Source organism: Cetobacterium sp. ZOR0034 (assembly GCF_000799075.1).
Lineage (GTDB): Bacteria > Fusobacteriota > Fusobacteriia > Fusobacteriales > Fusobacteriaceae > Cetobacterium_A.
On record NZ_JTLI01000051.1, the window covers coordinates 1 to 49,411 of the forward strand.

Below are 49,411 nucleotides of genomic sequence, written 5' to 3' on the forward strand. Positions count from 1 at the left end.
AATATTGGTTGGTCGAATAACTATTATACCTCAAAGGATTGGAGTAGTTTCAATAAATTTTAAGTTAACAGAAACTTAATTTTAATAGGGGGGCCTTATGTTTTTAAATTTTATCAACTATTTTAGAGGATTTGCAATTTTACTTATCGTCATCGGACATCTCTTTGGAACTGTCAAAGTATTTAATTATGATGATCCATATTTAAATAGTATTTTTACAAAATCTTTTTTTTCACTTGTAAGTGGTGGAACATCTCTTTTTGTTTTTATTTCTGGATTTTTATTTCATCATGTTTTTTATTCAAGAGGTTTTAATTTTAAAAAGTTCTTGATTAATAAATTGAAAAATGTTCTTTGCCCATATTTAGTTCTTATGACACCTGTTGTGATTTTTCAACTCTTAAATGTTCCTAGATATCAAAAGTTATACTCTTCTACAGGCGAGTTTTTAAAATATCTATTTTTGAGTCTTTATTCTGGAACTATGCTCTTATCAACGTGGTATATTCCGTTTGCATTTTTATTATTTTTATCATCACCTATTTTCATAAAATTTATAGAGATGAAAAAATTTCATAAAACAATTATGTTCGTTTTACTTATTGCAGGAAGTATTGTACATAGACCTGCTCATGATTTCACAGTTAACGTTTTTCAAGCTCTAATATATTTTAGTCCTGTTTACTGTCTAGGTATATACATCTCTATGAAAAAAGATGATTTCTTCGAGAAATTTGGAGATAAAAGTTATGTTTTTGGCTTAATTACCCTTGGTATTTTAGCTTTTCAAATATATACAGGAAAATTTATTAACTCACATAAAAGTATTTTAATATATAAAGGATTAGATATTGTTATTTATCAAAAATTCTTTATGTGCTTATTTTTAGTATTATTTTTTAATAAGTTTGAGAAACATTTTAATAAAATATTTAAAAGTATCTTCGATATTCTTGCAGAATATAGTTTTCCTATTTTCTTTTTGCACAACTACATCATTCAATTTATTTATCCAGCCATTGGATTTGAAAAAGAATCTGGTTATATAGGATTAATACTTTTAACTATACTTACACTTTTCTTGTCTATTGCATTTGCATATATCATAAAGAAAACATTCAAGAAAAATAGCAGATATCTTATTGGAGGATAATATAATCACCTAATCATTAAAAAAGCTGCGTATCCATTTTAAAAGATACACAGCTTTTTTTATTTTTTATCCTCTTTTGGAAATGGTATATAATCTACTAAAATATCTACAAACGATTGAATATTTCTTGTCTGTATAATTACTTTACCCTTACCTTTAAATGTGTTTACCAATCCTTCTCCGGTTCTAAACCCAAGAAGTCCGCTTGCAATTTCAACTTTATAATCTAATGATTCTTGCCAACACACAACATGTCCATTATCTATTTGAAATGCTTGTGATCCATCTAACTCTATTTCTACCAAGTCACCAAAACCATTTACCAAAAGTTCTCCCTCTCCTTTAGATTTCAAGATGAAAAATCCACCCGTTCTACCTAAAATAGAGTTTATAAATCTTTTTTGTTTTGTTGAAGTATAATCAACAGAGCTATTACAAGCTAAAAAACTTCCATCATTTAAGTACCAATGATTTCCATTAGAAACATTTAAAACCTTTATATTTCCAAATCCCTTTGGTGCAATTGCAACTCTTCCATTATCTTTAGCTGTTGCTACTGACGTGAAAAAATTCTCCCCTCCTAAAAAGGCTTTTCCTATTGCTGAAAAAAATCCTCCATTTACCTTTCCTTGTAAATTTATTGAAGCATCCTTATAAACCATGCATCCTGGTTCTATTCTTACACTTTCTCCTTTTTCTAATTGAAACTCAACAAGAGCAGCACTTGTTGAAGATGTCTGAACTATTTTCATTTCTCCTCCTTTTAAATTTTAATATATATCTTTTCTATTAGAATATCATTTAATCGCGAAATTCACAATCTAATAGATGGTCATTAATTATCCCTACTGCCTGAAGATAAGAATAAACCGTTGTGCTTCCTAAAAATTTAAATCCTCTTTTTTTCAAATCTTTTGCTATTAAATCTGAAAGTTCACTTTTTGATGGTACTTCCTCTAGAGTTTTCCAACTATTTTTTATAATTTCATTCTCTGTAAAAGACCAAATATATCTATTGAAACTACCAAATTCATTGCTTATTTTTAAAAATTGTTTTGCATTATTTATTGATGCTTCTATTTTTTTTAAATTTCTAACTATTCCCGAATTATTCATCATCTCTTTTATTTTGTCTTCATCATATTTAGATACTTTAGAGGGATCGAACTCACTATACTCCTTTCGATAATTTTCTCTTTTTTTCAATATAGTTATCCAACTCAATCCCGATTGAGCTGACTCCAAAACTAAAAATTCAAAGTGTTTATTATCATCATAAACAGCTTTCCCCCACTCTTTATCATGATATTCTCTATAAAGTTCGCTACTTTCACACCAGGAACATCTCATTTTTGTTCTCCTTTCTCACTACTCTCTTTCATTGACATCTTTTTATCATAAGCTTTTAAAAATGGATAGTATACGATTGCCATCAAAACAATATTAAAAAGACATAACAACACAGCTCTTATATCTCCTCCTGTTGTCAAATATGCCCCAATAGGAGCAGGGAATGTCCACGGTGCTAGAATTGCTGGTCTTGAGATTAAATTCAGCGACATTGCGGTATAAGAAACTATCGTTGCTAGTACAGGCCCTAACATAAATGGTATTGTAAAAAATGGATTCAACATAATCGGTAATCCAAATATAACGGGTTCATTTATATTAAATAACGAAGGAATGATTGTTGCTCTTCCCATATCCTTTAAATATTTCGATTTTGAAAATAACAATAAACAAACTAATGATAATGTCCCCCCTGCTCCTCCAATCCATACAAACCATTGAAAAAATGGTTCAGGAGTTATATACGGTAAAGTATCACTACCGTTTTGCATAGCCTCTGCATTTGATGCTAACATTTCTAACCAAATTGGTCTTGCTATGGCTCCTATTATTGATACACCATGGATTCCTGCTGTCCAAAGCATTGTTATTAATATAACCATAACCACTGCCCCAACTGGTGTATCAACTATCCCTTTTAACGGATTAAATATATTATTAAAAACATTATGAATATCAAATTTAAATATCACAAAAACTATCCATGTTAAAAATACAACTGCTACTGTTGGAAAAAGAGCTTCAAATGATCTAACAACGGATTCAGGAACACCCTCTGGCATTTTTATAATCAAATTTTTTCTTTTAAAAAAATTTAAAGTTTCCACAGCAAATAAAGCCATTACAATTCCTACAAACAACCCTGCTCCACCTAATTTTCCCATAGGTAATACAAACCCTAAACTTTCACCTGTATTAGATACTGCCGTCGATGGTAATATCGTCATAAAATACGCTAAAAGTGACAATGTTCCACCCGAAACTCCATCCAACTTATACCATCTAGATAAGCTATGACCTATATTATATGTCGCATAAATTGCTACTAATCCCATAGTTATTCTAAAAGGAATAAGTATATCTCCTATATTTTTTTGAATCCAAAGAAATATTGACATACTTTCTTTTAAGCTTTGAGGAACCGGTGGAAATGCTATTATCAAAAAGAAGCTTCCTACAATAGTAAGAGGAATTGTGGATACCATTCCATCTCTTATTGCTCTCAAATGTCTTTGCTCAGCCAATTTTATCATAGGTTCCATAAATAAATTTTCAATAAATGAATAAAACTTTTTCATATTTTCCCTCCCAAATTTAAAATTGTAAAAAGCTACCAATATTTTTATCTATGATAAATTGGTAGCTTTTTATAATATTATCCTATATACTTCATTTTTTATTTTTTGTCAAATTATTCTCCAAAATATATTCTTAATAAAAGTTTTATATATTCCTCATCATTTAATTTATTTGAATTATATTCTGTACATATATCCTCTTTTATATCTTCTAATATCTCTGGAATTTTAATTTTGAACTCTTCAAAATTTATACCTAAATCTTTTAAAGATTTTTCTATTCCTAAATTTTCTTTTAGTTTTTTTACAAATTCATTAAATAAATTTTTTCCATTTTCATCATCAATTGGATTAAAATCTAAAAGTTTTGCTAGTTCACTATATCTTTTCCAAGCTTTTGTATTAACTTCAATTATATATGGCATTATTATAGCATTGGCTCTTCCATGAGATATATGAAACTTTGCTCCAATAGAGTGTGCTATACTATGATTAATACCTAAAGATGAGTTATTAAAAGCTATTCCAGCCATACAAGAAGCATACTGTACATTTTCTCTTGGAAGTAGTAGCTGTGGATTATTAAAGTGATTTACTAAATTCTCTTTTATAATTTTTATAGCTTCTTTAGCTGATGAATTTGTAAATGGTGTTGCTATTGTAGAAACATAGGCCTCTAATGCATGGGTTAAAACATCCATACCTGTATCTGCAATTATCTTAGATGGAAGTGTCTTCATAAATTCTGGATTTAATATTGCTAGATCCGGTAACATATCTTCATTAGCTAGTGCAATTTTTTTATCTCCTTTAGATATAACACTGTACGATGTCACTTCTGATCCTGTGCCACTTGTTGTTGGTATTGCTATAAAGTACGGCTTCTCTCTTTTTATTTTTAATTCATTCTCTATTTTCAAATTAAAATACAAAATACCTTTACAAGCATCTATTGGTGAACCACCACCTAAACCAATTACACACTGAGGAGAAAAATAAACAATCTCTTTTAATCCTCTTTCGACTATCTCTACTGTTGGATTGGGAGTTACATCTTTAAATATTTTTACTTTCGAATTTTTAGGTAACTTTTCTAAAATTTTATCCACTATTTTCAAATCTACCATAGCTTTATCTGTCACTATAAGGTAACTTGAATATTTTAACGCCTTCAAATATTCTAAAGAATCTTCACCTGATTTTATTTTTGGTTTTATAAAATATTCTCTCATAACCTCACCTACTTTTGCTCCATCCAGTTAGCTGGATAGACAACATAAATAAACTTAGCATATTCTGTAGCTTTAAATTTTATATTTGATCCCTTTGGAATCAAAAGAACATCTCCTTTTTCACCTACAATTGTTCTTCCATCTATTACAATTTCTAATTTACCCTCTATTACATAATCAATTTCATCATAATTTAATGTCCAATCGAATGTACTTTTTGTCATCTCCATCATACCCGCACCAATTCTAGGACTTTCTTCTAAAGAGAATAAATCTGTTACATAAACTTGATCTTGAGGATTTCCTGTATCAAACCTAACTTTCTCTATCTTTTCAGCTTTTACAACAGCCACACCAGATAGATCTACATGCTTTATACTTTTTTCTCCTCTTAACTCTTTCTCTATAACTTTTCTAATTATTTTTTCTAGTTCTAACTCATCTATATTTATCATTTTGCTTCACCCTCTATATTTCTGAACATAAATTTTGCTAAAATGACTGCTGTTACACCACCAACTAATTTTCCAACAACCATTGGGAATATCATTTGTGAATCCACTCCCGCAGTAAACCCTAAGTGATCTCCAAATACGAAAGCCGCACTTACAGCAAAGGCTACGTTTATTACTTTACCTTTTTTATCCATCTCTTTCATTAGTCCAAACATCGGAATATTATTAGCAAGTGTTGCCACTAATCCTGCCGCTGCTTTTTCATTCATTCCCAATGATTCTCCAAGTTTTGTAAGTGGTTTATTTAAAACTTTAGTTAAGAATAGTACTAATGGAAACGCACCAGCTAGTGTGATTGCAATACTTCCTACAATTTCAATACCGTCTGTTATTGGAGCCATTCCTGGGATAACAACGATTCCTGTTAATGTTTCAATTATTGATGCAGCTAATCCAATTGTTATAACTATAACTACGCCTTTTCCAAAAATCGTGAATCCACTAGTCATTTTTTCAGGTATTTTCCAAAGACCTAAAGAGATTAAAGCTGAAAATATTATTATTGGAAGTAGATTTGAAACTATCAATTCTAATGGGAATCCTGCTGTTAATCCACCTGCTAAACAACCAATTGGTATTGTAATCATACCTGCTAATATACCTTTCGCAAGATACGGTCTATCCTCTTTTTCGATTATTCCAAGTGCTACTGGTATTGTAAAAACAATAGTTGGTCCCATCATTGCACCTAAAATTAATCCTGCAAATTTCCCAGCTTCAGGTGAAAGAGCTAGTTCCATTGCTAGTGGATACCCACCCATATCATTTGCCAATAATGTTGTAGCAAACATTGCTGAATCTGCTCCAAGCATTGTATACGCTGGTGAAATTATTGGTCGAAGTATTTTAGCCAGTACTGGAGCAAGAGAAATCACTCCTATCATTGCTAAAGCTAAAGCTCCCATTGCCATAATTCCCTCTTCAAACTTCTCACCATAACCAAATTTATTCCCTAAACACTTATCAATCGCACCAATTACCATGAATAAAACCATTATATAAATGATAATCTCATTAATACCCATTATTTATACCCCCTTTAACTTTTTTTAGAACTTCACCGATCACTCTTTCGTCTGATACATTAAAATCTTTAGTTAAAATCAATTTGATTCTTTCTTCTAAACTTTTACAACCATCAGATATATATCTAATTTTTATCCCTTTATTTTTTAAATAATCATTCACTTTAGGAAGAAGAATCATATCTTTTGATATATTTAATTCATCTCCTATTATAAGTTCCTCTACATTTTCCAAGGTAATAAGTTTCTTTTTCATCTATTCACCTTCCTCAAATCCATCTATAATACCAATTGTCACAGCATCAATTGGTATACTTTCATTTTCTAAAACTTTTCTCGCTCCACTTCCTTTTGTTATAAGAACCATGTCTCCTGTTCCAGCCCCGATATAATCACATACAACTATTTTTTCTCCATTTTCAAGTTGAGCTATCATAAATTTCAAACCATTTAAAGACTCATCTTTCCTTGTTGCCCAAACATTTCCAATAATTTTTCCTATAACCATAAAATCACCCTTTTTTTATTTCTAAAGCTGAATTTTTTAAATATTCTTTGGCTGAGTCTGTTATAAAAATTTTATCTGAAACAACTATCTCATCTGTTGCTTCTCTTTCTATCTCTTTCACATCTTTTAGAGTCATAACTTTTTTGTCAAAATATTTTTTTCTTTTTGTATTGTCTAAATGATCAAGAACTTCTATTTTTTTTATAATTTTTATTCCCATCTCCTTTAGTTCTTTTTCATAATTTAAATACTTATCAGTTATTTTTTTTATTTCACAGCTATAACTTCGCCAAGATATTCCCTCCTCTATTAAATATATATTTTTATTTTTTAATAGAGATTTTATTATCAACTCTGTTTTTGGATTTATATATGTTGCATTTGAAATGGAAAATAACTCATCAATTTCCAATGAAAAAACTACTATTTTATTGCTTTCATCTGAAATATGAAATCTTTTTTCTAACTCCTCTTTTAGTATTAAATCCTCTCCTAAAAGAGTTATCTTTTCTTTCATGTTTTGTTCTTGTGAACTATTTTTCTCTCTTATGTACTTTTCTATCTCTTTTCTTATAATATCTAATAAATCATTTTCATTCATAAATCTCTCCATAAGAGTCTTTAGTTAGAAAACAAGCATTCGCCTCATCATAATCTATATGCATATTTAGAGAAAATCTATTATTCACTCTCACAACAACATCCTCAAAAATCATTGGCCTTAAACTACCACAAATTTTTACTTTTACTTTATCCTTATCTTTTAAGTTTAATCTTCTTGAATCTTCTTCTGTCATATGAATGTGATTTTTAGCTACTATTACTCCCTCTTTTAATTTTAAGTATCTATCACCATTTGTTATTAAAATTCCCGGAGTATCTTTTGTGCTTCCAGATTCTCTTAAAACAGGAGTTACGCCTAAATTTCTCGCATCTGTTAATGAAAGTTCAACTTGGGTATTTCCTCTAAATGGACCTAAAACTATTACTCCCTCTATTACTCCTTTGGAACCAATTAATCTAACTCTTTCCTTACAAGCATATTGGCCAGGTTGAGATAAATCTTTCATTTTATTAAACTGATATCTCTCTCCAAATAAAATCTCTGCATCCTTTTCTGAAAGGTGAATATGTCTACCTGAAGCTTCTATTGGAATTCTTTTTATATTTTTACACTCTTTTTGATTTAACTCTTTTTCTATAGCATCCTTTACTAATTTTACAATCTCATCGATTTCCATACTCTCCTGTCACCCCTCTTAACATCATTATATAGATAGCACTACTCAATCTATTTAGTGCTAATAGGATGTCTCTTCTTTCAATTGCTCCGTTCTCTTTAACAAAAGCTTCCACACCCTTAATCTCTAACTCTCTAGACAAGGCCCTCATCTCATTTAGTTTTATAACTGAATAACTATCCTTTGAAGATATTCCAAAGAGATGCTCTCTATTAAAATATTTTTTTGGATTATGAGATATATCTCTAATCTCATCTAAACTTTTTTCTAAAACCTTTATATCAACTAGCGCCTCTCCTACAACTTCTGAAACTAAAATATTTTTTATAAATTTCTCGATACTCTCTAAATCCTTTTGAAGTTTAACATTTTTAAACTCTTCTAAATCCTTCATTAAAACTAACCAACGACTTTGAAAAGAATCTATTTCTCCTCTAAAAATTATTCTTTTATCATCTTTTTTTACTAAAATATTTCCATATATTTGAGTCATATACTCTGGTTTTTCGACATAAAGCTCTCCTAATATTCCTTTGTACTTAGGTTTTGATTCTTCACTTCTTATCTCTTTAAACTCTTTAGTCTCTTCCGTTTTTCCAGCTATTTTATCCATTACTTTTATATCTTTATCTATTAAAAATTGTCTTGCTGAAGGAGTTAAAATTGTCCCTTTTTCTAAAGAAATCTCTTTCATATTTTCATCTTTTTTATAAAGAGATCTTAATTTTTCTTCTGTTAGAACCATAATTACCTCTCCTATCTATTTAATATATCTGATACTATTTTCTTTACCATCTCTTCTAATTTATCTTGGGATGTTTCACAAGTTTTCTTTTCACCTTTTATATCTTCTAATTCTCTAACTCCCCAAGCTACTCTTCTTATATTTATAAGGTTTAATGGAGTTATATTATCAGAAGTTGAACTTCCTCCAACTGCACCACACCCTAAAGTTAGTGCTGGAGCTAGATTAGTTGTTCCACCAATTCCACCTAAAGCCCCTGGTGTATTAACTAAAAGTCTCGAAACTGGTTTTTTTAGAGCAAACTCCCTTACAATCATCTCATTCTCAGAATGAATAACCATAGTATGCCCTTTTCCTTCTACATTTAATATCTCAATAGATCTTTCACACGCTTCTTCCCAACTATTTTCAACATAAAACGCTAAGATTGGAGCTAATTTTTCTCTAGAATATGGATTTCTCTTTGAAACTTCACACTCTTCTGAAATTAAAACTTTAGTGTCACATGGAACATTTATTCCTGCCATCTGTGCCAATCTTAAAGCATTTTTACCTACAATTTGTGGATTCATAGTTCCATTACTTCTTAAAATAAAATTAGAAAGTTTTTTAGATTCTTCTGGATTTAAGAAATATCCACCTTGAGCTAACAACTCTTCTTTCACTTGTTCTCTTATCACTTTTTCTACAATTATAGATTGCTCAGAAGCACATATAACACCATTATCAAAAGTTTTACTATCTATAATTCTCTTTACAGCTAATTTTATATTTGCACTTTTCTCTATAAATGCTGGTCCATTTCCTGGACCAACTCCTATTGCCGGATTCCCTGAACTATATGCAGCTTTTACCATAGCTTCTCCACCAGTAGCCAAAATCAATGCTGTGTCCTCATGTTTCATCAACTCCTCTGTCGCATCCATAGTTATTGTTTTTACTACACCTATTAATCCCTCAGGAGCTCCAGCTTTTTCTGCAATCGCTTTTAACAGATTAGCTGTTTCAATTATACAATTTTTAGCATTTGGATGAGGACTCACCACTATTCCATTTCCAGCTTTTAATGATATTAAGGTTTTATAAATTGTTGTAGACGTTGGGTTTGTCGATGGAATTAATCCAGCTATAACACCTAATGGAACACCAATCTCTAAAACTCCGTTTTCATTTTTTAATTCACCAACTGTTTTCATATTTTTTATATACTCATATACATATTCTGAAGCAAACTTATTTTTCAAAATTTTATCTTGCCAATTTCCAAAACCAGTTTCTTCAACAGCCATCTTAGCTAATTTTTCACTGTATTCTTTTATTCCTTCCACCATAGAACATATAATACTATCTATTTTCTCTTGAGAAAATGTAGCATATATTTTCTGTGCTTCCTTTGATTTTCTTATTAAATCTCTTACCTCTTGTCTTGACATTAAATCTCTATCCATTTTGCCTCCCTATTAAAACTTAAATATAATCGAGTATATTTTCAACTGGGTTATTTATTTTACTGATATCCATATATTTATAAGATGATCCTGTAACTAAAACTATTGCCTCATCTATAGAACTCGTTTCTCCTCCTACAACAAAATAACATTTTCCTGCTAGTGTCCATCCTAAAACTAATTTAACTACATCTACATCAACACTTTTAATCACATGATCTAAAACTTTAACACCATCAGCTATATTTAAAAATTCAACTACACCTATTGCTTTAAACTTTTTATCTTCTCTTTTTCTATTTAAAGCTTCTAAAAGCTTTTCACTTACGCCAGAAATAACTTGCTTACAACGTTCTCCTGTCAAATCTTTTAATCCATCTTTAACTGAAGAATTATCTCCGTAAACTATAAAATAATATTTTCCAGGACAAGTTACTCCAGCCTTATAGATTCTTAATTCATTAAATTTTATAATTTTATCTAATTCCTCAATTCCCTTTGGAATACTATTGAATTCAACTATACCTAATGCCTTCATCTCTTCTCCTTTCATTATTTTTAGGGAGTGACTAGTATGTCACTCCCTAAATTTTTTCTACTTTACTTCTTTTGGTAAAATTGCCTCTACATCTGAGTGTGGTCTTGGAATTACGTGAACAGAAATTAATTCTCCAATTCTATCTGCTGCTGCTGCTCCAGCATCTGTCGCCGCTTTTACAGCCCCAACATCTCCTCTAACTAAAACACTCACAAGTCCTCCTCCAACAATCTCTTTTCCTATTAAAGTTACATTTGCTGCTTTTACCATTGCGTCTGCTGCCTCTATCGCTGCTACTAATCCTCTTGTTTCTACCATTCCTAATGCATTTAAAGTTGCCATAATTATCCTCTCCTTCTCTATTTTTTAGTTTTATCTCTTCTATTTACTACTGGTTTTACTTCTTCATCTACCATATCTTCTATTATCACTTCTTCTGCAAGTTCTACTATCATTTCTTTCTCTTCTATAACTTCTGTTGGAACCTCTTTTTTTTCTAATATATTGTACACCTCTTCAGTTGGTCTTGGAATTACATGACTTCCCATATAAACTCCTAATTTTTTTACTGCTTCAGTTGCTGCTTCTACTGCAACCTTCACAGCTCCAACATCACCAACTATTTCAACTGTAACTATTCCACCTTTTATAAGATGTCTATTTAGTACCTCTACATCTGCTGTTTTACACGCCACATCTACAGCTTCTATCGCTCCAACCATTCCTCTTGTTTCAATCATTCCTAATGCTTTCATAATTTAAACAACTCCTTTTAGAACTTTAATGGATTTTGAGCAACGTATTTCACAGCATCAGCAAAAGCATCACATGCTGCTTTACATGCTGATTGACTTCCTGTTAAAAGTCCTCCTCCAAAGTTAGTTTCTGATGGTGGTCCAAAGAAAGCTGCTAATCTTACATCTGCTGCTTTTAATGCCACATCAAGTGCATACATAGCCTCTAAAGGTGGTGCTATTAAATATGCTAAAGCTTCTCCCTCTGGTACTCCTGCAGTTTTTGACAGATAAGTCCCTGTTCTTGAAACACAGTGAGCATAGTATGCAATTGTATCATCATCATTAGCACTATAGAAACATGCTTCATTTTCTATAAAATCTACTATTGCATTTAATCCACTTTTTACTTCAGCAGGTGTAGGTCCAGCTATTATTCCAATAACTTCTCCAGCTAATTTTGTATTTGCATTTGCTGCCCCACCATAAAATGATCTACCATAAACTACTTCAACTTCTGACATTTTTGTTGCATAATCTAATGCTGTATACGTTACATCATCACAATCTGCCGTAACTATTCCAATACTCTTATATCCTTTTGGAAGTTTGAACTCTTCGGCCATTTTATCATCTACATTTGGTATTAGCTTAACTGCTAAAACACTTGGTTTTATAGGATCGTTTATCATTTTTTCCTCCTTATAACTTTAAATCTTGTCCGCTTGCTTTAGCGTCTAATATTTTCTTAATTATATGTGCCACATGTGCCCCCGCTTCTACAGATGGAGTTCCTTTTTCATGTATATTTGATACAACTGTTCTCTTAGCTTCTGGTATTCCCACATAACCTTTATATGTTATGTAGGCACTCATACTTTCTGCAGTTGCTAGTCCTGGTCTCTCTCCAATTAATACACAAGTTACTGTTGTCCCTAGTGTTTCAGCTACGTCATCTGAAGCAGCAACTCTTCCGTATTTCAAGAAAAATGGTGTTCCTGTATCTATTCCATAAGCTTTTAATCCATTTAATAATGCTGGAAGTATATTTTCAACGTTAGCTTCTACTGCTGTTGAACTAAGACCATCTGAAATATAAACTTGAACCGTTGGATTTTGTTTACATCTCTCTTTCAAAACCTTTACAGCATCATCTGATAATCTTCTTCCTAAATCTGGTCTTGTTATATACTCATCTTTAGAATTACATCTTGTTTGAACTGTAAATAGATTATTCTTAGCTAACACTTCATCTGAAACATCAGTAAATACAGCATCTTGAGCTGAAGCATGGTCAGCTCTAAATCTTAACATTGTTGATGTTGTATATCTTGTCCCAGCTCTTCCAATTCCAACTCTTGCCGGAGTTTTCCTTTTATACTTTAATAGCTCCTCTCTATTTTTGGGATTCACTACATCTATAATCTCTCGTAAATCAATTTTAGTTATATCCTCTACCTCTTCCAAATTAGAGAGTGTTTTTTCAACTCTCTCTTTTACTTTTTCTAAAGCCTTTCCCTCTCCATCCATCTCTTTCAAAACTTGTGATATTATATCTTTTAACTCTTTTTCAGAAATCATTATTCTCTCCTCCTATAAAAATAGTGATGCATCTCCTGCAAGATTAGTTAAATTTCCATCCTCATCTCTGATACCTACTTTTTCTAGCCACTCCTCAAACTCTTTTATAGGTTTAACATTCAATGTTTCTCTTAAAGTTTGAATATCATGATATCCTGTAGTTTGGTAGTTCAACATAATATCGTCTCCAGCCGGAACTCCCATAAAATAGTTACATCCAGCTGCTGTTAATAAAACAGCTAAATTTTCAATATCGTTTTGATCTGCCTTCATATGGTTTGTATAACAAACGTCAACTCCCATAGATAATCCATGAAGTTTTCCCATAAAATGATCTTCTAATCCAGCTCTTGTAACTTGCTTACTATCATAAAGATACTCTGGACCTATAAATCCAACTACAGTATTAACTATAAATGGATCGTATTTTTTAGCAAATCCATAACATCTTGCTTCCATTGTTAATTGATCTACACCATTATGTCCATCTGAAGAAAGTTCAGAACCTTGTCCTGTTTCAAAATACATTACATTTGGCCCTGCTGCTGTTCCATGAGTTAAAGCTAGTTGTCTTGCTTCCTCTATCATATCTCCTGTTATTCCAAAAGCTTCATTTGATTTTTGTGATCCAGCTATACTTTGGAATATTAAATCTGTAGGAGCTCCTTTTCTTATAGCTTCCATTTGAGTAGTTACGTGAGCTAGTACACATATTTGTGTTGGTATATGAAATTTTTTCTTTATCTCATCAAATCTTTGTAAAACTCTAACAACACTATCGACAGTATCATCAACTGGGTTTAATCCTATTAAAGCATCTCCAACTCCATAGCTTAATCCTTCTAATAGTGAAATCATTATTCCATCCGGATCATCTGTTGTGTGATTAGGTTGCAGTCTCGCTGCTAAAATTCCTTTTCCTCCAATTGTTGTGTTACAATGTTTTTTTACTTGAATTTTACTCGCCGCTCTAATCAGATCTAAATTTGACATTAATTTTGTAACTGCCGATATCATCTCTGAAGTTAGTCCTCTTCTTATCCACTGAATCTCTCTATCTCCATTTTCAGTAGCCAATAGCCACTCTCTTAACTCACCAACAGTCCATTCCTTTATCTCTTCATATACTTTTAAGTTTAAAGCGTCTATTATAATTCTTGTAACCTCATCTTGGTCATAAGGAACTGCAGGATTCTCTTTAAACTCTTTAAGTTTTATATTAGATAGTACCTCTTTTGCTGCCACTCTTTCCTTTGTACTTCTTGCTGCTATCCCAGCTAGCTCATCACCCGATTTTTCTTCATTTGCTTTAGCCATCACATCATATAAATTCTCAAATACATAGTCTTGGCCAAAAAGTTTTGTGTGTAATCTCATCAAACTCACCCCAATCTATTTTTTTATTTAATAACTTAAAACTAATGTCTTTACAATTACTGGTAACACACTTCCACTTCCAAGAGGAAGTCCAATATCTACAAAGTCACCATCATTAACTTTTATACTGTCTATACAAACTATTGGAATCCTATCTTCAGATTCTAATATTAAGCACTGCCCTAAAACTTTACCTATGTCTTCCTCGACTATAATAACTAGTCTTTTAAATCTTTTCATCACCTCATAAATATTTTTAGACATCTCTTGTATATCTTTATATTTAAGTCCTTTTCTACCACTTAATCCAATAGCTACATCTTGATATCCATCATCTGTTTTAAACCATTCTAATTTTTTTTCTAAAATTTCTACTAGCTCTTTATAATCAAAATTTTTATCTGCGTCATTTATTTTCAATATAGGAAGATTTTTTATTGGAAGAACCTCTTTAGCGTAACTTATTGTACTTCCACTTATTTCAGTTGTGTGAGAACCTGCTCCTACAACTGTCGCCCTTATAGTTTCTCCCAATCTAACCATATTTATTTTTTCTTTTTCGAATTTTCTTTTTATACAAACTCCTAAAAGTGGACCGATATCATCATAGATATAGCAATCTTTTTTTTCAGGTTCAGTGTAGATAAAATCAGCTACACCTCCTGAGAAACTAATAAATTCAGCTTTCAATGAAGTTCTGTAATCTTTATCTGTTATGAGCAATTTATAATCTTCACTTTTAGGTTGAGTATTTTTCACTGCTTCTAAAAGAATTTCAGCTATTTTGTCACATAAAATTTCTAAATCTCTTTCGTTAGCAATCTCTCCAACTTTTAAACTTTTTAAATTAAATTTTTCAATAAGCTTTTCATATTTTTTAAAGATATATGCTATCTTTAAACTATTTTTTTCAAATTTTATTAGTCTACCACCTATATCTAAACAAGTTGTATCTTCAACTTCACCCTTATCAAATAAAGAGATATTTGTTGTACCGCCACCTATATCTAAATTATAGATACTTGTATTCTTCTCTTCTGAAAACTTCATAGCTCCTGAACCTTTTCCAGATATTATACTTTCTAAATCTGGTCCAGCTGTTGCTACAACAAAATCTCCAGCCATTCCGCTTAAAGCTTTTAGTACCTCTCTAGCATTACTTTTTCTAGCTGTTTCTCCTGTTATTATCACCGCCCCAGTACTTATCTTTTCTCTTGGAACTTTAGAGGCTTCATATTCATCTTTTAAGATTTTCTTTAAAGCTTCTATATCAATCTCATAGGAATTTACAAGTGGTGTTGTGTAGATTTTGCTTCTATAAAAAGTCTCTTTCTCCACAATTTTTATTTGAGGAACTCTTGCTCCAGAAGATAGATTTTCTAAAGTTATTTTCGAAAAAACTAACTGAGTTGTAGATGTTCCAATATCAATTCCCACACTTATAATCTCTTCCTTCACTAAATTCACCTCCTAATTAGAACAAAAAAAGCTAAAGAAATATAGTTACCCACTATATTCTTTAGCTTCTTTGCTATTTTAAAATATACAACCTTGTATATTTAATATTCATTTTTTATTTCAAACTTAACTGTTGTACCTTTTCCTACTTCACTTTTTATTTCAAAACTACCTTTTAACTGCTCTTTTATTATTTTTTCAACTATCATTAATCCCAAACCAGAAGATGATATCTTTTCTTGAGGAATTCCGACCCCATTGTCAGAAATTGTAATTCTTGAAAAGAAGTGATCTTTCTGAATAAATATTTTTACCTTTCCGGCTACGTCGTCTGGAAAAGCATAATCTACTATATTTTGGATAATCTCATTTATAACTAAAGCAATAGCTGTAGCTTTCTCAGATGAGATATTAAAGTTATCTCCAATAATAGTAAACTCTATTTTTTCTTTTTTGTCAATAGTTTTTGTCGAATAATTTTTGTATATTAAGTCTACTATTTCTCTGATATTAAGATTATCGAATCCTTTTTCGGACAAAACTTCATGTGTTATAGCTATACTTAAAATCCGACTGATAGTTTCATCTAAGATTTTTTTAACCTCTCTATTTTTAGATCTTCTACTCTGAATCCGTAATAAACTAGCAATTGTTTGCAAATTATTTTTTACTCTATGGTGTATCTCTTTTATCGCCACAGATTTTAAAATTATCTCTTGCTCTTTACTTTTCTCTTGGGTTATATCTCTAACTATCATAATCACATTTTGCCTTTTTTTATTTTCTAGTGTTGCAAAATAACTAACTGATAAAACCATATCTAATATACTTATTTCAACTACATCTATTTTTTTATTTTGTAATATATTATTAAACTCTACACTGTTAATAATTATGTTTTGAAATGTTTCTCCTACAATATTTTTTCCAAATCCCATTTTTTCATAAATAGATTTAGCTACTCCATTGGCATAAGTTACAGTCTCATCGTTATTAAAGATAACTATTCCATCTTTTACAAGCTCTGGTATTGTATATCTAGTTTCTAAAAAATTGCTCATTAACTCTTCAGGAGTTTCCACATCTCCTATTTTTAAAAGAGTTTTCTTTTTGTCAGAATGTTCTAATATTAAAACACCAATTATTTCATTACTTTCATTTTTTATAGCAATTACATTTTGTAAAACGATTTCTCCCTCTTGAGTTATAGCCTTATAATTTTTAGAGGGCATTCCTGTTTGTAAAGTCCTTAAAACAGCTGGTTCATTTTTATAAAGAGCTACTTCTCCAGCTATATTCTTAGAATACATACTACCTGTTTCAGGTTTTGAGTGATGAACAACTAAAGCTTTTTCTCCATCTTTTGTAGGACAATCTATAAATGTATCCACACCTAAGACGTTACTTAAAATTATAGCTGTTTCTTCTAATTTTTGTATTTTCTCTATATCTTGTGTTGTTAGAGTGGCACACATTTTACAATAGGTTTTTATCATATCAACTCTCCAGTTGTATTTATAATTTCAGATAGTTGACAAATCGAGATTCTCTTCTCCATACTTATCTTTCTTATTTTTGTGTATGCTTCATCTTCAGTCAAAGAGTATTTACACATCAAAACACCTTTAGCTTTCTCTAGTATCTTTCTCTCTTTCAATTTTTTTTCACTTAATTCTAATGCGTTTTTCAATTTTATTTTTTCACTATAGTTTTTATACAATAGATCTATCTGTGATAGAAGAATCTTTTCATCTAACGGTTTTATCAAATATCCTGACACATCATACTCTGTAGCTTCTTTTATATAGTTTTCCATACTGTACGCTGTCAGCATAATTATGCAATTTTTGTACTTCTTTTCTTTCAAAATCTTTGCCACATTTGTTCCTAAAAGAAATGGCATCTTTAGATCTAAAAGTAAAATATCTGGTGTATGTCTTAGTGCTAACTCAACAGCTTCTAATCCATCTTTAGCTTCTCCTAAAACATCGTATTCATTTTCTCTTAACATCTCTACAAGATCCATTCTTATTAAAGAATCATCCTCTGCTACAACAACGGTTTTTCTCATTAACTCACCTCAAAAAATTTTTTAAGCAATCCACTCCTTTTAAATTTTTTAAGTCTAAAAGAAAGATCTTTTCAACACCCGCATTTTCTAGTATCTTTTCGGCATCCCTACAATTTTCCTCTAAATCGATTTTAGTTATTGCCCCTATAACTTTTTTTCCTAGAAACATACTTGCAAAATTTGGTGGATACAGACTATCCTCATCTGTTGCTGATTGAATTAGTATTATGATATCCGCATCGATAGAAACAACATTTAAAGCTTTATAGTATACTTTATTTTCTAAGTACTCTCCCGGTGTATCAATTATCTTTCCCATATAATCTACCATCTGTGTTTTTTTATACTCAACTTTTTGATTATTTAAAATCTGAGTCAATGTTGTTTTTCCACTTCCAGTTCTTCCTACTAACATTATTTTCATATCTTAAGACCTCGAAATATTTGTAACTGAAAAATTTAAAGACTCTTTTAAGTATTGCATAATTGCTTCTAAAGAACTTTCTATACTTGAAACATCCCCTGTTATAACTAGAGTTCCACTAAATCTATCTAAAAACCCTATCTCTATTGCGCCTGTTTTAGTTGCTATATCTGCTGCTATTATTGCAGCCTCTCCTGGAGTTATTGTTAATATCCCTATAGCATTTTTATTTTCAACATTTAATCCCATTTTTTTGTAGATATCTAAGCTTGGATGAGCTATTAGATGTGCTAGTGTCACTTGCTTCCCTGGTACATATTCTTGAATTGTTCTAATTTTTTCCATATATCACCTCAATATTTTTTATTGTTTTATTTGCCTAAGATTTAATCATATGTAAACTGTTTTTTCAAGCTTTTTTATCTTTTAATTTTTATATGAAAAATATAAATAAAAAACTATCAACGATTAATATTTTTAATACTAATTTTGATAGCTTCTTCTATTAAAACTCTATTTTTACAGTTTCTTTCCTCAACTATCCTATATACCCTATCTTTTTTATTTTGTCAAATTTTTAACTTTTATTGATTCGCTTGTGAAAAAAATATTGCAATGTTTATGAAGTTATGGTACCATCTTTCTGTAAAAGAATTAACGTACACACAAATTAACTCATATATACTTGGGATTGGCCAAGAGTTTCTACGAGCTGCCGTAAACAGCTCGCTATGAGGGATAATATAATCACTAATAATGAGAGTATATATTCCCATAGGATTTTATATGCTCTTTTTTATTTTCATAAAATTTATTTTAAAGGGAGAACCAAATGAAAAAACTTACATTACTTTTAACACTTCTAACATCAACTCTATCTTTAGCTAACAGAATAGCTATAATCGGAGCCATGGACTCTGAAATAAAAATCTTACTTTCACAAATGAAAGATGTAAAACAAGAAGAAAAAGCTTCTGTTGTATTTTATAAGGGAAAATTAGAAAATAAAGATGTTGTTGTTTTCAAATCTGGAATTGGAAAAGTTAATGCTGCTATGTCTACAACTATAGCTATGGAAGAGTATGATGTAAATAAAATAATCTTCACAGGAGTCGCTGGAGCAATCAATAACAATTTAAATATAACTGATGTCGTTATATCTGATTATTTAGTTCAACACGACTATGATACGACAGTATTCGGTACTAAAAAAGGTGCTGTTCCTGGATCGATTGATGCCAAGTTCTCTGCTGATAAAAATTTAATCAATGTCGCCAAAACTTCTGCAGAAAAAGTTTTAGGAAAAAATAAAGTTTATGTTGGAACAATCGCTACTGGTGATCAATTTATTGCTGACAAACAAACTGTTCAAGCTCTAGAATCTGATTTTGGTGCATGGGCTGTTGAGATGGAAGGTGCTGCTGTTGCTCACGTTGCTAACCTTTATAAAACTCCTGTTGTTGTTATTAGATCTATGTCTGATAAAGCTGATGGAAGTGCACATATGAACTATAATGATTTCGTTAATATTGCTGCTGATAATTCTGCTAAAATCGTTATCAATATGCTATCACAAATGTAACTGATCAATAAAAATTACACACACTAAACTTAGGAGACTTCTAATGAAAAATAAAATTTTGCTTAGCTTCATACTAATTAATCTCACTGCTTTAGCTACTCTTGATCCTAGCACTGCTATTGAAAAACTAAAGTTAAAAGAGTTATCTAAAACTTATTCAAAAGAAAAGATTCAAAATTCTTTAAAAGGTTATAAAAATATGAAGTCAGAATCGTTGGAATCACTTTCAGACAAAGCCGTTTTAGTTGATCTTAACATCACAACTACAGACCTATTAAATAAAAAAGATTATTCAACAATATCCAATTATGTTGATGATTTCTTAGATATAAATGAAAATAGTTTAGGAAACATATCTGATAAAAACATTCTTGAAAGAATATCAAAAAAATGGTCTACAACCGTACCACCGAAAGATGCTGTTCTTTTGGATAGATTGAACATAGCTCTGGCTAATGGATTGATGACTGGGTATAACTTAAAAAATATCAATGAATACGCAAACTTTAAAAAAGAATTAACTGCTAGTTATGGTCATAATGATATAACTCATGCATTACAGCTGATAGCTCTATTAAAAAGTGAAGATTTAGACGCTAAAATACAACTAGAGCCTAAGACTTCTGCTTTCTTACATAATCCAAATTGGGGTTCACCTAATTATGATCATACTGTTTTACAAGATGGAAAAATCGTTCTTACTCCTACTGAGTATGATTTAAAGTTTGAATTCAAAAATTTAAATGATAAAATTAAATTTACTAAAACTATAGACCGTTACGCTAAAAAAGATTCTAAAGATCAAGAAAAGCTAATCTACAAATCTTGGTGGCAACCATTTGTGCAAACCGACAAGATTGATGGATATAAAATGCTCATCTCTCACCTGGTTAAGAATGATTCTTTTGAGGCTAACATTTTAACTTTACCTACAAATTCTGAAGCTTTCATTAAAGCTATGAAAGATGACTCAAATCTTGAAGTTAAAACTCAAGAAATTTGGGTTAATCCTGCTTTCTATAGATTTATGGAAGGAGACTATAAATAAATTAAAAATTAAAAACCAACGACTGAAAAATAGTCGTTGGTTTTTTACTAATAATTTTCATTCAATTTTCTCTATTACCACTTTCAACGCTTTATCTATAGATTCTAAATTTTCAAATCCAGATTCTATTTTTCCCAAAGGTACTAATCCATTAGAAGTTCTAAAGTCTTTTGTAAAAAATGCTAAATTTCCCCAAGGCGAATAATATGTTAGGTCATAAATTTTTGGCGTACAACTTCCCGGTGAGTTATTTATATTCAATCTTTTCGTCAAATAGCTTATTTTTTCAATTCCGCCATAATTTTCAAATTTTAATTCTAGTGGCAATTGATCTAACAAATCATTAGAAGCACCATTGTTATTTAAAACTACAACTGTCTCCTTGTTCTCAAACTTTAATTTAATTTTATTTGTTGATTGCTCCATACCTAATGCAAATATTGTTAAAAATATCATTTTACATATAACTAAATTTTTTCTCACTAGTCACCCCTTTATTGCCTTTTTATTTCTATAATATACATCTTAGAGTTTACTCTATGTCAATATTTTTATTGTTTTAATTCCAGCAATTATAATAAGCTACTTTATATGTCAACTTAGTCTCTTTAAAATTTCTTATCTTCGTAATTTCTATATTTTTTCTAATTCCTGTAACTCCTGTATATTTCAAATGTTTTAAAGCTTCTAAAGGGGTTGTAAATTCTAAAACAATATTTTCTACTTTATATTTAACAAACTTAAAATTTTTCTTTAATTTTTTCAAGATATCTTGATGATTACTGTATTTTAATCCAACTCCAAAAAAATTTTCTATCTCTAATAAATTTCCATCTACATAAATTGAAAATAATAATCTATCTCCTGCTATTGATATTTTATCTAATAACTGATCTAAATTCTTACTCCATTGAAATACTGAACTTGAAGTTATCAAAGAGTATTTTTTATATTCAAAAGTATCCATATCTTCAATTATAAATTTTGATTTTTCAATCTGTGACACATAATTTTTACTATCACATAAGTCATTTAATATAATATTTTGATATTTTATATGAGATACTAATTTTTTAGAATAGATTCCTGTTCCACATCCAATCTCTAAAATTGTTTCAAACTCTTCATCTTTCTCTAAAAAGCCAATCAACTTTTGAGCAACTTCTTTCTGAACAAAAGCATAATTATCATATGTATTTAAAAATTTATTAAATCTCATTTAAAATATCCACCAACCTACTTAAATTTTTTTCCTCAGCAAAAATAAAATGTTCTCCATCTATTTCATAAATTAAACTGCCATTTTCTGTAAAATATTTTTTTTGATTTTTAGACTTTATTATTCGATCATTTTTAGAGATTATAGATTTTTTTATATAATTTTCTCTTTCTATATAATTATTTATAAAATCTGAAAGTTCAACTTTTAATTCCGAAACATCTTTTTTTTCACCAAAAATAGATATATTTTTATTATCTAGAATTCCCATATTCTTATAGAATCTCTCTAAAGATTTTTTTGTCAAATTTTCAAGAGTATATTTCAACATTCTTTTTGAAATTCCTCTCTCTCCCATCATATGTGGAGTTCCATTAACTCCTACTGCTTCATATTTCTGATAAAAAGGATTTTCCTCTAAAAATTTATTTAAATAATAAACTCCAAATGACCAACCAATAAATACAATTTTATCAAATTTCAAAATAGGCTCTTCATATTTATAAGGATAATTTATATATCTAATCTCCCACTCATCTCCTAAAAAAAGATTTAAATCATTCATTCCCCAACCATTAAAAAACATTATCAATTTCATAGTTTAACTCCTTTACAAACTTTTGAATCATCTCCTTCGTATGAAGTGCTGTTAAACTTACTCTCAATCTAGCTGTTCCTTTAGGGACTGTTGGTTCTTTAATTGGGTATATTAAGTATCCTTTCTCCCTGAGATTTTCAGATATTTTATTTACCCTCTGATTCTCACCTATCACTATACTAATTATGTTTGTACTTGAGATTGTCTCTATCTTATATTCATTCAGTAGATTTCTCATATATATTGATAGTTCTATCAATCTCTTTCTTCTAAAATTAAACTTCTCCATCTTCTCAAGAATAAAAAGATTCCAAGCTACATTTATAGGTGGCAATGCTGTCGTATATATAAATTTTCTTCCTTTATTTATAATGTATTCTTTTGATAATTCATCCATTAAAACATAAGCTCCTATTGAAGAGCCTGCCTTTCCGAGAGGAATAACGACATAGTCAATTAAATCCAAGACATCTGCCTCATAACACTCTCCATATCCTAAAACTCCAAAAGAGTGAGCCTCATCTATCAAAAGCTTAAATCCATATTTACTTTTTAATTGAACTAATTTTTTTATATTCGCTCTATCTCCATCCATACTATAAACAGTTTCTGAGACAACTAGTATATCATCATACTCCGAACTATATTTTTTCAAAATTTCTTCCAAATGATTATAATCTAGATGTCTATATCTTAAAAGTTTTGCCTCTGAAGCTTTTATTCCGGAATATATACTCGAATGATTATATCTATCACTTATAATAAGTGATGTTTTAGAAAAAAGAGTTTCTATCAAACAAGTATTAGCATCATATCCACTATTAAACAAAAGAGTTTTTTTATTATAAATCTTTTCCAATTTTTTTTCTAATTTCATGATTATAGGATAACTCCCTGACAACAATCTTGATGATGATGATGAAAATAACAAATCTTCATCTTTAAATTTTTGAAAAAACTCTCCCCTTAACTCTTTGTCTTCATTTAATCCCAAATAATCATTTGATGAAAAATTAATATATTTTTTATCAGTTAATTTCAAACTTCGATAGTTCTCATCTTTTTTTAATTCTGATAACTCTTTTATAATTCTTTCTTTTTTCATTTAAACCTCAAATCCGATAAATTTATTTAAATATTTATTTTTTATCTCAATTTTTTCTTTTTTCATTAAGTATTCATCTATTGCCTCTAAACAATTCTCTAACATAAAGTCTATCTCGTTTAGCTCAATTGTATATGGTGGCATAAAGTATATTACATCACCTAAAGGTCTAATTATAATTCCCTTTTCAAGTCCTATTTTATAAATTTCATATGTTGCTCTCTCATAAGATTTAAATCGTTCTTTCTTCTCTTTATTCTTTACTAATTCAATGGCACCAATAAAACCAATTTGTCTATACTCTCCAAGATTTTTATGATTTCCAAATATTTCTTTAGCTTTTTTTTCTAAATATTGACCCTTTTTTTCAATCTGCTTCAAAATCTCTTCCTCTTTAAAAATTTTTAATGTTTCAACAGCAACTGAACATCCAAGTGGATTACCAGAATAGCTGTGTGAGTGTAAAAATGCTCCACCTTCTAAATAATCTTTATAAAAAGCATTATATATCTCATCAGTAATAAGGGTTAATGCCATTGGAAAATATCCCGCTGTAAGACCTTTTCCAACGCACATAATATCCGGAGAGATATCTGCATGCTCGCAAGCAAACATTTTTCCTGTTCTTCCAAACCCAACTGCAATCTCATCAGCTATTAAATGAACTCCTTTTTCAATTGTTAGAGCTCTTAATTTTTTCAAATATTTTGGAGAATACATATTCATTCCTGCTGCTCCTTGTACCATCGGCTCTATTATTACTCCTGCTATTTCATCACCATTTTCTTCTAATAACTCCTGCATATGAATAAAACATTCAGCATCACAATTTGCCGGTTTTTTATTCCAACTACATCTATAACAATCTGGACCTTCAACTTTCAGGGCTTCTTTTATAAGCGGTTTATATAACTCTGTAAATAAATTTACATCCGTCACTCCCAAAGCTCCTAAAGTTTCTCCATGATAAGCATTTTTTAAAGATACAAACTTTTTTCTTTTTGTATTACCTTTCTCTTGATGATATTGAAACGATATTTTAAGAGCTATCTCCACAGCTGAAGATCCATTTTCAGAAAAAATAAGTTTCTTTAAACCTTCAGGAGCTACTTCAATTAATCTCTCTCCAAGTTCTATGGCTGGTTCATGTGTAAAATTAGCAAAAATTGCATGTTCTAAACTTTCTATCTGTCTATTTAGAGCTCTATTTATTCTTCCATTACAATGTCCAAAAAGATTTACCCACCAACTTGAGACACAATCCATGTATCTTTTCCCATTTTCATCTATCAAATAAACCCCCTCACCTTTTTTTATAACCATCGGTGGAAGTTTTTCATAATCTTTCATTTGTGAGCACGGATGAAAAATATATTGCAAATCTTTTTTTTGGAGCTGACTCAAACTATTATAATTTAAAAAAAATTTTAATTTTTCTAAATCTATATCTGTTTCTTCTTCATTAATAATTAAATAGTTATCAATTTTTGCTAACGAAACAATCATATCTATATTATCTTTTTCAAAATATTCATTTTTAAATCTATTGAAAACAACTCCTAAAACCGGTATTTTTTCAGCTTTAAGATAACTTAATATTGCTAAAGTGTGATTGATTGTTCCAACTTTTGTATCTGCTACTAACACTACTGGTAATTTTGATTTTTTTATTAAATCTGAATACATATACCCATCTCTATTTAATGGTACACAAACTCCTCCTGCTCCTTCTACAATTAGATATTTGTTATCCAAACATTTTTTTCTTATCTCTTCTAAAATCCTTTCAAAGTCTATTTCAACTTTATCTATCTCTGCTGAAAGATGTGGTGATACTGGTTCAACTAAATTGTAGCTACACATCTCCTCACTGTATTCAACTCCTGCAAACGAACAGACACTTAAAACATCTGGAGCTCTTCCATCAATTGAACCACTCTGTATGGGTTTGTAATAAGTCGCTTCACTGTTTTTTAAAGCTTTAAAAAATAACCCCGCTACATATGTTTTTCCTATATCTGTTCCTGTTCCAACTATAAAAAACCTATCTCTTGAATTCAAAGCCAGCCTCCTTAAATATCATTCTATCTCTTTCAATTGTACTTCCTGTCGTTGTTAAATAATTACCCGTAAGGGCTCCATTAACACCTGATTTTACTCCTAAAATTTCATAATCTTCTAAAAGTTGACGACCTCCTGCATATCTTATAGGAATATTTGGTAAAATTAATCTATAAATCGCTATTGTTTTTACAACTTCTAATGGTGTTAACTCTTCTATTATTTCTAAAGCTAAAGGTGTTCCTTCAATAGGAGTCAAAATATTTATTGGAACCGAATCTACCTCTAATTTTTTCAACTCAAATGCCATTTCTACTCTATCTTTTTTAGTTTCTCCTAATCCTAAAATTCCACCCGAGCAAACTTTCAAACCGGCTTTTTTAGCATTTTTACAAGTTTCTATTCTATCTTCATAAGTATGTGTTGTGCAGGTCTTATCATAAAATTTTCTTGAAGTTTCTAAATTATGATGATACATCTGTACTCCTGAACTTTTAAGTTCTTTTGCCACTTCAAAATCTATTATTCCGTGAGAAGCACATAAATGAAGTGACGTTTCATTTTTCAATTCAAAGTAAATCTCTTTTAATTTTTCTAATTCACATCCCTCACTTAATCCTCTTCCACTCGTAACTAGAGAGAATTTATCAACAAACTTTTCCTCTACATCTTTCGCGAGCTCTAAAATTTTCTTCTTATTCATCAAATCATATACATCTGCTGCTGTATTGTAATGTGATGATTGAGCACAATATCTACAATCCTCTGAACAATTTCCTGATTTAGCATTAACTATGGTGCATAGATCAAATATATCTCCATGAAAAATTTCTCTGATTTTATTTGCTCCATTTAAAAGAGATTTTAGACTATCTTTATCTTTTTCAAAGTCATATTCTATAAGATTTATGGCTTCTTCAAAAGTTATTTCATCTTTTTTTTCTAAAATTTTATTTACTATTCTATCTATAGTTTTTTTCATTTTTCACCTCAAATAATTTTATTTCATGTTAATTATTCTATTCTACAAAAATAAAAATGTCAACTTTTTTTGATTTTAAAGTTGACATTTTTATTTTTTATTTAAACATATTTATAGCTGTTATTATTACCGACATTTGAAAAATATCAATTAAAAAGGCTCCTGTTAAAGTTACAATTAAATATGGATTAACTGTATATCCGTGTCTTTCTGAAATTTCTCCCATGTTCAACATGGCATTTGTAGTTGCCCCTAATCCAGAACCGCACATCCCAGAAACCATCACTGCTGCGTCATAATCTTTTCCCATAGCTTTAAATACTATTTGACTTGTGAAAAACGCCATAAAAATTACTTGAGCAAATAAAATCAAAAACATTGGAACTGCTAAAGAAGCTAGTTCCCAAAGTCTTAACGAAATTAAAGCCATCGATAAAAATATATTTAAAGAAGTTATTCCTAATATATCAATTAAATTTCTATTTAGCTTCACATAGTTATATTTTTCATTCAAATTATTAAATATAATTGCTACAAACATAGCTCCAACATAAGATGGTAAAGCTAAATCTAATTTTGATTTTAATATTGCTGAAAACGTTGTTCCAATCATCATTATTATTGAAAGAATAGCTATATGCTTTAATAATTCATCCGCTGTTATATCTTGATATGAATATTTTTCTTCAAAGTTTATATCATCTTTTCCTACTATATTTATTGCCTTCAAATTATTTTTTCTAATTAAATATAATGCCAATGGAGCTCCTAAAAGTCCACCTGCTAATAAACCAAAATACTATTAAAAGTTTTCCACCTTTTTTTAAAGCTGCCACTGAAGAACCAATCCCAATCGTTGTAAAAAATACAACCATAAATGGATCTTGAAGAATCGTATCATACTTTAGTGTTCCTATTCCTAAATTTCTAATACACAAATGAATAATAGCAAAAAGGATTCCTCCAATTACCGGAGCTGGAATTCCGAACTTATTAAAAAATTGAGATTTGTTTTTTATATACAATCCAATATATAAAGATATCAATCCAATTGCTAAGGTCCCAATCATATTAAAGCTAATTAAAAATCCAAAATCATCACTACTGAAATTCATAAAATCCCTCCCATATCTTTTTAATAAAATTTTAGTTATTATTTTATTTACTTCATTTTTTTTAATAAGTCAAAATTATATTTTAAACTCCTCATATAATGGACAATTTCAATTTTATTTGTTAAAATAAACTACAAGAATACTTATCAGGAGAGAACTTATGAAAAAAATACTAGGAATTTTACTTTTACTTTTAACAACGTCACTATTCGGATTTGATAATGATCACGAAGCTATTTTAGCTTTAGTGAATATTGAAAGAGAGAATAGAGGAATTGAACCTTTAAAACTAAATCCAACCTTAAATACTCTTGCAAAAATAAAATCTGATGATATGTATCACAATCAATACTTCAGTCATAACTCACCTATATATGGTTCACCCTTCGATTTGATGAAAAAATATAATGTGAACTATATGACTGCTGGTGAAAATATTGCAAAGGGACAAAATACCCCTGAGTTTGTTATGAAATCATGGATGGAATCAGCTGGTCATAGAAAAAATATACTAAACCCTAAATTTAAAGAGATGGGTGTTTCAAGAGATGAGTTTGGAAATAATATTTGGACACAAATGTTTATTGGAAGTTAATGCAAATATTTTAATTTTATATTAAAATAAAATTAAAAATCTCTAAAAAAATAGGCTAGAATATCTAGCCTATTTTTGTCTATTTATATTATATATTAATTTTATCTAATATTTTTTTTGTAATTGAATTAAAAATATTATTTATCTCCTCTTTATTAGCCTCATATCCATCTACAGAAAGATTACATATACTTGAAATCATGGGAAGTTCCCCTAAGAGTTGTAATTTATTTTCATTTAAGAAATTTGTCGCCTCTCCGTTGAATAGCTTTATTTTAGTTTCGCACCCTGGACATACAACATAACTCATATTCTCAACTACTCCAATCACGTCTACATTCATTTGATTTGCCATTTTAACAGCTTTTGCAACTATCATTGATATCATATCTTGTGGCACTGAAACCATTACAATTCCATTCAATGGAATTGATTGCATAACTGTAAGAGCAACATCTCCTGTTCCTGGAGGCATATCTATAATCAGATAATCTAATTCTCCCCAGATAACATTCTCCCAAAACTGTTTAACAGCTCTTCCTACAATTGGGCCTCTCCACAATACAGGATCATTTTCATTTTCAACTAAAAAATTTAAAGAAATCACTTTTATTCCATCTTTTGTTAATACTGGATAAATATCATCCCCTTTTCCTCCAGCTCTTTCTCCACTCAGTCCCAATAATCTTGGAATACTAGGTCCTGTAATATCGGCATCCATTATTCCTACTTTATATCCTTGATCAGCTAATTGCTTTACTAACAAAGTAGAAACTGTAGATTTACCTACTCCACCCTTTCCACTCATGACACCTATCACTTTTTTTATTTTATTTGCCGGATGATTAACTATCCCGCAACTTGAAGACTCTTTTGAGCATGATCCTTTTGATGGACATGAATTACAATTTGACATTTTATCCTCCTTTTAATGTATCAATAAATAAGTTCACTTTATATAAACACATTTTAGTATAGTTTAATATTTTTGTCAAACTTATTTAACAATATGAGTTTTATTAAATCTAACTTGAAGATATTAAAATTGTGTGTTAGGATAAACATCATTCTATTATAAAGAGAGGTATACATATGACATTAAAAGAAGAATACCAAATTCAACAAAAGTATAGAAAATGGACTAATATTGCAAATAAATTACCACTGAACAATAATCAAACCATTCTCGAATTAGGATGTGGAATCGGTGAATTTTCTGAAATTTTATCCGAAAAAGTACATCAAGTTATCGCCGTTGATATAAATTCTGAATTTCTTGAAATTTTAAAAAATAAAAATATCAATAATATAAATATTATTCAAAATGATATCCATGATTTAGTTTATATTCCAGAGGAGATAGATGGTATATTCTCTAGTTTTGCAATCGCTTATTTTCCAAATAAAATGGAAGTGACTCTTAGTAATTGGGTTAATAAGTTAAAATTTAATGGGTGGATAGCTATTATAGAAATTGACAATCTTTTAAGAGGGCATCAACCATTATCAGAAAAAATAACAAAATATCTAGCAAAATTCGAAAAAGAAATTAAAAACGAAGGTGTTTATGACTTCGAGGCCGGAAGAAATATTGAACCTATTCTAAAAAAATTAGGACTAGAAATTATTCTAAGTGAAAATCTAGATGATTCTGAGCTTACATCTTCTGGAGCTCTCCCTGACAATATTTGTTCTATGTGGGAAAATCGTTTGAACAGATTATCCTTTAATAAATATTTCTCTAAAGAAGAGATTAATTCAATAAAAATTGAATTTCTATCTCTTCTTAAAAATACAAAACATATAAATGAAACTAAGGTTAAATTTATTATTGCTAAAAAAAATCAATCGAACGATTCTGTGAATATAATCAAAAATGCTAAAGAGTATGTTAAAAATAGATTGATTAATGAAAAAACTGGTCATGATTGGCAACACACTCTTCGAGTTCTAGAAAACGCTAAAAAAATTGCTATCAAAGAAAAAGAAAATATCGATTTTACAGTAGTTCAATTAGGTGCTTTATTTCATGATGTTGCAGATCATAAATTCGGTTATTCTAATATCGATCGTAAAAATATTATCGAATCATTTTTACTGAATACATCTCTAACGAAAGAGCAAATTGAGCATGTTGTATATATAGCTAACACAACATCTTTCACTAAAGGAATACCTCTAAAAACTTTAGAAAGTAAAATAGTTCAAGATGCTGATCGTTTAGATGCTTTAGGAGCTATTGGTATCGCTCGAACTTTTACTTTTGGAGGCGCTTTTCAGCGAGAGATTTATAACCCCGAAGAAATGAACGATACTATCTCTCATTTTTATACTAAACTTTTAAAACTAAAAGATTTGATGAATACAGAAGAGGGGCGTATTGAAGCTGAAAAAAGAGACAAATTCATGAGAGATTTCTTAAAACAATTCTATTTAGAAGTTTTGTAAACAGTTGATTTTTAAGGAGATGAATAGATATGAATACTTTACAAACAATTAATTCAAATATTATTTTTGATCTTGTAATAGAAAATGGAACTGTAATTTTTGGTTATGACAAAGCCTCTGAAATTTCAAATATCGGAATAATTAGAGATCGAATCCATACAATTTCTAAAGAAAAGTTAAAAGGAAAAAAAGTTATAAGCGCTGAACATTTATATGTATCACCTGGTTTTATAGATGTTCATAGCCATTCGGATATCTCTAGTTTTAGTAATAAAACTTGCTCAAGTAAACTTTATCAGGGAGTGACAACAGAGATTAATGGAAATTGTGGTATCGGAATTTTTCCAGGAACTTCTGAGAATCAAGATAATCTTGCTAAATATATTCAAACTCATTCAGATATTAACTATCATCCTATTCCACTTAATCGGATTAATAGTTTTTCAAGTTTAAAAAATGAATTAGAAAAATATCAACTAGATACAAACCAAGGATTTCTTGTCGGGTCTGGTTGTATTCGAATTGCTGTTATGGGCTTTAAATCTAATTTTGCATCTTCTAAAGAGATTTATCAAATGAAAAAATTACTTAAAAAACAATTTGATGAGGGTGCTTTAGGAATATCTTTTGGCTTACTTTATCAACCAGGAAATTTTATGAGTAGAGAGGAGATTATTGAACTTTTAAAAGTTGTAAAAGCATATGACAAAATCGCTTCATTTCATATTAGAGATGAGGGAGATAAAATTATTGAATCTATAGAAGAGGTTGTTTTCTATTCAAAAATGAGTGGTGCTAAAGTTCATGTATCTCATCTAAAAATTATGAATAAAAACAACTGGGGAAAAGCCAACCAAGTTTTAAATCTTTTAGAAAAAGCTAAGCAAGATGGAGCAGATATATCTTTTGATCAATATCCATATAATGCTAGTTGCACAAATCTTTTTGTTTTGCTTCCCGAAAATATTTTTACAGGTGATATTTCTCTCTTTATAGATTCTATTCCCAGATTTTCAGAAGATATCTTGGTACAAATAGCTAAAAAAATTGAAAAACGTGGCGGTGGAAAAAATATCATTATCTCAAATAATTTTTATGATAAAATAAACTTTTCTGGTAAATCTCTTTATCAGATATCTATTTTTTTACAATTAAGTGAAGCAGAAAGTGTTCTTTATCTTATCGAAAAATCTTGTGGTGCTGCTCAAGCTATATATTTCTCTTTGAATATGAAAGATGTTGAAATTTTCCTTAAGTCTAATCTTGGAGTTGTTGCAAGTGATGGAAATTCCTTTCCTATGAATGATTGTTTTAATCTTGGAACTCCACATCCTAGAAGCTTCGGAACTTTCCCAAGATATATAAATATTATGAAATATCAACTACCTATCGAAGATATTATAAATCGTATTACTGCTAAACCTGCTAAAATATTTAAAGTTTTAAGCAGAGGAGAGATTCGTCCGACATATTTTGCTGATCTTACAATTTTCAATTTAAATAAGATTAGAGACAATTCAATTTTTGAAAATCCATATTTAAAACCTGATGGTATTGAATATGTTATTATTAATGGTGAAGTTATTATTAATAAGGGACTTGCTTTAAACCTTCGAAATGGTAAAATCATTTAAAATAAAAAGCTTCCTCACTAGTTCTGTAAGGAAGCTTTTTTCTATTTCTCTCTATAAATTGGATAAAAATCATGAAGTGTAACTGGGTGTATATTCAATCCTTTTATATCTTTTTGAGCACCTACAATAATCACACTATTATATAACATTACATGTGGTGTATCTTCGACTATTCTTTGTTGAATCTCCTCATATATTTTTAACCTTTCATTTTGATCAGCTACAGTTTTTCCATCATCTAAAAGTCTATCTACTTCTGGATTTGAATAGAAAGATCTATTTCCAGGACTTCCCATAGAATTAGAGTGGAACATTGGATATAATCCATAATCAGCATCACCGGTTACTGTTCCCCATGAGCCTAAAAACATATCAAAATTGCCTTTTTCAGTCAGATCATAAAATGTTCCGCTTTCAACAATTGTTATTCTCAACTCTATTCCAATCTCTTTCAAGTTTGCTTGAATCACTTCTGCAATAGCATTTGTGTCACCCGACCCTTGAGTTAAAAGCTCTAACGTAAGTTCATTTTTATAGTTAGATTTAGCTAAGAATTCTTTTGCTTTTTCTAGATCATATCCCACATTCTTAGTAGTATTTGTAAATCCAAATACATTAGGTGCTATTACAGAGTTTGCAACTTCACCATATCCGTTTAAAATTATTTTTACAATAGACTCTTTATCGATTGCATAATCGATTGCTTTTCTTAAGTTTTTATCCTCAAAAATTACTTTTCTATTATTAAATCCTAAGTATCTATAAGAGTATGATGGTTTTGTATGAAGAACTAATTCTTTATTACTTATAATTTTAGGTGCATCGACAGTACTTATGTCTAGTGCTATATCAATCTCTTTCGTTTCTAAGGCAATCTCTCTATTCGTTGGTTCTGTTATTGTTTTAAATATCAACTTATCAAAAGCTGGAGGTGTCAAAAAATATTCTGTATTTTTATTTAAAACGACTTGGTCTCCGATGACCCAAGAATCATATTTATAGGGTCCTGTTCCCACTACAGCTGAATTATCACCTGAAGTTTCTATTACTTTTTTACTTACTATCCCTAAAGCTGGATGTGATAAGTGATATAGCAATGGTGCAAAAGGTGTCTTTGTAACAATCCTTATTGTTGAAGGATTTATAATCTCTATTTTTTCGATAGGCGGTACTATGAAGTTTATTCTCGGAGATTTCATCATCCTTTCAAAAGAAAATTTTATATCCTCCAATTGAAGAGTATCACCATTATGGAATTTTACATTGTCTCTTATTTTAAAATCATAAGTTTTGTCATCTATTCTAATCCAACTTTCAGCCAATCCTGGTATTATATTTCTATCACCATCAATTTCTACAAGTCTAGAATATATTTGTTTATTTATTCTTAAAGAAAATCCATCATTTGCATTATGTACATCAAGTGATCTTGGATTTCCACTTTGAGCTATTTTCAATAACTTTTCCTCTGCCTTCTTATCTTCTCTTGTACAACTTAATAAAACCACTGTAAATATTATAAATATTAAAAATTTTACTTTTTTTGCTCTTTTGATAAGTAACATTAAACTACCTCCTTTAATTTTATAAACACTATCCTATCATAGATTTTTTTTTTAAGAAAGTAGTTACTTTTTTGTAACTATATACTCTTTATTCTCTCTCATTATTTTTCTATTTAAAAAAAATGTAGGAAACTTTTCACAAATATTGTATAAGGGAGTGGGCATATTATTTTATTTCTTATTAAAATATAAGTATAAAATATGGGTAGTAGAATAATATGACTAAAATAAATTTCTCTAAAAGGAGGAGAAGAATTATGGCAACAGAAAAAAAACTAGGCGTTATTACTTTAGCAGGACTTGTTATCAGTGCTATGATTGGTGGTGGTGTATATAATCTACCTCAAAATATGGCACAATCAGCTTCTGCTGGAGCTATAATAATAGCTTGGGTAATCACAGGTTTAGGTATGTGGTTTTTGGCTAATACTTTCAGTATTTTGTCAAATGTCAAACCAGAAGTTACCTCTGGAATTTATGGGTATGGTGAATTAGGATTTGGAAAATTAATGGGATTCCAAGTTGCATGGGGATATTGGATATGTAATATCTTTGCAAATGTCGGATACGCAATTCTTTTAATGGATTCATTCAATTATTTTTTTAATCCATATTTTAAAGGTGGAAATAATTTGCTCTCAGTAATCTGTGGTTCTTTAGTAATCTGGATTATGTACTTCGCTGTTTTGGCAGGAGTAAAGCAAGCTGCATTTATCAATAATATTGGAGTAGTTGGAAAATTAATTCCATTAATACTTTTTATTTTAATTTTAATCTTTAAATTCGATTTTTCAGTTTTTACAACCGATTTTTGGGGTAAAGCTGTTATTCCAAGTCTTATGGATAAAGACTTAGGCGGACTATTCCCTCAAGTAAAAAGTACTATGCTTGTGACACTTTGGGTATTTATTGGTATAGAAGGAGCTGTTGTTATTTCTAGTAGAGCCAACTCACAAAAAGATGTTGGGAAAGCTACTGTTATCGGATTCTTAGGATGCTTAATTATATACGCCCTACTTTCTTTACTTCCATTAGGAATTTTATCTCAAGGTAAAATTTCGACTATGTCACCTCCTTCAACAGGGCCTATTCTAAGTACTGTTATCGGAAACTCTGGAAACTGGATAATGAACCTGGGTGTTATTATTGCACTATTAAGCTCTTGGCTTGTTTGGACAGTAATGCTCGCTTCCTTACCTTTTGAAGCTGCGAAAGATGGGACATTTCCTAAAGTTTTTGCTACTGAAAATAAAAATGAATCCCCTTCATATTCTTTATTAGTTTCATCTATTCTTATGCAACTATGTATGATCGTAGTTTATTTTTCTAATAATGCTTGGAATCTAATGCTTAGTATTACAGGAGTTATGATTCTACCTTGCTATTTTATTTGTACACTATACCTATGGAGAATTTCAAAAGCTGGTGGTGATTTCCCTAATGCCTCTCCTATAAGTAGAGAAAAGGCTCTTTTAACTGGAGTACTTGGTAGTATTTATGCAGCTTGGCTAATATATGCTGCTGGTTTAAGTTATTTTCTGGTTGCAGCTATCATTTATGCTTTGGGAATTCCTGTTTTTAGAAAAGCTAGATTGGAAAGCAGTGATGGAAAACCAATTTTTACTCATGGTGAAAAAATATTTGCCGGTTTAATAATAGCAAGTGGAATAATTGGAGTATTTTATACAATTGCAAACTATAAAGTTTTACTTGGATAAATGGAGGTTATTTTTATGAAAAAAATTATAGATGGAAATAAAAACAAAATTGTATTTTTTAATGATGGAATAAAGGAGGGAACTGAAATTGCTAATAGAAGTACTCTTCTTTTAGAAGAATTAAGTAGAAGAAATCTTGGAATATATATATCTCAATCTTATGAAGATTTAGAAGATGTTATCTCTTACGATAAAGCTATTGATTGCCTTCTTTTATCTTGGCCTAACAATAAAGAGGAAAAAGAAGCTTTAAATATTATTGAAAAGCTCCATGAATCTCAAGAAGGAGTTCCTGTTTTTCTTTTAACTCATAAGGCTGATGCTTTAGAAACTTTAAGTAGAGAGATTTATGAAAATGTTGAAGAGATTATATGGTTATTACAAGAGGAAATAACATTTCTAGGTGAAAGAATTCAAAGAGCTGTTGAAAGATATAATGATGAATTACTTCCACCTTTAACAAAAGCAGTTTTCAACTACAATAAAGTTGCTGAGTATTCATGGGCAGCTCCTGGTCATCAAGGAGGTGTTGGTTTTACTAAAACTGCATTAGGACAAAGATTCTTCGATTTTTATGATGAAAATCTGTTCAGAACTGACACTGGTATTGAAAGAACTTGTATCGGTTCTTTATTAGATCATACGGGTGCTTTCCTAGAGGGGGAGAAATTAGCAGCAAAAATATTTGGTTCAGACAGATCATATAATGTTTTAGTTGGTACTTCTGGTTCTAATAGAACTATTATGCAAGGAACACTAACTGAAGATGATATTGCCTTACTTGATAGAAACTGTCATAAATCTATCGAACAAGGTTTAATGTTAACTGGAGCAAAACCAGTTTATATGAAGCCAACTAGAAATCGATATGGAATAATAGGTCCAATTCTACCAACCGAAATGTCTGAAGACGAAGTTCTTGGCAAAATAGAAAATAGCTGTTTAATTCCAGCTTCTATGAAGAAGCAAAAACCTTTATACACAGTTGTTACTAACTGTACATATGACGGTGTTTGTTACAATGCTAAAAAAGTGGAAGATATTTTCCAACCATATATACAAAATATCCATTTCGATGAGGCGTGGTATGGATATGCTAAATTTAATGAAATTTATACGAATCATTATGCTATGAGAGGAGATGCAAAGGATTACAATGGTCATGCTACAATCTTTGCAACACACTCTACTCATAAACTTTTAAACGCTTTATCTCAAGCTTCATACATTCATATGAGAAAAGGAAGTAATCCTATAAGTGAGGAGCGATTTAATCAAGCTTATATGCTGCACTCTACAACATCTCCTTTGTATGCTATCGCTGTTTCAAATGAAATTGGTGCTGCTATGATGGAGGGAAAAACTGGTAAATATTTAACTGATGAAGTTTTAAAAGAAGCTATCGACTTTAGAAAAATGGTCGCAAAATATCATAAAGAATATAAGGATAAAGGAGAATGGTTCTTCAAACCATGGAATGTTGAAACTGTAACAGATAAATCAACTGGTAAAGTTTATAATTTTGAAGATGCTCCAACTGAACTTCTAATGACAAATCAGGAGTGTTGGAAAATGAAGCCTGGAGATATTTGGCATGGTTTTGATAACCTTCCTGAAGATTGGGCAATGTTAGATCCTATCAAGGTTAGTATTCTTTCCCCAGGTATGTGTGATAATGGAGATCTTGCAGACATAGGAGTACCTGCTGAACTTGTAGCATATTATTTTTCTAAATATGGTGTTGTTCCTACAAGAACAACAGATTTCCAAGTTATGTTTTTATTCTCAATGGGAATAACTAAGGGAAAGTGGGGAACACTTTTAGATCTTCTGATAGCTTTCAAAAAAGATTATGATAATAATACCCCTTTAGGTAAGATATTCCCTGAATTAGTTAAAGGACGTGAAGACAGATATGGTACTCTTGGAATGAAAGACTTAGGTGATGAAATTTTCCATTACTTAAAAGAACATAATTTGGGTAAATATCTAAATGAAGCGTATTCTAGTCTACCTGAACAAGTAATTACTCCTAGACAAGCTTATAATAAAGTTGTTAAAAATGAAGTTGAACTAGTACCAGCTACACAATTAGAAAATAGAGTCGCGGCAAATGCTGTTATTCCTTATCCTCCTGGAATTCCTATGCTGATGTCTGGTGAAAACTTTGGAGATTCTAATAGTCCACAAATTACATATTTAAAAGCTCTTTCTACTTGGGACAAACAATTCCCAGGATTCGAACACGAAACAGAAGGAACTAGCGTTATCAATGGTGAATACCATGTGCTATGTATAAAATAACAAAAAATTTAAAAGACGAGAAGTTTTAAAACCTCTCGTCTTTTTTCTATAAAAAGATTATATTATATCTTTTAAAGCTGCATTTGGAATAAATACATCCTTACCATTAAATACAACAATTCCATTAAATTTAACTTTTTTTCCATCTAACTCGTAGTAGTTCTTATTCTCTTGGAACACAAACTTCTTTCCACCCTTAGATAAAGTAAATATTGGTTGGAATTTATTTGTCATGTCTATATTTACATCAATTCCCATCTCTTTTATTCTTTTTCCTGGAACAAATAGCTCATTTGTCGCTGCATCTAAATCTAAATTCATAGCTTTAGCTATATAAAGTGCAATATCTGAATTGTTTACTGTTCCTGTTAATTGATTAGCGTAATTAGATGTATACACATAAAGAGGTACATCCTCTCCTGTATGACCATTTGTTGTCCATCCTAAATGTGCTCTTTCACTCATAGCTTTTCCTAAAACCGCTTCAATTCCTGATGTTTTATCAGCTTTATTTATTCCTTCTAACTCTGCATCTGTTAGCTCTAAACCTAACATATCTTTTGCTAAAGATTTTGCAGCTGATTTATTAGCTAATATCTTCTCTGCTGTTAATACTTCTGTAAACTTAGCTTTTCTCATATCTTTTGTAAATACATCCATTGGTAACTCTGGATAATTTGATGATGTAGCTAGATTTCCTATAGAAATTCCACCTGTTCCATGGTCTGTTACAGCAACTACTAGTGTATCACTATTCTTCTTAGCATACTCTAAAGCAACTCCTACAGCTTTGTCAAAAGCCATAAACTCTGAAGTTATTGCAACAGGATTGTTTGCATGTCCTGCCCAATCAACTTTTGATCCCTCTACCATTAAGAAGAATCCATCTTCATCTTTTGAAAGTAATTCAATTGCTTTCTCTGTCATCTCTGCTAAAGATGGAACTGTTTTCTTATCACGATCTAAATCATAAGGTATATCCTTCTCAGCAAATAATCCCCATACAAAATCCTTATTTAAGCTTTTCATTTCATCCAAAGTTTGTACTATATTATATCCATTAGCTGTTAAAGCCTCTAGCATATCCTCCCCATCAGTACGTTTCTTTGAATTTGCCTCAGTTGCATTATCTTTTTTTAGGTAACTTTTTCCTCCACCAAAAACTACATTTAAGTTTTGATGAACTTGTTGTTCTCCTATTACAGAGTAATTATTTCTATGAATTGAGTGAGTAGTGAAATCTGCTGGTGTAGCGTGCAATACTTCTGATGTTGCTACAATCCCCACTGCTTTACCATTTAATTTAGCCGCTTCTAACACTGATGCTGCTGGTGCTAATTCGTCTCCTACTTCTGGAACTCTAGCTCCTTTTAAAGTTGCAGCTTTAGGTTTTACACCTATTAACTTATCCTGTGTTTTCCATCCTGTTGCAAGTGCTGTTCCTGCAGGTGCCGAATCAGCTATAAAAGTATCAGAGTTATAAGTTTTTACTAAACCAGATGCCAATGCATCTATATTTAAACTTTCTCCATCATTATATACCGCTCTTGCCAATGTTGAAACTGTTGAACTCGATCCATCTGGAATAAGGAAAATTACATTTTTAGCAAATCCTGGTTTCACATCTTTTAAAGCTACTGCCTGTGCTGTTCCTGCTATCGTTAAAAATGCTGTTAGTGCTGCTAATTTAAATTTAGTTTTACTCAATTTTTTTTGCCCCCTTTTTTTTAATTTAACTCATTTTAACTTATATTTGTAAAATCATGATTAAATTTATGTAAAATAAAGGTAAAAGTTATTCTATATTTTTCTTAATATATTATTTATTGCCTCTTCATCAGAATAAAAATTACTAAACTCTATAAAAAAAGTGTTAGAATTTTTTTCTAACACTTTTACAAATAATTTTATATTTTTTTAATTACATTGCGTTTCTATAAATTTCTATTATTTCATCTAATGTTGCTTGTTTTGGATTTGTTAATCCACATGCATCTTTTAATGCATTTGTCGCTAGAGTTACAAAATCCTCCTCTTTAGCTCCAAGCTCTTTTATTCCCGCTGGAATTCCTATATCTTTAGACAATTTTTTTATAGATTCAATTGCTAAATCCGCTGGATTTTTATCTTTTATATCATGGGGATTAACTCCCATCAAGATAGCTACTTTTCTTAATTTCTCTTCCGATACAGAAGCATTATATCTAACAACATGTGGTAATAAGATAGCGTTACAAACACCGTGTGGTAAATCATAGAATCCACCAAGTTGATGAGCCATGGCATGAACATATCCTAAAGATGCACTATTAAACGCCATTCCTGCCAAATATTCAGCATAAGCCATATTATCTCTAGCTTTTATATCTTGCCCATTCTCAACTGCTTCTCTTAAATTTTTTGAGATTAACTCAATCGCTTTTTCTGCACATGCATCAGTTACTGGAGTTGCTATCGTAGAAACATACGCCTCTATAGCATGAGTCAAAGCATCCATTCCTGTTGCTGCCGTTAAACTTTTTGGCATATTTAGCATTAATTCTGGATCATTCACCGCAATAAGTGGAGTTACATGCTTATCTACTATAGCCATTTTCACATGTCTTTCTTCATCTGTTATTATACAAAATCTTGTCATTTCTGATGCTGTCCCTGCTGTTGTATTTATAGCGATTAAAGGTAGTTGAGGATATTTTGATTTATCTACTCCCTCATAATCTTTAATATCTCCACCATTTGAAGCTACTAAAGCTATTCCTTTCGCTGCATCATGAGGTGACCCTCCACCAAACGATATTACAAAGTCACAATGATTATCCTTTAAAGCTTTTAATCCATGATTTACATTTGTTACAGTTGGATTTGGTTTTGTTTCGTCATAGATAACATAACCTATTCCATTTTTATCTAATAAATTTGTTAAACTTTTAACTAACCCAATTTGAACTAGAACATGATCTGTTACGATTAAAGCTTTTTTTAGTCCTCTAGAATGAATTTCGTTTCCTAAACCTTTTACTGATCCTTCTCCCATATAAGAGATTGTTGGCATAAAAAATACGTATGACATTTTTGATTCCTCCTTAATTTGTAGACATCCTTGTAAGGAGATAATACTCTTTTTTATTTTGAAAATCAACCTTTTTTTGAAAAAAATATTTCGAATTTTTATTCAATTTAGATTTTTCTAATCTCTCCAAACAACATCTTTCACATCAAACCATTTCTCTAGTGTAGGTACTTTTAAAGCATTATATATCGGATTTATAATTACCATTGGTTCGTGATCTTCTGAAACTCCTTCTATTCTTAAATACTCTCCACTAGATACATATTGAGTCACAGTCAACTCTTTTCCTTTTCCAGTATGTATTACTTTTCCATTTTTTATGACTTTCCACATTAAACTTTGTGAAGAAAATACTTTAATTAAAACTTCACCGTCTACTTCATCTCCTGGATAAATAACATCTCCATCATTTTCCATCCTCAATTTTATCTCTCCCACTCTAGAGATGTATGTTCTTCCCTTTTTTAAATTTTCCAAAATATTTTTAGTTGAATACTTTTCTAATCTAATATAATTTAATGGATCACCTAAAGTTATTCCATGATTATCACTTCCAGCGACTGCAAATATTTTATGTCCATCTTTCCACAACATATCTAAGGCCTCTAAAGCTTTTTTATCGTAGTATGAATTTCTATCGAGTGACGTTGGTGAATTTATAACTTCTATAAAATCTAAATCTTTTAAATCTATATTATAAAATAATCCTAAACACATCTTTGAACTATTATGAAATGGATGATTTAATGAGATATATCCTCCCTGTTTTTTTACTTCTGCAAATATTTTTTTCAGAGATTCCTCTCTCTTTTCGTTCTCCTCTATAAAATCATAATAATCTATAAATTGTCTCAATCCAAAAAGATTAAAGTGACCTAAGTCATCTAACGTTAATTCTGTTGAAGGAATAATTGGTTTATCTAAATCAGGATATTTAGTCAATATACTGTTATGCTCTGTCGGAAATATAAAATCTATGCCCTTTTCTAAAATCTCTTTTTTTAAATCTTTTAATGTTATACTTCCATCAGAAACTGTTGTATGATTATGTAACTCTCCTGCATACCACTCTTTTATGTCTGGATAATGCTCTTTTAAACTAATCTTTTTCATATTTTCTTTTTTTATTAAATTTCCATTTTCAACTGCAACTTCAAGTTCAAACTCAGACTCAACCAAATATGGTTTTAGTAGTTTTATCTTCCATTCTCCTGGTGGAATATCTCCAGGAATACAACAATTTGATGTACTCTCCCAATGTGTAGTCACATAATATTTCTTTTTAAAAGTTTTAAAAGATGTCAAAACTCTTGTTCTTCCTTCACTATCTTCTAAAGATATCAAAACATGTTGAAATGGTCCTTTAGTCAAATTTAGTGATATTCTATTTGTTCCCTCTGGAATTTCAAATTTATATTCTAATTTTTCAACTTTTTTATTATTATCAAATTTCCCCTTAAATATCATATGTTTTCTCCTCCTAGTGTTATCATAAAATTATTGTAACAAAATGATGTTAAAATAAAATTAACTTCTCGTAAATTTAGAGTTAATTTGATATATCCCTTCCAGTTTTGTTATTAAAAAAATTAATGATAGGATTGCTGAAGCCTTGAGTATTTTAAGCTCATACACATTTTTAAATAGAACAAAAATTTCCATTTTTGTGATTTTTATGTTATAATATTCACAGATGATTTTTTTACGAGAGGTGATTTTTATTGAAGTTTAGATTTATCGCATTATTTTTTCTTTTAACAATTTGTGTTTTCTCTCAAGAGAACAACTCTTCAAGCAAAATAAAAACTTACATAGAAAAACATACTAAAACTCAAGCAACTGCTACTAATATATATAATAGTATTATGGAACACTCAAACAGTCATGATGTTGAACCTGAATTGATTGCTGCAATCATAAAAGTTGAAAGTGATTTTAAGCAAAGTACTGTATCACATGTTGGTGCAACTGGACTTATGCAACTTATGCCTAAAACTGCTAAACTTATGAAGGTAAATCCAAATAATATCAATTCAAATATAAAAGGAGGAACTAAGTATATTGCTTGGTGTCTAGAACAAAATAAGAATAATCTTACTTTAGCTTTAGCATCATATAATGCTGGTATTGGAAATGTTAAGAAATATAACGGCATTCCTCCGTTCAAAGAAACTCAAAACTATGTAAAAAGAGTGATGAAAGAATATAACTATTTGAAAGCATAAAAACTTAAAATATTAAAAGAAAAAATACAAACAAAAAGAAAAAACTGGTCGAATATAAATTTGACCAGTTTTTTCTTTTTGTACTAATTTCTCTTAATTCTCCACATATGCTTTTTTAAAGAAATATCCACCTAATGGTGATTTAATCCATCCTTTTGCTTTCGGATTAGCCACAACTACACTCGTATAGTAATATAATGGTATTACTGGCATATCTTCCATCAAAATATCTTCTGCTTTATGAAGTAAAGCTGTTCTTTTATCTGGATCACTTTCTTTTTGAGCATCTCTTACATATTTATCATATTCCAGATTAGAATATCCCGCATCGTTATTTCCTCCGCCTGTTAACCATAAATCTAAGAAGTTCATAGGATCATTATAATCAGCTATCCACCCATGTCTTGCTATATCATAATTTTTATTACTTCTTGTTGTTTGGAACACTGCCCACTCCTCATTTTTTAACTCAACCTCTACACCTAAATTCTTTTTCCACATATCTTGAACAGCTTGAGCTACCATAGCATGAGCATCTCCTGTATTAAATGTAAATGTTATCTTCGGCATCGATTCTGGTGATGTATATCCCGCTTCAACTAGTAATTTTTGAGCTAACTCTATATCTCCTTCTGCTGGTAAATATTTACTATTCTCCGTAAAGTCTTTTCCATCAGTAGCTACAATTCCCTCTGGCACAAAACTTCTAGCTGGAAGTTGTCCACCTTTCATAACTTGTTCTACAATAAGTTTTTTATTAATCGAAAGTGCTAGTGCTTTTCTAACTTTTGAGTCTCCTAAGAATTTAGTCACTTCTGGAGACGTTCCTGATCCCGATACATTCACTACATAAAAATATGTTCCTAAATAAGGATATACTTTCCCCTCTCCACTAGACAAAAGTGATGGTATCTCACTTGTTGGTGGTGAATCTATTATATCAATCTCTCCTGATTTGAACGCATTTAAATATGTTTTATCATCCACTATCATATCAAATCTTAACTCGTCTAATTTTACTTCTGATCTACCCCAATAGTTATCATTTGGAACTAAAACTATATTCTCTTTAGGATTCCAAGTTTTAATCTTAAATGGCCCATTTCCTATATATGTTTTAGCATCTATTGCCCAACTTGAATTATCTTTAACAATATCCTCTCTCAAAGGGAAATATGCAGGAAACGCTGTTAAAGATAGAAAATATGGTGTCGCATTTTCTAAAGTTACTTGTAATGTTCTATCGTCTATAGCTTTCACACCTAGTTCAGCTTCTCCAACTTCACCATTGTAAAATCTCTCTCCATTTTTTATATAAAATAGTTGATATGCATATTCCATAGCTGTATCTGCTGTCAGTCCTCTTTTCCAAGAATACACAAAATCATTTGCTGTAACTAATTTTCCATCTGACCACTTTGCTCCTTCTCTTATTTTAAATGTATAAACTAATCCGTCTGCTGATATATCTACAGATTCTGCCGCTGCTGGAACTGATTTCCCATCCTCTCCCTCTGCAAATAATCCTTCAAACACATTTGAAGAAACTATCGATCCATCAACCGCTGTATTCAGTTGTGGATCTATTGTTTTTGGATCACTTCCTAAATTATATGATATTGCATTTTTTTTAGATGTCGTAGAATTTTCTGCTACTTTCTCTTCACTTTTCCCTCCACATGCTGCTAAAAATAAAACCATTGATGCTAATGCTAAATTTTTTCCATTTAATCTCCCTAACATAAACTCCTCCTTTTAAAATTAGTATATGATAAATTAAACTTTGTTATATAAATGACATGCAACTTTATGATTTTTCTCTACCTCTTTCAATTCAGGTTCTATTGTTTGACACTTTTCAAATGCCTTTGGACAACGACTTTTAAATCTACATCCTCCACTTGGATTGATAGGAGTCGGTATATCCCCCTCTAATATTATTCTCTCTTTTTTTAACGATATATCTGGATCCGGTATTGGAATTGCTGAAAGTAATGCTTGAGTGTATGGATGCATAGGTTTATCATATACCCTATCACTATCTGATATTTCAACTAATTTTCCTAAATACATTATTCCAACTCTATCCGAAATATGTTTTACCATTGATAAATCATGAGCTATAAACAAATAAGTCAATCCCAATTTTTCTTGTAGTTCCTCTAAAGTATTTATAATCTGTGCTTGAATAGATACATCCAAAGCGGAAATTGGCTCATCACAAACAATAAACTCGGGATTGCACGCTAATGCTCTAGCTATACCAACCCGTTGTCTTTGACCTCCTGAAAACTCATGTGGATATCTACTCATATGTGTAGCATTTAATCCTACCAATTCTAAAGTTTCTAAAACTTTTCTTCCTCTTTCCTCTTTACTATAAAGATTGTGAATCTCCATGGGCTCTTTTATTATATCTCCTATAGTTTGTCTAGGATTAAGAGATGCATATGGATCTTGAAATATCATTTGAATTTTTCTTCTAAAATTCTTCATCTCTTGAAAATTTAAATTCGTTAAATTTTCTCCATCATAAATTATATCTCCAGAAGTTGGTTCATATAATTTAACAATTGTTCTTCCTAAACTTGTTTTTCCACATCCAGATTCTCCAACTAAACCTAAAGTTTCCCCTTTTCTAATCTCTAAAGAAACTCCATCAACAGCTTTTAAAATCTTTCTCTTTTTTTCAAAAACACTATTTTTTATATTAAAATACTTACATAGATTTTTTATCTCTAATAAATTCTTCTCCATAACTTCCTCCCGATTAATTTATTCCAACTTTAGGTGCGTCTTTATGATTTAACCAGCAAGCAGATCTATGATTTTCATCTATCTCAAAAAATGGTGGCATATTATCCTTACACACTTTCATAGAATATTCACATCTTTGATAAAAAGGGCATCCCTTTGGCGGATTTAATAAATCTGGAGGTGTTCCCATTATAGGTTTTAACTTTTCTTTTCCCACCCTTTCTGGATTAGGTACACTTTTTAAAAGTCCTAAAGTATAAGGATGTTTCGTATTATAAAATATATCTCTCGTCATACCTTGTTCAACAATAACTCCACCATACATAACATTGATACGATCGCACATCTCTGCAACCACTCCTAAGTCATGAGTAATAAGAATGATTGATGTATCACTAGTTTTCTTTATTTTTCTCATTAAATCTAAAATCTGAGCTTGAATAGTTACATCTAAAGCTGTTGTCGGTTCATCTGCTATTAGAAGCTCCGGGTTTGTTGCTAATGCCATTGCTATCATAACCCTTTGACGCATACCACCTGAAAACTCATGTGGATACTGCTTCATTCTAGTTCTCCCCATTGGTATTCCAACATCTTCTAACAACTGAACTCCTTTTTCAAACGCATCTTTTTTACTCATACCTTTATGTACAATCAAAGTCTCTGTTATCTGCTTTCCAATAGGAATTAAAAGATTTAACGATGTCATAGGATCTTGAAATATCATCGAAATTTTATCTCCTCTTATTGAGTTCATCTCTTTCTCCGTGAGTCTATCAATTCTTTCATTATTGAAAGTAATCTCTCCCTCTTTTATTTCTCCATTCTCCTCTAAAAGTTTCATTATACTCATCATCGTTATACTTTTTCCACTTCCCGATTCACCAACTACTCCTAAAACTTCGCCTTTTAACAAATCAAAAGTAACTCCTCTTACCGCTTGAACCTCTCCATGATGCGTTGTAAATGATGTTTTCAAATTTTTAACTTCCAATAATTTTTTCATATTCTACCCCCTAACCTTCGGATCTAATGCATCTCTTAATCCATCACCTAAAAGATTAAAAGCTAATATCGTAAAACATATCGCCAAAGTTGGAAATATAAGTTGATATGGATAAAGTCTAAATCCTCCCAGTGCATCATTTGCCAAAGTTCCCCAAGATGCAGCTGGTGGAGTTATCCCAAGTCCAATAAAACTTAGAAATGCTTCTGTGAATATAGCCGATGGTATTTGTAATGTCAACGTCACTATTATTGAACTCATACTGTTTGGTAAAAGGTGTTTAAATAAAATTCTTCTATTTGAAGCTCCTAAAGTTCTAGCGGCTAAGATGTATTCCTGTTGTTTTAGTTGTAGAATTTCCCCTCTAACAATTCTAGCCATTCCAATCCAATATGAAAGTGCTAAAGCTAGTACTATATTTAAAAAACCACCTTTTTCAAAAGTTACCATAATCAAAATTACATATATTGTCATAGGAATTGAGTATATTATATCCACAATTCTCATCATTATCATATCTATTCGGCCACCAAAATATCCTGAAATTCCACCATATAAGATTCCTATGATTAGATTTAAAAAAGAAGCTATAAACGCAATTGCTAATGAATATCGTGCACCAAACATAACTCTTACAAATATATCTCTTCCCAATTGATCTGTTCCAAAGAGATGAGTCATACTTGGAAATTGATTAGTTTTTCCTAAATCTGTTTCAAAGATACTATAACTCGAAAGCATCGGAACAACAACTGCTAAGACTGTTATCAAAATAATAAAAATTAATCCAGCTATAGATAATTTATTTCCTTTTAATTTTCTCCATGCATCCTGTGCAAATGTAAAACTTTTCCTAGTTATTTCATCTTTTACCTTTTCACTTTCTAGAACAAAGGTAAAATCTAAATCGTTATTCATAAATGCCCCCTATTTATCAAGTTTAATTCTTGGATCTATAACTACATAAAGTAAATCTACAATTAAGTTACAAATCATTAAAAATGCACTATAAAAGATAGTTACACCTAAAATGACCGTATAATCTCTATTTGTTATAGTTGTTACAAATTCACTTCCTAATCCTGGAATTGCAAATATTTTCTCTATAACAAAACTTCCAGTTAAGATACCAGCTACTAAAGGTCCTACATAAGTTACAATTGGTATCAATGTATTTCTAAGAGCGTGCTTTATAATAATTCTTCCTTTACTTAAACCTTTTGCTCTAGCTGTTCTAATATAATCTGATTTCATTACCTCAATCAATTTTGAACGTGTCAATCTAGCTATAAATGCGATTGAATATCCAGAAAGAGCAATACTCGGAAGAATATATGAATCCCATGTTTTTAATCCTACAATTGGTACCATTTTTAATTTAACTCCAAAAATATACATCAGAAATACCCCTACAACAAAACTTGGAATAGTAACTCCTAAGGTCGAAAGCACCATACAAACAGAATCCGGCCATTTATTAAAATTTAACGCTGCTAAAATACCTAAAGATATTCCTACAGTCAAAGATATTAGTACTGCAACCAAACCTAATTTTGCAGATGTTGGAAACGAATACCCAATAATCCAATTTACTGTTCTTCCTTCTCTCTTCATACTCGGTCCTAAATCTCCTTTAGTCAGGTCCTTTACATAAGAGATATACTGTTGACTTAAAGGTTTA

50 protein-coding genes, 1 pseudogene and 1 riboswitch are annotated in these 49,411 nt (G+C 30.3%); of the genes and pseudogenes, 9 read left to right on the forward strand and 42 right to left on the reverse strand.

Annotation, left to right across the window (positions count from 1 at the left end):
- Positions 1-97 precede the first annotated feature (97 nt).
- A complete protein-coding gene (locus L992_RS09650) occupies positions 98-1,153 on the forward strand; it encodes an acyltransferase (RefSeq protein WP_047395916.1) in 1,056 nt (351 codons plus the stop codon).
- 59 nt (positions 1,154-1,212) lie between these two features.
- Here L992_RS09650 and L992_RS09655 read toward each other — a convergent pair whose 3' ends face one another.
- The 23 genes from L992_RS09655 to L992_RS09765 all read right to left on the reverse strand — a co-directional run bounded on the left by L992_RS09655 (position 1,213) and on the right by L992_RS09765 (position 19,043).
- Positions 1,213-1,905: a TIGR00266 family protein gene (locus tag L992_RS09655; RefSeq protein ID WP_047395917.1), complete on the reverse strand. Its 693-nt coding sequence runs from the start codon at positions 1,903-1,905 to the stop codon at positions 1,213-1,215.
- A 49-nt stretch (positions 1,906-1,954) separates the two neighbouring features.
- On the reverse strand, positions 1,955-2,503 hold the full coding sequence (locus L992_RS09660) for a DNA-3-methyladenine glycosylase I (protein WP_047395918.1): 549 nt from the start codon (positions 2,501-2,503) through the stop codon (positions 1,955-1,957).
- Positions 2,500-3,801: a PTS sugar transporter subunit IIC gene (locus L992_RS09665; protein ID WP_047395919.1), complete on the reverse strand. Its 1,302-nt coding sequence runs from the start codon at positions 3,799-3,801 to the stop codon at positions 2,500-2,502. Before L992_RS09665 ends, L992_RS09660 begins: the two co-directional genes overlap by 4 nt.
- 113 nt (positions 3,802-3,914) lie before the next feature.
- A complete protein-coding gene (locus tag L992_RS09670; protein WP_047395920.1) occupies positions 3,915-5,033 on the reverse strand; it encodes a 1-propanol dehydrogenase PduQ in 1,119 nt (372 codons plus the stop codon).
- Positions 5,034-5,041: 8 nt separating this feature from the next.
- Positions 5,042-5,488, reverse strand: coding sequence for a cupin domain-containing protein (locus L992_RS09675; protein ID WP_369797078.1), 447 nt, complete (start codon positions 5,486-5,488; stop codon positions 5,042-5,044).
- Entirely contained in the window at positions 5,485-6,573 is a 1,089-nt protein-coding gene (gene eutH / locus L992_RS09680; RefSeq protein ID WP_047395921.1) for an ethanolamine utilization protein EutH, read from the reverse strand. The genes L992_RS09675 and eutH overlap by 4 nt, the downstream gene beginning before the upstream one ends.
- The gene (locus tag L992_RS09685; protein ID WP_047395923.1) at positions 6,563-6,829 is read right to left on the reverse strand and encodes a hypothetical protein; all 267 of its coding nucleotides are present in this window, start codon (positions 6,827-6,829) and stop codon (positions 6,563-6,565) included. Before L992_RS09685 ends, eutH begins: the two co-directional genes overlap by 11 nt.
- Positions 6,830-7,081: a EutN/CcmL family microcompartment protein gene (locus L992_RS09690; protein ID WP_023050583.1), complete on the reverse strand. Its 252-nt coding sequence runs from the start codon at positions 7,079-7,081 to the stop codon at positions 6,830-6,832.
- A gap of 4 nt (positions 7,082-7,085) precedes the next feature.
- The gene (locus L992_RS09695) at positions 7,086-7,682 is read right to left on the reverse strand and encodes a hypothetical protein (RefSeq protein WP_052193963.1); all 597 of its coding nucleotides are present in this window, start codon (positions 7,680-7,682) and stop codon (positions 7,086-7,088) included.
- The gene (pduL, locus tag L992_RS09700) at positions 7,675-8,322 is read right to left on the reverse strand and encodes a phosphate propanoyltransferase (protein WP_047395928.1); all 648 of its coding nucleotides are present in this window, start codon (positions 8,320-8,322) and stop codon (positions 7,675-7,677) included. The genes L992_RS09695 and pduL overlap by 8 nt, the downstream gene beginning before the upstream one ends.
- Complete coding sequence (locus L992_RS09705; RefSeq protein ID WP_047395929.1) at positions 8,309-9,067, reverse strand: hypothetical protein; 759 nt, start codon at positions 9,065-9,067, stop codon at positions 8,309-8,311. The genes pduL and L992_RS09705 overlap by 14 nt, the downstream gene beginning before the upstream one ends.
- 11 nt (positions 9,068-9,078) lie before the next feature.
- Positions 9,079-10,515 carry an acetaldehyde dehydrogenase (acetylating) gene (locus tag L992_RS09710; RefSeq protein WP_052193964.1) on the reverse strand — a complete coding sequence of 479 codons (1,437 nt, stop codon included), beginning with the start codon at positions 10,513-10,515 and terminating at the stop codon, positions 9,079-9,081.
- 19 nt (positions 10,516-10,534) lie between these two features.
- On the reverse strand, positions 10,535-11,053 hold the full coding sequence (locus tag L992_RS09715; protein ID WP_197053411.1) for a BMC domain-containing protein: 519 nt from the start codon (positions 11,051-11,053) through the stop codon (positions 10,535-10,537).
- A gap of 57 nt (positions 11,054-11,110) precedes the next feature.
- The gene (gene eutM / locus L992_RS09720) at positions 11,111-11,395 is read right to left on the reverse strand and encodes an ethanolamine utilization microcompartment protein EutM (protein WP_047395934.1); all 285 of its coding nucleotides are present in this window, start codon (positions 11,393-11,395) and stop codon (positions 11,111-11,113) included.
- A 17-nt stretch (positions 11,396-11,412) separates the two neighbouring features.
- Positions 11,413-11,808, reverse strand: a complete 396-nt coding sequence (locus L992_RS09725) for a BMC domain-containing protein (protein ID WP_047395935.1) — start codon at positions 11,806-11,808, stop codon at positions 11,413-11,415.
- Between the two features lie 17 nt (positions 11,809-11,825).
- Positions 11,826-12,479, reverse strand: a complete 654-nt coding sequence (eutL, locus tag L992_RS09730) for an ethanolamine utilization microcompartment protein EutL (protein ID WP_047395936.1) — start codon at positions 12,477-12,479, stop codon at positions 11,826-11,828.
- A 10-nt stretch (positions 12,480-12,489) separates the two neighbouring features.
- The gene (eutC, locus tag L992_RS09735; protein ID WP_047395937.1) at positions 12,490-13,368 is read right to left on the reverse strand and encodes an ethanolamine ammonia-lyase subunit EutC; all 879 of its coding nucleotides are present in this window, start codon (positions 13,366-13,368) and stop codon (positions 12,490-12,492) included.
- Between the two features lie 12 nt (positions 13,369-13,380).
- Positions 13,381-14,745, reverse strand: coding sequence for an ethanolamine ammonia-lyase subunit EutB (locus L992_RS09740; RefSeq protein ID WP_047395938.1), 1,365 nt, complete (start codon positions 14,743-14,745; stop codon positions 13,381-13,383).
- Between the two features lie 27 nt (positions 14,746-14,772).
- Positions 14,773-16,203: an ethanolamine ammonia-lyase reactivating factor EutA gene (gene eutA / locus L992_RS09745; protein WP_047395939.1), complete on the reverse strand. Its 1,431-nt coding sequence runs from the start codon at positions 16,201-16,203 to the stop codon at positions 14,773-14,775.
- Between the two features lie 101 nt (positions 16,204-16,304).
- Positions 16,305-17,699: a sensor histidine kinase gene (locus L992_RS09750; protein ID WP_047395940.1), complete on the reverse strand. Its 1,395-nt coding sequence runs from the start codon at positions 17,697-17,699 to the stop codon at positions 16,305-16,307.
- Positions 17,696-18,274 carry an ANTAR domain-containing response regulator gene (locus tag L992_RS09755; RefSeq protein WP_047395943.1) on the reverse strand — a complete coding sequence of 193 codons (579 nt, stop codon included), beginning with the start codon at positions 18,272-18,274 and terminating at the stop codon, positions 17,696-17,698. Before L992_RS09755 ends, L992_RS09750 begins: the two co-directional genes overlap by 4 nt.
- 4 nt (positions 18,275-18,278) lie before the next feature.
- The gene (locus L992_RS09760; RefSeq protein WP_047395945.1) at positions 18,279-18,698 is read right to left on the reverse strand and encodes a EutP/PduV family microcompartment system protein; all 420 of its coding nucleotides are present in this window, start codon (positions 18,696-18,698) and stop codon (positions 18,279-18,281) included.
- Positions 18,699-18,701: 3 nt separating this feature from the next.
- Positions 18,702-19,043, reverse strand: coding sequence for a BMC domain-containing protein (locus L992_RS09765; protein ID WP_047395946.1), 342 nt, complete (start codon positions 19,041-19,043; stop codon positions 18,702-18,704).
- Between the two features lie 310 nt (positions 19,044-19,353).
- A riboswitch (purine riboswitch) is annotated at positions 19,354-19,450 on the forward strand.
- Positions 19,451-19,530: 80 nt separating this feature from the next.
- Here L992_RS09765 and L992_RS09770 point away from each other — a divergent pair.
- Together L992_RS09770 and L992_RS09775 are read left to right on the forward strand one after the other, a co-directional pair.
- Entirely contained in the window at positions 19,531-20,280 is a 750-nt protein-coding gene (locus L992_RS09770; protein ID WP_052193965.1) for a 5'-methylthioadenosine/adenosylhomocysteine nucleosidase, read from the forward strand.
- A 58-nt stretch (positions 20,281-20,338) separates the two neighbouring features.
- Complete coding sequence (locus L992_RS09775) at positions 20,339-21,328, forward strand: hypothetical protein (RefSeq protein WP_231549780.1); 990 nt, start codon at positions 20,339-20,341, stop codon at positions 21,326-21,328.
- A gap of 57 nt (positions 21,329-21,385) precedes the next feature.
- On the opposite strand, the gene L992_RS09780 is transcribed toward L992_RS09775, so the two are convergent.
- The 9 genes and pseudogenes from L992_RS09780 to L992_RS13775 form a co-directional block, all read right to left on the reverse strand.
- Positions 21,386-21,811: a cyclophilin-like fold protein gene (locus tag L992_RS09780; protein ID WP_156110677.1), complete on the reverse strand. Its 426-nt coding sequence runs from the start codon at positions 21,809-21,811 to the stop codon at positions 21,386-21,388.
- A gap of 76 nt (positions 21,812-21,887) precedes the next feature.
- Complete coding sequence (locus L992_RS09785; protein WP_047381810.1) at positions 21,888-22,547, reverse strand: methyltransferase domain-containing protein; 660 nt, start codon at positions 22,545-22,547, stop codon at positions 21,888-21,890.
- Positions 22,537-23,145 (reverse strand): pimeloyl-ACP methyl esterase BioG family protein, encoded by a 609-nt coding sequence (locus L992_RS09790; protein WP_047381812.1) that lies wholly within the window; start codon positions 23,143-23,145, stop codon positions 22,537-22,539. Before L992_RS09790 ends, L992_RS09785 begins: the two co-directional genes overlap by 11 nt.
- The gene (locus L992_RS09795; RefSeq protein ID WP_047395947.1) at positions 23,123-24,250 is read right to left on the reverse strand and encodes a pyridoxal phosphate-dependent aminotransferase family protein; all 1,128 of its coding nucleotides are present in this window, start codon (positions 24,248-24,250) and stop codon (positions 23,123-23,125) included. The genes L992_RS09790 and L992_RS09795 overlap by 23 nt, the downstream gene beginning before the upstream one ends.
- Positions 24,251-25,696: an adenosylmethionine--8-amino-7-oxononanoate transaminase gene (bioA, locus tag L992_RS09800; protein ID WP_052193966.1), complete on the reverse strand. Its 1,446-nt coding sequence runs from the start codon at positions 25,694-25,696 to the stop codon at positions 24,251-24,253.
- Between the two features lie 48 nt (positions 25,697-25,744).
- Positions 25,745-26,311 (reverse strand): annotated as a pseudogene (bioD, locus tag L992_RS13770) (dethiobiotin synthase); the annotation flags it as partial.
- Positions 26,295-27,293 carry a biotin synthase BioB gene (gene bioB, locus L992_RS09805; protein ID WP_047395948.1) on the reverse strand — a complete coding sequence of 333 codons (999 nt, stop codon included), beginning with the start codon at positions 27,291-27,293 and terminating at the stop codon, positions 26,295-26,297. The gene bioB and the pseudogene bioD, both read right to left, overlap by 17 nt.
- Before the next feature lie 97 nt (positions 27,294-27,390).
- Entirely contained in the window at positions 27,391-28,053 is a 663-nt protein-coding gene (locus L992_RS09810; protein WP_231549781.1) for a sodium/glutamate symporter, read from the reverse strand.
- On the reverse strand, positions 28,034-28,408 hold the full coding sequence (locus L992_RS13775) for a sodium/glutamate symporter (RefSeq protein ID WP_231549782.1): 375 nt from the start codon (positions 28,406-28,408) through the stop codon (positions 28,034-28,036). The genes L992_RS09810 and L992_RS13775 overlap by 20 nt, the downstream gene beginning before the upstream one ends.
- 160 nt (positions 28,409-28,568) lie before the next feature.
- Here L992_RS13775 and L992_RS09815 point away from each other — a divergent pair, with 160 nt between their 5' ends.
- On the forward strand, positions 28,569-29,003 hold the full coding sequence (locus L992_RS09815) for a CAP domain-containing protein (protein WP_047381819.1): 435 nt from the start codon (positions 28,569-28,571) through the stop codon (positions 29,001-29,003).
- An 88-nt stretch (positions 29,004-29,091) separates the two neighbouring features.
- Here L992_RS09815 and L992_RS09820 read toward each other — a convergent pair whose 3' ends face one another.
- Positions 29,092-29,919 (reverse strand): Mrp/NBP35 family ATP-binding protein, encoded by an 828-nt coding sequence (locus tag L992_RS09820; protein WP_047381820.1) that lies wholly within the window; start codon positions 29,917-29,919, stop codon positions 29,092-29,094.
- A 176-nt stretch (positions 29,920-30,095) separates the two neighbouring features.
- On the opposite strand from L992_RS09820, the gene L992_RS13780 reads away from it, so the two are divergent.
- Entirely contained in the window at positions 30,096-31,451 is a 1,356-nt protein-coding gene (locus L992_RS13780) for a methyltransferase domain-containing protein (RefSeq protein ID WP_231549783.1), read from the forward strand.
- A 29-nt stretch (positions 31,452-31,480) separates the two neighbouring features.
- On the forward strand, positions 31,481-33,085 hold the full coding sequence (locus tag L992_RS09835; protein ID WP_052191676.1) for an amidohydrolase family protein: 1,605 nt from the start codon (positions 31,481-31,483) through the stop codon (positions 33,083-33,085).
- 41 nt (positions 33,086-33,126) lie between these two features.
- Here L992_RS09835 and L992_RS09840 read toward each other — a convergent pair whose 3' ends face one another.
- A complete protein-coding gene (locus L992_RS09840; protein ID WP_047381822.1) occupies positions 33,127-34,650 on the reverse strand; it encodes an ABC transporter substrate-binding protein in 1,524 nt (507 codons plus the stop codon).
- 257 nt (positions 34,651-34,907) lie between these two features.
- Here L992_RS09840 and L992_RS09845 point away from each other — a divergent pair, with 257 nt between their 5' ends.
- A complete protein-coding gene (locus L992_RS09845) occupies positions 34,908-36,368 on the forward strand; it encodes a basic amino acid/polyamine antiporter (RefSeq protein WP_047381824.1) in 1,461 nt (486 codons plus the stop codon).
- Between the two features lie 15 nt (positions 36,369-36,383).
- Positions 36,384-38,672, forward strand: coding sequence for an arginine decarboxylase (adiA, locus tag L992_RS09850; protein ID WP_047395951.1), 2,289 nt, complete (start codon positions 36,384-36,386; stop codon positions 38,670-38,672).
- 57 nt (positions 38,673-38,729) lie between these two features.
- Here the strand turns inward: adiA and L992_RS09855 are convergent, their stop codons facing one another.
- The 3 genes from L992_RS09855 to L992_RS09865 all read right to left on the reverse strand — a co-directional run bounded on the left by L992_RS09855 (position 38,730) and on the right by L992_RS09865 (position 43,209).
- Positions 38,730-40,379 carry an alkaline phosphatase gene (locus L992_RS09855; RefSeq protein ID WP_047381827.1) on the reverse strand — a complete coding sequence of 550 codons (1,650 nt, stop codon included), beginning with the start codon at positions 40,377-40,379 and terminating at the stop codon, positions 38,730-38,732.
- Between the two features lie 214 nt (positions 40,380-40,593).
- Positions 40,594-41,742 (reverse strand): L-threonine dehydrogenase, encoded by a 1,149-nt coding sequence (gene yiaY / locus L992_RS09860; protein ID WP_047381829.1) that lies wholly within the window; start codon positions 41,740-41,742, stop codon positions 40,594-40,596.
- A 117-nt stretch (positions 41,743-41,859) separates the two neighbouring features.
- Positions 41,860-43,209 (reverse strand): CehA/McbA family metallohydrolase, encoded by a 1,350-nt coding sequence (locus tag L992_RS09865; RefSeq protein ID WP_047395953.1) that lies wholly within the window; start codon positions 43,207-43,209, stop codon positions 41,860-41,862.
- Positions 43,210-43,463: 254 nt separating this feature from the next.
- Here L992_RS09865 and L992_RS09870 point away from each other — a divergent pair, with 254 nt between their 5' ends.
- Positions 43,464-43,967: a lytic transglycosylase domain-containing protein gene (locus L992_RS09870; RefSeq protein ID WP_197053413.1), complete on the forward strand. Its 504-nt coding sequence runs from the start codon at positions 43,464-43,466 to the stop codon at positions 43,965-43,967.
- Positions 43,968-44,060: 93 nt separating this feature from the next.
- On the opposite strand, the gene L992_RS09875 is transcribed toward L992_RS09870, so the two are convergent.
- The 5 genes from L992_RS09875 to L992_RS09895 form a co-directional block, all read right to left on the reverse strand.
- Entirely contained in the window at positions 44,061-45,710 is a 1,650-nt protein-coding gene (locus tag L992_RS09875) for a peptide ABC transporter substrate-binding protein (RefSeq protein ID WP_047395955.1), read from the reverse strand.
- Between the two features lie 33 nt (positions 45,711-45,743).
- Positions 45,744-46,724: an ABC transporter ATP-binding protein gene (locus L992_RS09880; protein WP_047381834.1), complete on the reverse strand. Its 981-nt coding sequence runs from the start codon at positions 46,722-46,724 to the stop codon at positions 45,744-45,746.
- Between the two features lie 13 nt (positions 46,725-46,737).
- Positions 46,738-47,730 carry an ABC transporter ATP-binding protein gene (locus L992_RS09885; RefSeq protein ID WP_047395958.1) on the reverse strand — a complete coding sequence of 331 codons (993 nt, stop codon included), beginning with the start codon at positions 47,728-47,730 and terminating at the stop codon, positions 46,738-46,740.
- 3 nt (positions 47,731-47,733) lie between these two features.
- A complete protein-coding gene (locus L992_RS09890; protein WP_047381837.1) occupies positions 47,734-48,648 on the reverse strand; it encodes an ABC transporter permease in 915 nt (304 codons plus the stop codon).
- A gap of 9 nt (positions 48,649-48,657) precedes the next feature.
- On the reverse strand, positions 48,658-49,411 hold a 754-nt coding region (locus L992_RS09895; protein ID WP_047395975.1), incomplete at its 5' end, for an ABC transporter permease.

What these genes read in the sequence shown, in the direction of transcription:
- L992_RS09650 (WP_047395916.1), top strand. Translation starts at nt 98, where the DNA reads ATGTTTTTAAATTTTATCAACTATTTTAGAGGATTTGCAATTTTACTT.
- L992_RS09655 (WP_047395917.1), bottom strand. Translation starts at nt 1,905, where the DNA reads ATGAAAATAGTTCAGACATCTTCAACAAGTGCTGCTCTTGTTGAGTTT.
- L992_RS09660 (WP_047395918.1), bottom strand. Translation starts at nt 2,503, where the DNA reads ATGAGATGTTCCTGGTGTGAAAGTAGCGAACTTTATAGAGAATATCAT.
- L992_RS09665 (WP_047395919.1), bottom strand. Translation starts at nt 3,801, where the DNA reads ATGAAAAAGTTTTATTCATTTATTGAAAATTTATTTATGGAACCTATG.
- L992_RS09670 (WP_047395920.1), bottom strand. Translation starts at nt 5,033, where the DNA reads ATGAGAGAATATTTTATAAAACCAAAAATAAAATCAGGTGAAGATTCT.
- L992_RS09675 (WP_369797078.1), bottom strand. Translation starts at nt 5,488, where the DNA reads ATGATAAATATAGATGAGTTAGAACTAGAAAAAATAATTAGAAAAGTT.
- eutH (WP_047395921.1), bottom strand. Translation starts at nt 6,573, where the DNA reads ATGGGTATTAATGAGATTATCATTTATATAATGGTTTTATTCATGGTA.
- L992_RS09685 (WP_047395923.1), bottom strand. Translation starts at nt 6,829, where the DNA reads ATGAAAAAGAAACTTATTACCTTGGAAAATGTAGAGGAACTTATAATA.
- L992_RS09690 (WP_023050583.1), bottom strand. Translation starts at nt 7,081, where the DNA reads ATGGTTATAGGAAAAATTATTGGAAATGTTTGGGCAACAAGGAAAGAT.
- L992_RS09695 (WP_052193963.1), bottom strand. Translation starts at nt 7,682, where the DNA reads ATGAATGAAAATGATTTATTAGATATTATAAGAAAAGAGATAGAAAAG.
- pduL (WP_047395928.1), bottom strand. Translation starts at nt 8,322, where the DNA reads ATGGAAATCGATGAGATTGTAAAATTAGTAAAGGATGCTATAGAAAAA.
- L992_RS09705 (WP_047395929.1), bottom strand. Translation starts at nt 9,067, where the DNA reads ATGGTTCTAACAGAAGAAAAATTAAGATCTCTTTATAAAAAAGATGAA.
- L992_RS09710 (WP_052193964.1), bottom strand. Translation starts at nt 10,515, where the DNA reads ATGGATAGAGATTTAATGTCAAGACAAGAGGTAAGAGATTTAATAAGA.
- L992_RS09715 (WP_197053411.1), bottom strand. Translation starts at nt 11,053, where the DNA reads ATGAAGGCATTAGGTATAGTTGAATTCAATAGTATTCCAAAGGGAATT.
- eutM (WP_047395934.1), bottom strand. Translation starts at nt 11,395, where the DNA reads ATGGCAACTTTAAATGCATTAGGAATGGTAGAAACAAGAGGATTAGTA.
- L992_RS09725 (WP_047395935.1), bottom strand. Translation starts at nt 11,808, where the DNA reads ATGAAAGCATTAGGAATGATTGAAACAAGAGGAATGGTTGGAGCGATA.
- eutL (WP_047395936.1), bottom strand. Translation starts at nt 12,479, where the DNA reads ATGATAAACGATCCTATAAAACCAAGTGTTTTAGCAGTTAAGCTAATA.
- eutC (WP_047395937.1), bottom strand. Translation starts at nt 13,368, where the DNA reads ATGATTTCTGAAAAAGAGTTAAAAGATATAATATCACAAGTTTTGAAA.
- L992_RS09740 (WP_047395938.1), bottom strand. Translation starts at nt 14,745, where the DNA reads ATGAGATTACACACAAAACTTTTTGGCCAAGACTATGTATTTGAGAAT.
- L992_RS09750 (WP_047395940.1), bottom strand. Translation starts at nt 17,699, where the DNA reads ATGATAAAAACCTATTGTAAAATGTGTGCCACTCTAACAACACAAGAT.
- L992_RS09755 (WP_047395943.1), bottom strand. Translation starts at nt 18,274, where the DNA reads ATGAGAAAAACCGTTGTTGTAGCAGAGGATGATTCTTTAATAAGAATG.
- L992_RS09760 (WP_047395945.1), bottom strand. Translation starts at nt 18,698, where the DNA reads ATGAAAATAATGTTAGTAGGAAGAACTGGAAGTGGAAAAACAACATTG.
- L992_RS09765 (WP_047395946.1), bottom strand. Translation starts at nt 19,043, where the DNA reads ATGGAAAAAATTAGAACAATTCAAGAATATGTACCAGGGAAGCAAGTG.
- L992_RS09770 (WP_052193965.1), top strand. Translation starts at nt 19,531, where the DNA reads ATGAAAAAACTTACATTACTTTTAACACTTCTAACATCAACTCTATCT.
- L992_RS09785 (WP_047381810.1), bottom strand. Translation starts at nt 22,547, where the DNA reads ATGAGATTTAATAAATTTTTAAATACATATGATAATTATGCTTTTGTT.
- L992_RS09790 (WP_047381812.1), bottom strand. Translation starts at nt 23,145, where the DNA reads ATGAAATTGATAATGTTTTTTAATGGTTGGGGAATGAATGATTTAAAT.
- L992_RS09795 (WP_047395947.1), bottom strand. Translation starts at nt 24,250, where the DNA reads ATGAAAAAAGAAAGAATTATAAAAGAGTTATCAGAATTAAAAAAAGAT.
- bioB (WP_047395948.1), bottom strand. Translation starts at nt 27,293, where the DNA reads ATGAAAAAAACTATAGATAGAATAGTAAATAAAATTTTAGAAAAAAAA.
- L992_RS13775 (WP_231549782.1), bottom strand. Translation starts at nt 28,408, where the DNA reads ATGAATTTCAGTAGTGATGATTTTGGATTTTTAATTAGCTTTAATATG.
- L992_RS09815 (WP_047381819.1), top strand. Translation starts at nt 28,569, where the DNA reads ATGAAAAAAATACTAGGAATTTTACTTTTACTTTTAACAACGTCACTA.
- L992_RS09820 (WP_047381820.1), bottom strand. Translation starts at nt 29,919, where the DNA reads ATGTCAAATTGTAATTCATGTCCATCAAAAGGATCATGCTCAAAAGAG.
- L992_RS13780 (WP_231549783.1), top strand. Translation starts at nt 30,096, where the DNA reads ATGACATTAAAAGAAGAATACCAAATTCAACAAAAGTATAGAAAATGG.
- L992_RS09835 (WP_052191676.1), top strand. Translation starts at nt 31,481, where the DNA reads ATGAATACTTTACAAACAATTAATTCAAATATTATTTTTGATCTTGTA.
- L992_RS09840 (WP_047381822.1), bottom strand. Translation starts at nt 34,650, where the DNA reads ATGTTACTTATCAAAAGAGCAAAAAAAGTAAAATTTTTAATATTTATA.
- L992_RS09845 (WP_047381824.1), top strand. Translation starts at nt 34,908, where the DNA reads ATGGCAACAGAAAAAAAACTAGGCGTTATTACTTTAGCAGGACTTGTT.
- adiA (WP_047395951.1), top strand. Translation starts at nt 36,384, where the DNA reads ATGAAAAAAATTATAGATGGAAATAAAAACAAAATTGTATTTTTTAAT.
- yiaY (WP_047381829.1), bottom strand. Translation starts at nt 41,742, where the DNA reads ATGTCATACGTATTTTTTATGCCAACAATCTCTTATATGGGAGAAGGA.
- L992_RS09865 (WP_047395953.1), bottom strand. Translation starts at nt 43,209, where the DNA reads ATGATATTTAAGGGGAAATTTGATAATAATAAAAAAGTTGAAAAATTA.
- L992_RS09875 (WP_047395955.1), bottom strand. Translation starts at nt 45,710, where the DNA reads ATGTTAGGGAGATTAAATGGAAAAAATTTAGCATTAGCATCAATGGTT.
- L992_RS09880 (WP_047381834.1), bottom strand. Translation starts at nt 46,724, where the DNA reads ATGGAGAAGAATTTATTAGAGATAAAAAATCTATGTAAGTATTTTAAT.
- L992_RS09885 (WP_047395958.1), bottom strand. Translation starts at nt 47,730, where the DNA reads ATGAAAAAATTATTGGAAGTTAAAAATTTGAAAACATCATTTACAACG.
- L992_RS09890 (WP_047381837.1), bottom strand. Translation starts at nt 48,648, where the DNA reads ATGAATAACGATTTAGATTTTACCTTTGTTCTAGAAAGTGAAAAGGTA.